Source organism: Gemmatimonas sp. (assembly GCF_044344655.1).
GTDB lineage: Bacteria > Gemmatimonadota > Gemmatimonadetes > Gemmatimonadales > Gemmatimonadaceae > Gemmatimonas.
The window spans coordinates 1-54,186 of record NZ_JBIJCN010000017.1; the positions used below are offsets into that span (position 1 = coordinate 1).

Genomic DNA, 54,186 nt, shown 5'->3' on the forward strand with positions numbered 1-54,186 from the left:
CGCCGCGATCACGACGCCGATCGAGCACAAGGCCGTGCTTGCCGCGGTGCACCACGTGGTGCACGAAGGCGGCGAGGAGCGCCTCGTGCGCGTGCATGCCACCGGCGTGGTCGACACCAACCACTTCGCAAGCCTGCTCGACGAGCGCGTGGCCGTGGCCAGCGTGATGTGGGTGAACAACGAAGTGGGGGTGATTCAGAACATCCCCGCGCTCGCCGCACAGGCCAAGGCGGTCGGCGCGGTGTTCCACACCGATGGCGTGCAGGCATTCGGCAAGGTCACGGTCGATGCGCGCACGCAGCCGTTCGACCTGCTCACCATCTCGGGACACAAGATCGGCGCCCCCAAGGGGATCGGCGCCCTGTACATCCGCCGCGACACCCCGCTCGAGCCACTCGCGCACGGCGGTTCGCAGGAGCGTGGCCGCCGCCCCGGTACGGAGAACGTGGCCTTTGCGGTGGGGCTCGCGACCGCGGCCGAGCTCGTGCTCGCGGAATACCACGCGGAGCATACGCGGCTCATGGGGCTGCGCACGGCGCTCGAGCAGGGGCTGCGCGAGCGAATCCCCGACGTGGTCATTCACGCCGAAGGCGCGCCGCGTGCCGCGCACGTGGTGAATGTGTCGATCCCTGGCACCAGCAGTGAGTCGATGCTGATGGCCCTCGACCTGCGCGGCATCGCGTGCAGCGCGGGATCGGCCTGTCAGAGCGGCAGTGTATCGGCAAGCCACGTCCTGAGCGCGATGGGCGTCCCCGGCGAACTCGCCAACGCGGCGCTGCGCTTGTCGCTGGGATGCCTCAGCACCCCAGAGTGTGTGACGCGCACGGTGGACGTGCTTGCCACGCTCGCAGAGAAGGTCCGCGTCCCCAAGGCGGCCCCCGCGTTCGCCATCGTCGACTTCTAGGCACGTGCGGGCACGAAGCCTCCGGCTTCCTGCGCCCCGCTCCCCCCTCCCTGAACGTCATGTCCACCCAAGAACTCTCGACGGCATTCACGCCGCAAAAGGGCGACCGCGTCCTCGTGGCGATGAGCGGCGGCGTGGACTCAAGCGTGGCCGCGGCGCTGCTCGTAGACGCGGGCTGCGACGTGGTGGGGGTGACGATGAAGCTGCACGGTGACGGAGCCGAGGTGCCGGATCGTCCCTGCTGCTCGCTCGATGCCACGAGCGACGCGCGCCGGGTGTGCGAGACGCTCGGCATCCCGCACTACGTGACCAATCTCGTGGATCACTTCGGGCACGACGTGCTCGACGACTTCGTGCAGGAGTACGCGCGCGGCCGCACGCCCATTCCATGTGTGCGCTGCAACACGTTTACGAAGTTCCGCGACCTGCTCGACAAGGCCGACGCGATCGATGCGCGCTGGCTTGCCACGGGGCATTATGCGCGCATGGGGCGCGTGGGGGACCACGCGGTGATGCTGCGCGGCCTCGACCCCGCCAAGGACCAGAGCTACTTCCTGTGGGGCATCGACCGGCCCGTACTGCAGCGGCTCGTGCTGCCGATCGGCGGGCAGACCAAGGCGGAGACGCGCGAAATCGCTCGGCGCTTCGGACTGCGCACGGCCGAGAAGATCGAAAGCCAGGACATCTGCTTCGTGCCGGATGGCGATCATGTGCGCGTGATCCGCGAGCACCTCGGCACCGACGCGCCGGCGCTCCAGCACGGGCCCATCCGCCTCGAGAACGGCACCGTGGTGGGAGAGCACGACGGGTTCGCGCGATTCACGATCGGTCAGCGCAAGGGACTGCCCGGCGGCTTCGGCGCCCCGATGTTCGTGGTGGAGATCATACCCGCGGAGCGCGCCGTGGTGATCGGCCCGCGCGAGACACTGTTGGGGCGCGGCCTCGAGGCACGTGAACTCAACTGGCTGTACGATGCCCCCTCGGTGGGTGACGCCGTACAGGTGCAGGTTCGTAACCGCGCGAAGGCATCACCGGCTACGATCGTGCGATGCGATGGCGACGCCATTGAACTCGCGCTCGAAGAACCGATTCAGGCGATCAGCCCGGGGCAGTCACTCGTCATCTACGATGGCGAGCTGGTACTCGGCGGTGGTGTAATCGAGCGCGGCATGCGCGCGGCGCCATCGCGAAGGCTGCCGCTGCTGGCTGGCTGAGGGTTAACCGACAGGCGCGCGCTCGGCGCCCCCACCCTGCGCCGTCGTCATCACCGCCACCATCATGTCGCTGGTCACATTGAGCAGCGTTTTGAACATGTCGGGGAGGGTGTCGAGCGCGATGAGGATGCCAATGCCTTCGACGGGGAGCCCGATGCTCGCATACAGCGGCACTTGCAGCAGCATACCGCCGCTCGGGATACCCGGCGTGCTGAAGTTCAGCACGATGCTGGACGCGGATACGAGGAGCAGGTTGGCCGTGGAGAGATCAATGCCATACAGTTTCGCGATGAACAGCGCTCCCACCGGCCAGTAGATCGCACTGGTGAGCTTGAACACGCTCGCACAGAGTGGGAGGACGAACCCCGTCGCCGTGGGCGGCAGCGCCAGCACATCGGTCGCGCCCTTTACCATGGCGGGGAGGCTCGCGAGCGAACTGCGCGTACCCATCCCCACCACGCTCGCCGGAACCAGCGCGCGCAGGAACTGCCGGACCGGGACACGCCCGTTCACCGCGATGAACACGTAGATCGCCACGACGGCAATCAGGTGCAGGACGATGTTGACCATGAAATAGAAGCCGATCGCACCGAGTACGTTGGCACCGAGCTTCTGCCCCAGCACCGCCGCGAGCGCAAAGATGCCGAGGCCACCGAGGGCAAGCATCCAGCGTACCACGACGAGCATCGTGTCGGCCATGCCGCGCCAGAACGCCAGCTGCGCAACGCGCGGTCCGTCCCCGACCTGACCAAGCGCGAAGGCGTACAGCAGCGTAAAGAGCACAACCGGCAGCAAGGTACCGTCGGCTGCCGCCTTGACGGGGTTGAGCGGGATAAGGGACAGGATGAACGTGCGGATCGACAGCGCATCGGCAGTGGGCACGTCGATTTTCGCCGTCGCACGCAGGCGCGCCGTGGCCTCGGCGTCGAGCGTGAGCGTATCGAACCACAGCGGCGACACGATCGTGGAGAGCGCCGCGCAGGCCACCAGCAGCAGGAGCATCCAGCCGAAGGCCTTGGCGCCCACCGTGCCTGTAGCCCGGAGATCCTCACCGCCCGCCACGCCCACGATCAGCAGCGGTACGACCAGCGGAATGACGGTCATGCGCACGGCGTTGATCCATGCCGTCCCGATAGTATCGAGTACCGGCATGAACGCCGTCGTGAACGCCGACGGCGAGGTCTCACGCGAGAGCAGCATACCGAGCGCGAGACCGGCGACCAGGCCGAGGGTGACCTGCACGCCGGTGGAGCGCAGCGGCGACCGATGAGGGGTGAGGTCGTTCATCCGCGCGAACCTAGTCCGTGGGACACGCCTACGCCATCTCGCGCGGCCTCGGGCTGCTGGGGGAGCCGAGGCCGCACCGGTTCAGTCGTTCAGAACCCGAAGCCCGTGGACCACACCAGAAGCCCCTTCCCCTTCGTGTCCGGCGCGTCGCGGCCGATCGGCACGTAATAGCCCACGTCGCCGCCGAGGGCGAGGAGCGGCCACACGTGCAGGTTGCCGCCTACGTAGGTCCGTTTGGCGAGGGCGCCCAAGGGATCATTGAAGGTGCGCAGCACCCCGGCGGTGAGCGCCACCCCGCTCCCCCAGTGGCCGAGCGAATTGGCGAGCCCCACGTTGAAGCTTGCCCCGCCGAAGCCCATCTTGGCCGCGCCGAGGAAGCACCAGCCGCGCTGCTCGCTTTCGCGCACCCACCCCATGCCGTAGCTCAGCGCCCACTTGAGCGGCGCGCCGTAGGTGAGCCCGCCCATGCACTGATCGAACTGCCAGCGCGTGCCTGGTGCGCGCGGGGTGCTGTCGCCAAGCGCCCGGGCCGGGGAAACCGGCACCGGAACCTGCGCCGGCAAGGCGGCCGGCATGATGGGCCACAGCGCCACCGCGAGGAGCGCCGCACCGCCAAACACGACCGCACGCGTGGCGCGCATCAGTACTTCAACCCGCTCGCGTCCGCGAATTCGCGCATCGCCTTCTCCTGTGCCTCGCTGAGGCTCTCCGGTACGGTGATGGTCACTTCCACGAGCAGATCGCCACGCTTGCCGTCCTTCTCGATCCCCTGCCCCGTCACCTTGAAGCGGCGCCCCGCCGACGTCCCGGGCGGGATGCGGATGGCCACCTTCTTGGCGTCGAGGGTTTTCACGCTGATGCGCGAGCCCAGCGTGGCCTGCGCCACGTTGATGGGCACGATCGCGATGAGATCGAGCCCCTCGCGCTTGTAGAAGCGGTCCGACTGCACCTCGAACGTGATGACCAGATCGCCGGCCTGCCCACCGGCGGCCCCCTTCCCGCCCTGCCCGCGCAACCGCACCTTCGTCCCCGACTCGGCGCCCGCCGGCACCGCGATGCTCACGGTGCGACGTGCCCGTGCTTCTCCGGTACCACGGCATGCGCCGCAACGTTCCGAAGGCACGCTGCCCCGACCCACGCACACCGGGCACGGCCGGTTGACGGCAAAGCTCCCCTGACCGAAGGAGATCACGCCGCGGCCCGAGCACTCGCCGCAGGGCCGGATCTGTGCGCCGGGGGCCGCGCCGCTGCCACGGCACATCACGCACTCCTCGTTGACCTCGAGCTCCACCGGCACCTTGCCGCCGGTCGCGGCTATGCGAAAGGGCACGACGATGGTCTGCTCGACGGTCTGCCCCTTCTCGGGGGCGCCACGACGGGCGCCCCCGCGTGCACCGGGCGTGGCGCCCGCACCGAACATGCTGGAGAAGAGATCACCCAGGCCGCCAATCCCGCCCACATCGAAATCCGTGAACGACCCGGCACCGGCCTGTCCCGGCCCCCGCGCCCCGCCGGCTCCCGGGCGCGACGCGCGCGCGCCCCCCGCGAACCCGCCGAACGCGCCGAGGCGACGCATGTCGTCGTACTGCTTTCGCTTCTCGGCGTCTCCGAGGACGTTGTACGCCTCAGAGATCTCCTTGAAGCGGTCGGCCGCCTTGGGATCGTTCTGGTTCGTGTCGGGATGGTACTGCTTGGCGAGTCGCCGGTACTGCTTCTTGATCTCGTCGGCCGTAGCGGACGACGAGACCCCGATGACCGCGTAGTAGTCGGTGCCGTTGGCCATGCTGTGCGTTGAGGCCTCTCTGGGGCGCCGGAGCGGTCAGCTCAGGCGCCGGTCCACTGCTTCACAACCACGCGCGCGGGGCGCAGCACGTGTCCGTTGATCACGTAGCCTGCCTGGAAGCAGGCGGCCACGGTGCCGTCTTCCTCCGCCACACCGGCAGGCGTGGTGGTGACGGCTTCGTGCAGGTTGGGATCGAACGCATGCCCGGTCGGGTCCACGACTTCGAAGCCATGCCCGGCAAGTGACTTGAAGAGCTTCTTCTCCACCATGCCCACGCCGTCCACGACGGCCTTGGCATCGACGGTGGCGGGGTCCACGTGTGCGAAGCGGGTGATGTCGTCGATCGCGTCCATGATGCCGCGCACGAGGTCACCCTGCGCCCGCCAGCCGGCTTCCTGGCGTTCCTTCACAGCGCGACGGCGGAAGTTTTCGAACTCCGCCGCCAGACGCAGGTGCTTGTCTTTCAGCTCATCGAGCTCGCGCTGGCGCTCGTCTATCGCCTCCGCGGCGGGCACGGTGTCCTGCCCGTCCGCTTGGGGAAGGGATTCGGTCGTCGCGTCGTCGTTCGACATGGGCTCACTCATGGGATGGTCCAGCGGTGAACAGCGGGCGGCACGGCCGGCAGGGCCGCACGCGCCACGGTTGATGTCTGATCGCGTCGGCCCCTACGGATCGGGCCGCGCAAAGGTTACCGGCCATCGACCGGTACCCGTCGGATTGGCACGTCTCCAAACATCTGGAAGAACGGCGCCACGCTCAAGCGGCGTCCGCCGATTGGGTCAGCCGCGGGCGGTCCATGCGGCACTCTCGGTGTCGCGGGCAAAGGCCTTGCGCAGTCGATCCAGCGCCAGCTGTGCCGCACGCCAGCGAATCTCGTGCCGGTCGCCCGGCAACACGGCACGGACGGCGTGCACGTCGCCGTCGATGTCGACCCCCACCCACACCGTACCCACGGGCTTCTCGGGCGTGCCGCCGTCGGGGCCGGCAATGCCGGTGATGCCCAGGCCGATGGTACTGCCGAAGCGGAGCCGCGCCCCCGTGGCCATGGCGCGCGCCACCTCGTGGCTTACCGCTCCATGCTCGGCGATCACCTCGGCCGGTACGCCCAGCTCGCGGATCTTGACCTCGTTGGCGTAGGCGATGGTGCCACCCAGCACCGTGCGACTGGATCCGGGGATGGCGGTCAGGCGCATGCCGAGCAGGCCACCGGTGCAGCTCTCGGCCACGGCGATCGTCGCGTTGCGCGCCGCACACTCGGCCAGCATGATCGCGGCGAGATCGTCGTCGCCTTCGCCGTACACGAATGGTCCGACGCGCGCGCGCAGCTGCGTGGCAGCCTCAGCAAGTACCTGCTCTGCCTCGTGTGCATCGCGATCCCAGCTGGTGAGCCGCAGGTCTACGCCGTCGCTACCAGGGAGATATGCGAGGCTCAGGCCATTCACGCCGCGCGCGAGGTCGCCCAGCCGATCGGCGAGCGCCGATTCGGCAATATTGGCCGTGCGCAGGGTGCGGCTCCGAATCACGCGTCCGCTGCTCGGCAGACGATCTCGGAGGCGCGGGATGATCGTATCGGCGAGCATGCCACGCATTTCACGTGGAACGCCGGGCAACATGGCGACCCATCGCTGCCGCGCGTCTTCGAGCCAGATACCCGGCGCGCTCCCGTGGCGATTGGGGAGAATGGTGCAGTGCTCCGGCACCATCGCCTGCTGCTCATTGCTCAGCGGCAGCTCGTGATTGAAGCGCGCGCGCCAGCGATCGCGCAACGCGGTGAGGATATCGTGATCCATCACCATGCCCGTGCCGAAGATCGACGCGATTGCGGGCTTGGTCATATCGTCGGCGGTGGGGCCAAGGCCACCGGTCGTGATCACCGCACCGGTGCGCTCGAGGGCTTCCTGCACAGCGGCCTTGATGCTCTCGGCATCGTCACCACACGTGGCGCGACGTACGATGCGCACGCCGAGTGCAGCGAGCTCCCGCGCGAGATGCGCGGCATTGGTGTCGATGGTGAAGCCGAGCAGCAGCTCGTCGCCGATGGTCACGATCTCCAAGTCCATACCCCGTAATCTAGGGGGAGACGGCACGGCGATGGGGAGGCACGGAGGTGACGTGCGAGTGACGCCGCTCGGTCGCCTGAAGGCCATGGCGCTCAATCCTCTCCACTCGGACATCTCGGCATCCATCGTAGACGCCGCAATGCAGCTGCGTCGGGACGTCGGCCCCGGCATGGCCGTGCCGCCAGCGCCCCTCAGTCCGTCCGAAGCACCTGGCCGCCATATCGCCGCAGGTAGAGCCACAGCGAGTACAGCGTGAGCCCCACCGCCGCCGTCATGCTCACCACGCCCACGAAGCCGTTGAACCAGGCGAAGGCCTGCCATTCGCGAGCGCCCACCCACTGACGGTGCTCGGCGAGCGTGCTGGCAAAGAACCAGAAGTAGGCGGCGCCGAGCCAGATGCTCTGGAAGGTGGTCTTCCACTTGGCGGGGCCGATGGCGGCAATGACGAGGCCGCGGCGCGCCGCCACCTGCCGGAAGACGGTCATGAAGGCCTCGCGCCCCAGTACCACCAGCACGATCCAGAGCGGGAGGCTCACGCGGCCGAAGGGCAGCTCGAAGAGAAACGGGCTGTCCGCATGGCCCCCATGCGCCACCACGAGGTCCGCGTGTTGCTGCAACAGGTACATCGGCACGAGCGTAGCCAGCAGCAGCAGCTTGTCGGCGAGGGGGTCGAGCAGGCGACCAAGGTCCGTGACCAGATTGCGCGAGCGCGCGAGATGGCCGTCCCAGTAGTCGGTAATCGCGGCCACCAGAAAGAGCACAAAGGCCACCAGGCGCGCGCTCCACGACGTCGTGAACGGCAACCACGCAATCAGGGGCGTGAGGGCAATGCGGCCCACGGTGATTGCGTTCGGAAGGTTCACGGGAGAAGGGCTACGCCAGTGTCTTGAGCACCAGCTTGGAGACGGCTTTGAGTGTGTCGAAGACCCCGTCACCGGTGACTGCGACCGCTTCGAAATACGGCACGCGCTCCACCCACTCCCCGGTGGGCAGCTGGCTCACCAGAAACTCGCCGGGGCGGAACGGATCTGCCAGCGGACGCATCCGCGACGGATCCGTCACTTCCCACCCCGGGTTCAGCATGGCCTGCAGGTCAGCCATCGGCGCCGCGTTGGGAAGATCGCGTTTGTTGTACTGGATGACGAAGGGCATGCGCGTGAGGTCGTACCCATACGCCGCCATGTTGTCATACAGGTTCTGCATGGACTCGAGATTCGCCTCCGCCCGCTCCGCCTGCGAGTCGGCCACGAACACCACGCCGTCCACTCCCTTCAAGATGAGCTTTCGCGACGCATTGTAGTAGACCTGCCCCGGCACCGTGTAGAGGTGAAAGCGGGTCTTGAAGCCGCGAATGGTCCCCAGATCGACCGGCAAAAAGTCGAAGAAGAGTGTGCGTTCCGTCTCGGTGGCGAGTGAAATCAGCTTCCCCCGTGTACTCGGCGAGACCTTGCCGTAGACGTACTCGAGATTGGTCGTCTTGCCGCCAAGCCCCGGACCGTAAAACACGATTTTGCAGTTGATCTCGCGCGACGCGTAGTTGATCATCGACATCGGCGCAGCCCGTTACTGAAACAAGCGGTCGATCTCGTCGTCGGCACCGGCCAGGATACCCGGCGGCGCCGCATCGCGGGTGCCGTCACGGGTGCCGTCACGGGTGCCGCCACGGGGGTCGCCCCGGGTATGGCCACGGGCGAACACCCCCTCAAAGACGCGCGTGAGGTCGTCGACCGCCGTTTTCATGCGCAACCGCACGAGGCCAAGGGTGGTGCGGTTATCGAAAAGCACCACGAGAATGACCTGCCGTGCGATATCGGCGAGGTACATGCTTTCGCGCTCCCCCTGATGGAAGAGCATGCGAAAGTCGTTCTCGCCGATGAGGCGGGCCAGCTGGTCATTGGCGCTGAAGTCGGCCGCCGTGAGCGAGGCAAAGGCCGTCGCATCGAAGGTGGGCGGTTCGCCCACCGTGGCCACGAGTTGGCCACTACGGTCCACGAGCAGGGCGCTGCGCGCCTTCGCGTCGTAAAGGAACCGCTGCAGGGTGATCGTAATGGCCCCGAAGTCGCCCTCGGTGAACGACCAGGTGACGGCGCCGATGGGCATAAGGACGGGGGCCGGTGGTGTGCGGCGTCCACTGCACGTGATCACGGAGGAGTCGCCCACTATCAACGCTCGGCCGGCCCCGAAGGTAACTGCGGGTCCCCGATCCGCGGCGTTACATCTCCCGTCGGGCAGCCAACGCCTGCGCGATCGTGACCCCGTCGGCGTATTCGAGGTCGCCGCCCACGGGCAATCCCCGGGCGATTCGCGTGACCCGTACGGCACGCGCCGCCAACTGACGTTGCACGTACAGGGCCGTAGCCTCTCCCTCGAGCGACGGATTGGTGGCCAGAATGACCTCGCGCACCCCCTCAGGCTCGATCCGTGCCAGCAGCGTGCCGATCGCCAGATCGTCCGGTCCCACGCCATCGAGCGGCGAGAGCCGTCCACCCAGCACATGGTATAGCCCTCGATACTCGCCGGCCCGTTCGATCGAGGCAATGTCACTTGCCTCCTCAACGACACAGAGGAGCGCCGGATCGCGACGCGGATCGGCACATAGCGGACACACTGGCGACTCGGTGAGGTTGTGGCACCGTTCGCACGGGCGCACGCGCTCCGTGAGCGCCACGAGCGCCTCGGCGAGCCGGCGGCTCTGCCCCGCCGGCTGCCGCAGCAGATGATACGTGAGACGGAGCGCGGTTTTCCGGCCGATGCCAGGCAACCGCGCCAGTTCACTCGTGAGTTCGTCGATGACTGACACGCGTCAGCGCGGCGCGCGCAGAATCAGAACGGGAGCTGGAACGGCAGGTCGATACCGCCGGTCACCTTCTTGAGCTCCATCTGCATCGCTTCGGCCGCCTTCTTCTGTGCTTCGGCCACCGCCACCACGATCAGGTCCTCCACCATCTCCTTGTCGCTCATGATGGACGGATCGATCTGGATGCGCTTGAGCTGCATCTTGCCGTCTACATCAGCACTGACCATGCCACCGCCGGCCAGCGCCGAGAAGGTGCGCTGCCCGAGTTCTTCCTGCATGGCCTGCATGCGGGCCTGCATGTCCTTGAACTGGCCCAGCATCTTGAAGATATCCATCGGTGTTATCGGGTCGGGATTGTGACGAGGGAAGGTGCAGGCAGACAGTGGTCTGGACGACGGACGACGTTCAGTCCAACAACTCCAGATCCAGCGCCTTCACCGCCGCTTCGAGGAGCGGATCCTTCGAGGCCATCTGCTCCGTGCGCTGTTGCTGCACGTCGTGTGCCGTGAGACGCTTGGTGGGCACACGCGCTGCGGGTGCCACCAGGGCCGCCGCAGCGCCACTGGCCTGCACCGTGACACTGGTAATGCCGGCGAAGGACGCCTGCAGGGCTGCGAGGACATCGGCGCGGGCGCCCTCCACCGCTGCCGAGAAGGTGTCGTCGGCGGGATCATAGCCGAGCGTGAGCACGCCCTGCGGTGTGACCTGCATGGGCACAAGCCGATAGACCACCTGCGCCAGCATACCTCGGCCGTTGTCGCGAATGGTCTCCGCTACGGCGCTCCAGTTGGCCTTCACCTGTTCTAGGGTTGGCGGCGCGCTGCTGCGTGTGGCCGGCGCCACGGGAGCGCTCCGGGCGGCGGAGCGCTGGGCGGCGGCGGCCGCATCGGCCACCTGCTGCGTGGCCGTGCGTGACGGCGGCGGCGGCGCGAATGGTGCGAGCGGTGCCCCGCCGGAGTGTGGCAGCGCCGGGGCCACCGCCGCAGGCGGGGAGGGCGGCAGTGCATGCGCCGAGGCCACGCGGGACCCGTGCGCCACGCGAAGCGGCGGATCATCATGCCCACCGGCGCCGAAGCCTTTGAGTACCTCCTCGAGCTCCACCGTCCGGTCGAGCAGCGCGAAGCGCACCAGCAGCGTCTCCAGCAAGAGCTGCGGCTGTCCGCTGCGCCGGTACATGGGCTCCATCTCAAGCAGTGCATGCAGCATGCGCAGCAGATCGCCCTGGGACACGCGCGTCTTTCTCGCGTCGAGCGCCTCGCGCATCGTGTCCGAGAGCTCCGGCGGCTGTCCGCCGATCGCGACCGCAAACAACGCGCGCAGCAGGCGACCGAAGCCGGCGAGCAGGAGCGTGAAATCCACGCCGGCGTCGGCCTGCTGCTGCACCAGTGCGAATACGTCGGCGGCGCGACGCTCCAGGATCACATCGAGCAGTGCGAGATAGATCTCATCGGGGACGAGCCCGAGAGCCACGGTGACATTGTCGCGCGTGACAGCCGCGCTGTCGCCGAGCGCCAGCACCTGATCCGTGAGCGATAAGGCGTCGCGCAGACCACCGTCGGCGGCGCGTGCGATCATCCCCAACGCGTCGGCCTCGAAGGGGATGCCCTCTTCGGTGAGCACGGCGGCAAGCCGCTCCCGGATCTCGGCGGGACCGATGCGCTTGAGATCGAAGCGCTGCAGGCGCGACACCACCGTCCCGAGCACCTTGTGCGCTTCGGTGGTCGCGAACACGAACACGACACGCGGCGGCGGTTCCTCGAGCACCTTGAGCAGCGCATTCCATGCATCGCGCGACAGCATGTGCGCTTCGTCGATGATGTAGACCTTGTAGCGGTCATCGCCCGAGGGCGCGTACATGGCGCGCTCGCGCAGATCGCGCGCATCAGAGACACCACCGTTCGAGGCCGCATCGATCTCGACGACATCGAGCGACGAGGCCCCGCTCCAGATCCGCTGGCAGCTCTGACAATGACCGCAGGGCTCGCCGGCGAGCTCCGGTTCGCCGCGGCGCTCACAGTTGAGCGCCATCGCGAGAACACGCGCGAGCGTGGTCTTGCCCGTCCCGCGGGGACCACACAGCAGATAGCCGTGCGCGACCCTCCCGCGGGCGATGGCCCCCTTGAGGGTATTCGCAACGTGGGACTGTACCGCCACGGTCGCGAAGTTCCGGGGGCGGTATTTGCGGGCGAGGGCGAGGGACATGCTCCAATCTACCTCAAACCGCCCGGAGGCCGGAGGGTCGTCTCGCCGAGGCCCGGGAGGGCCGAGGCGCCTGGTGGCTGCCGGCCGGCGGCTAGATGCGGCCAACGAAAAGCCCGCGGAGCTCCGCGCTCAGGGCGGATTCTCTCGCGGGCCAGTGCTCCGGGCCTGACGAAGCGACGTCAGACACCACGTGCGGCTGCTACCTTCGGGGTCCTGACCGATTTGGCGGGCTGGCGCCCTCCGGGACCCGGAGCAATCGGAAGATACGCGGAGGCCCCCGCCGGTGGTACTGGTGATCGACGGTTTTCGGAGGGCGTTACCCCAGGACCTCGGCAAACACCCGCCCCAGCACCGACGCCGCCTCGGCCACCTGCCGAGCACTCGCGTCGAGGTGCGTCACGGCCCGCACACGCGACGGATGCCACATGGTGATGCGCACGCCACGTTCGGCCGCGCGGGCCACGACGTCGGCGGCGCGCGGCGCGGGGAGGTCGATCATCACAATGTTGGTGTCGGGAGGGACCACCTTCACGCCCGCGATACCATCCACGGCGTTCGCAAGGGATTTGGCGTGCTCGTGATCATCAGGGAGACGGGCATAGTGGTGCTCGAGGGCGTACACCGCCGCTGCCGCGAGAATGCCGCTCTGTCGCATGCCGCCACCGAAACGTTTGCGAACGCGATGCGCGCGCGCGATGAAGTCGGCAGGCCCGGCAAGGCACGCGCCCACCGGCGCGCCGAGCCCCTTCGAGAAGCTCACCATGACCGTATCAGCACACGCGGCAAGATCGGCCATCGGGAGCCCCAGCGCCGTGGCGGCGTTCCAAAGCCGCGCGCCATCGAGGTGCACCGGCAGGTTATGCTCGCGCGCCACCTGCTGCAGTGCCGCCATGTCGTCACGCGAGGTGACGGCGCCACCGGCGCCGTTGTGCGTGTTCTCGAGACACACCAGCGACGGCTCGGGGGCGTGGATACTGGGCGTGCGGATGTGCGCGCGCAGGTCGGGGGCGCGGAACACGGGCCCCTGCCCCTTCACCGGACGGCACTGCACGCCACAGAGCCCCGCCACCGCGGCGATCTCCCAGTGGAAGATGTGCGCCTCGGCATCGCACAACAGCTCTGTTCCGGGCGTGGTGTGCACCCAGATCGCCGCCTGATTGGCCATCGAACCGCTCGGGAAGAACAGCGCCTTGTCCTTGCCGAGCCGCTCCGCCACCAAGGCCTCGAGACGGCGCGTGGTGGGATCACCATCGAGCACATCATCACCCACTTCGGCAGTGGCCATCGCCTGCCGCATGGCCGCGGTCGGACGGGTTACGGTGTCGCTGCGGAGATCGAGGGACATGGCAACGGACATACGGCCGGGGTCAGGTACGGGACGAAGGGGAGGATGACGCAGGGGCGGTGCGCTTGCGCGTCACCCGTGAGCTTACGTCGTGCTCCGCGGCTTCGCTGTTCCGCAAGGCGGCGAGCTCACGCCGACGCAGATCGTAGGCCTGCGCCACTTCGCCGCCGATGAGAAACAGGAACGCACTGTAGTAGGTCCAGAACACCACCGCCACCACGGCGGCGATCGTTCCGGTATACAGCGACCCGGGATCGGCAGCGCTCACCATTTTCGCGAACCCGTAGCGTGCCGCCTCGAACAGCACCGTCGCGGTGATGGCCGCCACCAACGCCACGTGCACGTTGGGACGTCGGCGCGGCAGGCCGCGATAGAGGGCATAGAACAGCGAGAGCACGAGAGCGAGCGCCAACAGGCGACCCACCAGGTACTCCACCCCCGACATCGCATCCTGTGCGAGGCCCACGCCGCGGAGGAGTGCGAACCCCCGCGTGGTGGCGAGATCGAGATACGCCGAGAACACGACGTAGACCGACACCGCTACCGTCGCCACGATCGTGGCGAGAAAATCGAAGACCTTGCCGGCCATGATGCCGCGATCGGTCCCGTCGAAAATCAGCGCGAGGACGCTGCGTAGCGATCCGAAAAGGCGCGTGGAGAACCACGCGAAAACGATCGCCGAATAGATGGTGACAGTGCTACGCGTACTCAGCACGTCCGTTACGATGCCGCGCAGCAGCGCGCTCGCGCTGGGGGCATCGTTGGGAAGCAGTTGCTCCACGAGGGCCGTGACGGTCGCCGCTGCCTCCACCGGCTCCCGTCCCAGCAGGAACGAGAGCCCGGAAATGAGCAGCAGCACGAACGGCACGAGCGCGAGCAGGATATTGAAGGCCAGCCCGCCCGCAAGAAAGGGGACATTGTCTTCGGCGCTCTGATTCCAGACACGCCGAAGAATGTCCCACCAAGGCTCAACCCTCGCCCGTACGCCCGTCAGCGGCACCCTCGGCGCCAGCGCGCGGCGGCAGGTCATCAGTCACGGGGCCAGGCTCGTCCGACCGGCCACGACGCGAATGCGCACTATACGCCCGACGACTGTCGGCATACACGCGCTTGCTATTCTCGACGGCACTTTCGATGTCTGCCCGTGCCTGACGCGCAGCATCTCGCCCAGCGTGCACGGCCTCGTTCACGGCATCCACGCGCGAGTGCACGGCGCCGCGCGCGCGCCCCACCCGCTCATCAACGGCGGAACGGGCGCGCTCGGCCTGATCGGCGAGCTGCTCGCTGAGCTCCTCCGTCATGTCTTTGACCCGTCGACCGGCCCGTCTGGCCTCGCGCGATATGCGCGCCCGGGTCTCGGCGCCGCTGGCCGGGGCAAACAGCAACGCCGCCCCGGCGCCGATGGCCAATCCCAGCAGCAACATTCCCACCCCATTCCCGCCGCCGTCACGCTCGATCACGACGACGCGGTCATCATCATAGCTGTCACGTGCCATCTGCCCCTCCGGTGAAGTGGGTCCGGCATTGTGGCCGTGGCCGGTCGCGGCCGCCCAAGGCCTTCTATGGGATGTCCCTACTCCGACTCAGTCCGAAAGGTCCGCGTCGTCCGGCGCCGCAATGATGGCGCTCGCTGCCGTGGGCATGGCGCGATGTTGCACCGGCGTGGTCACGAACTGCTCCACGTACTTCTTCGTCCCAACAATACCGAGCTGCGTGAAGAGGAACGTGAACTTGGCGTCGTAGGCCGCCCCGAGCTTGGCACGAAGCTCGGCCGGGAGCCCCCAGAGGGTCTTCTTGAACGGACCAATCGCCTTCTTGCGCGTCTTGTAGTAGAACTGGGCGTCGCTGTCGGTCGCCTTGCGTTCGTCCTTGGCGTTCACGTCGAGCCAGGCGTAGATCTCCTGCAGCAGCGCCTGCGGCAGATGATCGAACATCATCGTCTGGAAGTTCGTGGCAAGGTGAATTTCCGCCGTCTCGCGCTTGGGAAAGTTGCCGAATGCCGCGTCGGGGAGGGTGGAGGCGCCGTGCTGCACCGCGCCTGCCATGCCGTACTTGTCCCGGCCAAGCTTGGAGAGCACCTCGAGAGTGTCGAGGTCGAGCGCGACATCGGCGATGCTGCCGTCAGCAAGCACCACACCGCCGTGCGACGTCCCCGACTGCACGGAGATCTTGGAGAGGCCCGCCATGCCCGGCGCTTGCGCTGCGAGCGTCGCGTTGAAGCCTTCCATGAACGCCTCGAGTTCCTCGGGCGTGCTATTCTCAGTGCCCACTTCGCCGATCTCACCACCGATCGAGATCGTCACGCCGGCCGGTTCCGCCGCGCGTACGAATCGCGTGATGTCCACGCAGACCTCGTAGTTGAGGCGCTGCTGCTCAGCCAGCGTGGGCTTGGACAGATCCACGAGCGTGGAGGTGTCGACATCGATGTTGTAGAAGCCCGCAGCCACCGCCTCGGTGACGAGTGCCTTCACCGCATTCACCTCCGTTACCGGGTCCACGGCGTACTTCTTGTGGTTCACCTGGAAGTGATCCCCCTGGACGAACAGCGGGCCGCGATAGCCTTCGCGGAGGGCAGAGGCAAGCATCACGGTCACATATTCGGCGGGGCGCTGATCCGTGTATGCGATTTCCGACCGGGCGATCTCGAGGATGAATGCCCCGACTTCGAGCTTCTTCACCGTGCGGAAGATCGCGCGTGCAGTGTCGTAGGACATGGCACGGATGTTCATGGCCGGCACAGTGAAGCCGCCGCATTTGCCCTCTCCGCGTGCCACGTAGAGTTCGTGGATCGACGCGGGGCGCACCCCCACGTGCTGTCCGATCTCCCAGATCACCCAGCGCACGAAATCGCGCTCGGCTTCGGAGGCGGCGAAGACGGCCTGCTGGACGAGCGTGTCGAACTGCTCGGTCTCGAGAACCGACGCGTCGTGCACCTGCACGGCGCCGTTGGCAACAGTGACGGCACCGCCAAGCAGCGTGGCCGAAGAGATCGTGGATTCAGACATGAGGAGGCGTTAAAGTCGGAGGATCAGCCTACGTGTCAAACTTCCTACGGCCAGGGGCGGGTGGCAACCAGCGGCAGCAATTGTGTGCCTCTTGCGCCGTGTTACATCGCCCAGCGGGGATCGGGTTGGGGGAGGGCGTCCCATTCGGCCCGCGCCGCCTCGCTACCCGTACGGCCGAGCATGGCATAGGCAAACTGCTTGCCAAGCTCCACCCCGGGCTGGTCGAAGGCGTTGATGCCATAGAGCTCACCCGCGTAGGCGGTGGCGAGCATGAAGGTTTGCAGGAGCGCACCGAGGTGCCAGGCGTCGATCGTGTCCACGGTGAGCGTGGCATTGAACTGCCCACGCGCGGCGAGGGCGCCCGCGGTGGCCCGCTGTTCAATATCGATCAGCTCGCCAAGCGTATGCCCCCCGAGGTATCCGAGTTCGGCGACATCGGCATGACGGGCGGGGATTGGCCCCTGTCCTTGGCGCCCCTTCACGCCAATGAACGTCACGGACTTGTCGCGGGGACCTTCCATGAAGAGCTGTACCTGTGCGTGTTGGTCAGTAGCCCCGAGCGCCGGCAGCGGTGTGGGGCCGACCGAGGTGCCGTCCGCCTTGGTCTTGCCAAGCGACTCCGCCCACAACTGCACGAACCAGAACGCGAGATCACGCAGCGGGTCGGCGTACGGCATGAGGACGTGCACGCGCCGGCCATGGCGGGTATCGGCCAGCCATTGCAACACGGCGAAGGCGCCGGCCCGATTCGCCGCGAGGGCAGCGTGCTGCGATTCGACGGTCACGTGCGCGGCGCCGGCCAGCAGCGCCTGCACATCGATGCCAAGGAGTGCCGCCGGGAGGATGCCGACTGGCGACAGCACCGAAAACCGCCCCCCGACGTTGGCTGGGATGTCGACCGTCGTGATGCCCTCGGCACGCGCGATCGTGCGCAGCGCACCCACCTCGGGATCGGTGATGAACACGAGGTGCGCCCGGGCGGTGTCCTCGCCGAGCGCCGTGGCGAGCGCCTCGCGCACGATGAGGTACTGCGCCATGGTCTCGACCGTTCCACCCGACTTGGACACCACAAGCACCAGGGTGCGTGCCAGCTCGAGGCGCGCGAGGGTGGTGGCGATGGTGGCCGGATCCACGTTGTCCAGAACGTGGAGACGCGGGTGCCCGCCGCGCTGTTCCGTAGTCAATTCATTCCAACGTAGGGGGCAGAGCGCGGTGCGCAACGCGATCGGCCCCAACGAGGAGCCGCCGATGCCGAGGAGGAGCACCTCGTCGAACCGCCCCCGCGCCCTGGCTGCCACGGCGAGTGACGGCTCAAGAAGCGCCGTGTTGGTGGCGAGCGTAAGGAACCCGAGGTCATGCACGCGCGCATGCACAGCGGCGTGGGCGCGTGCGAAGGCTGGTGCGGCCTCCTGCCACTGCGCTTCGGTGATACCGGCGCCGCGTGGCAGCGCACCGGCCATCATGTTGGTGAAATCGAAGGAAAGTGACATGGGGCAGTGCTCTGTTATCAGGGCGCCGGAAGCTCGACCACGAGGCCATCGTGCGCGGGGAAGATCCCCGGGGGCAGTTCGGCGGCGAGGTCCGCGTGCGACGTGTCGTGCGTGAGATGCGTGAGGTACGTGCGCGCCGCTCCAACGCGCTGGGCGATGGCCACCGCCTCGGAGACCGACAGGTGCGTGGGGTGCGGTGTGCGCAGCAGCGCATTGAGTACCAGCACGTGCACGCCATGCACCGCATCCAGCGCGGCGTCGGGGAGCGTCTTGGCGTCGGTGATATAGGCCATATCCGCGATTCGATAGCCAACCACCGAGGCGCGCCCGTGGGGTACCGCAATGGGCAGCACGGGGGTACCCAACACCTCGAACGGTGTCCCCGCGGTGATGGGCACGAGGTGCGCCTCCGGGCGCGTGGTGCCAGGCAGCGGCCGGAACGCGGCGTCGAAGATGTATGGGAAGCGACGCGTGAGCGTTTCCAGCGTGGGCGCCTCGCCGTACAGCGGGAGCGGGGCGTCGCGGCGGATGGTGATGCCGCGCAGATCATCGATGCCGTGGATGTGATCCGCATGTTCATGCGTGAACAGCACCGCGTCCACGCTGGCCAGATCATTGGCCACGAGTTGCAGCCGCAGCTCGGGAGGCGTATCGATCAGCAGGCGGGCGCCGTTCCCCAGTTCGACCACGGCACCACAGCGCGTCCGCTTGTCGCGCGCGTCGGTTGAGCGGCATACGCGGCACGCGCACCCGATCTGCGGGACCCCGAAGCTGGTGCCCGTGCCGAGAAAGACGAGTCGCACGGGGGCCGTCAGTGACGACACCCGTGCATCGGGAGCAGGCGCAGCATGCGCCAGCCCATACTCAGACTGTCTCGACTTTGAGCAGGTTGGTCGTGCCGGGTACGTCGAACGGCACGCCCGCCGTGACCAGCACGCGATCTCCCTTGGTGACGAGGTTGAGATCGAGCGCTTCGCGGAGCGCCATCGCCACCATGTGGTCGTAGCCGCGTGCCGTGGGCACAAGGCGCGGCACCACCCCCCACACGAGCGCAAGCTGACGGCACACGCGCGGTTCGTCGGTGAGCGCGAGGATGGGCACGCTCGGGCGGTGCGACGACACGATACGCGCCGTGAAACCGCTCTTGGTGAAGACCACCACCAGCGGCGCATCGAGCATACGCACGGCGGCCACCGTGGCCGCGGCAATCGCCTCCTCGGTGTTCACGCCACTGTTCACCCGGCGATCAACCCGATGACTCGCGCCCGGGCGCGGGTGCGTTTCAATCTCCTTAATGATGCGCCGCATCGCTTCCACCGCGAGGCGCGGATACGCGCCTGCCGCCGTCTCCGCCGACAGCATCACCGCATCGGTTCCATCGAGAATCGCGTTGGCCACGTCGCTGGCCTCCGCGCGCGTCGGACGTGGATTCTCGATCATCGATTCCAACATCTGGGTGGCGGTGATGACCGGCCGTCCCATGCGGTTTGCGGTGGCAATGATCGTCTTCTGAGCGATCGGCACCTCCTCGAATGGCAACTCCACCCCGAGATCGCCACGCGCCACCATCACCGCGTCGGTCGTCGCAATGATCTCCTCGATATTCTCAAGCGCCACGTCCTTCTCGATCTTGGCGACGATCAGCATCGACGTGGGGATCAGCGCGCGCAGCTCCTCGATGTCCTGCGCGCGACGCACGAAGCTGAGGGCGACCATGTCAAGATCGTTCTCAATGGCGAACGCGAGGTCGGCGCGATCCTTCTCCGTGAGCGACGGCGCCGAGACCGCGATGCCGGGCAGGTTCATGCCCTTGTTGCTGGTGAGCGTGCCGCCGTGCACGATCGTGCACCACACCCGCGGATTCTCCACACGGGCGACGACGAGCTCGAAGAGCCCGTCGTTGATGAGCACGCGATTGCCGGTGGTCACGTCGTGGCAGAGGTCCGCGTACGTGATCGGAATCTCATCGCCGCTGGCTACCTCCTCCGGCGCCAGTACCACGGTGCCGCCCACCTCAAGCTCACGGGGGGCTGGCAGCACGCCGATGCGAATGCGTGGCCCCTGCAGGTCACCAAGGATTGCCACCGGGCGCCCTGCCGCCTCGGACACGTCGCGGACCACGCCGATGGTGCGCGCGTGCTGGTCGTGCGTACCGTGCGAGAAGTTGATGCGGGCAACGTCGAGCCCCGCATCGATGAGCGACCGGATACCTTCAGCCGTGTTGCTGGCAGGGCCGAGCGTGCCCACGATCTTGGTGCGTGGAACGTGGGTGCGCCGGAAAGGACTGGTCATGTGCTCACCGGTGGCCGCAGGAGACGCGACACGTTCGGGGCCGGTACCGGAATTGTGCATTACGTGGGGTGGTGGTGGCGACGGGGAGTAGCGCGACGACGGGCTGGAATCAGCTCGCCAGCGCTGCGCGCTTGCGCGCCAGCCCAGAGAGCAGCGTGACGAACGACTGTTCGAACGAGGCCAGCCCTTCCGCGAGCAGCGTATCGGTAACGGCCTGCAGCGAGACCCCGTGCGCCTCGAGTGCAGCGAGCGCACGTTCCGCCTCGGCCACGTGTTCGGTCACCGAGGCACGCACGTTACCGTGGTCGCGGAACGCCTCGAGCGTGGCGGGCGGCAGGGTATTCACGGTGTCGGGACCGATGAGCTCCTCCACGTAGATCACGTCGCGGTAGGCGGGGTTCTTGGTGCTCGTCGACGCCCACAGCGGACGCTGCACCCGCGCGCCCTTGGCGGCGAGCGGAGCCCAGCGTGGGCCGGCAAACGAGGCTTGAAAGAGGCGGTACGCCATCTTCGCGTTGGCGATCGCCGCCTTGCCCTGCAGTGCAGTGAAGGTGCCGGCCTGCGCAGGCGACGCAACAGCCATGGTGCCAAGCTGCTTGTCGATGGCGGAGTCCACGCGGCTCACGAAGAAGCTCGCCACCGACGCGATGCGATCGATCGGCAGGTTGGCTGCGGCGCGCTGCTCGAGACCCGCGATGTACGCCTCGAGCACGCGGGCATGCGCCTCGACGGCGAAGAGCAGCGTCACGTTGACGTTGATGCCGTCGGCGATGAGCTGACGGATGGCATCGGCGCCCTCGATCGTGCCCGGCACCTTGATCATCAGATTGGGCCGGTCCACGAGCGCCCACAGGCGACGCGCTTCGGCCACCGTGCCCTCAGCGTCGCGCGCGAGGTCGGGGGAGACTTCGAGCGACACATAGCCGTCAACCGCCTGCGTCTTGTCGTACACGCCGCGGAAGGCATCGCAGGCATGACGCACATCCGTGGTGGCGAGCGTGAAAAAGGCCTCGCGATCGGACAGGGCCGCATCCACGGTGGCCAGCTGTGCATCGTAGGCCGCGCCTTCCGCCAACGCCTTCTCGAAGATGGTCGGATTGGAGGTCATCCCCGTGAGGGCATCCTCGGCAATACGTCGCGCCAGGTCTCCATTGGAAAGCATCTGGCGATCGATGTAGTCCAGCCAGAGGGACTGGCCGGCGGCGTGCAGCGCGTGCAAACGAGCAGACATGGGATACCGAAAGGGCGCGTGGAAGTGTGGGACCGCAGTGCATGGTAATGTGCTGCATACCAGGACTGTGAGAGCAGTGGGTCCGCGTTTCTGAAAATCGCGCCGTATTGCCGATAGATTTTCTCGCCATTATTTTGAAACAAGTCGGGCCCGGCTCACGAACTCCCTCCGTACATGCGTACCATCCTCGCCTTCCTGGTTCTGACAAGCGGTGCGCTGTCGGCGTGCCGAGGCACCGCCGCACCGGCCGGATCGGCCGCGGGGGCCGTGACGCTGGCGCCACTTCCGGCGGCCTGTGGTGCGACGGGCGCAGGGGTCAGCGGGTCCCATGCCAACGAGCCGGTAACTGAACCGCTGGTCACGTTCGACACGGCGTGGCAGATCATCCGTCGCACGCACTGGGACACCACGTACAACGGCGTGAACTGGCTGGCGGTCCGGGACGAGTTGCGCCCACGGGCAGCCGCTGCGCGCACGCGCGGGGAACTGCGCGTGGTACTGGCGGACATGGTGTCCCGCCTCAAGCAGTCCCACTTCTCGATCATTCCGCAGGAGACCGCCGACGCGGCGACCGAAAAAGGCGGGGGCGGCAGTGCGCGGCGCAGTGGGGGCGCGCTGGGATTCGAGACCCGACTGGTGGATGCGCTTACGCTGGTCACCCACGTGGACACCGGTGGTCCCGCGTGGCGCGCCGGCGTTCGCGCCGGATGGGTGCTCGACTCGATCCGCGGCTGCCCGGTCGCCGCGCGGGTGGCGCGCCTGCCCCGTTCTCTCGAGACGCGTCGGCGTGTGCTGATGGCCTACCAGCTGACCACGCAGGGGCTGGAGGGAGCGGAGGGCGACACGATCTCCTTGGCGTTCCGCGATGGCACCGATGCACCGCGCGCCGTGCAGCTCTCGCAGGGGCCGGCGGCCGGCCAGGTCGTCAAGTTCGGCAACCTGCCACCCGTGCGGGCGGACCTCTCGTGGCAGCGCGTCCGCGCCGAGGGACGCACGGTGGGGGTGATCCGTTTCAATATCTGGATGCCCGTACTGGCCGCGCAGTTCGATGCGGCGATCGACTCGCTGCGCGGCGCCGACGCGATCGTGCTCGACGTGCGCGGCAACTTCGGCGGCGTGGGCGGCATGTCGATGGGCTTCGCCGGCCATTTCCTCGACAGCGCACTCGTGATCGGAGAAATGCTGCAGCGCGGCGTGACCACCAAGTTCCGGGCCAATCCCCGACGCATCGACACCCAGTACCGCCCTGTACGCCCGTTCGGCGGGCCGTTGGCGCTTGTGGTCGACCCACTCTCTGCCAGTACGACCGAGATTTTCGCGGGTGGCCTGCAAGGGCTGGGGCGCGCCACGGTATTCGGTACGCAGTCTGCCGGTCAGGCCTTGCCGTCAGTTCCTGAACGGTTGCCCAACGGCGACATCTTATACCATGCGATCGCCGATTTTGTGGGCCCAACCGGCAAACAGGTCGAGGGCGACGGCGTCATCCCCGATCGCGTGACTCCGCTGCTCCGTCGCGCGCTGGTGGAGGGACAAGATCCGGCGCTCGCCGCAGCGATCACCTGGGCAGCCCGGCAAGCGCCCCGCCCGATCGTACCCTGACGGGGCCCGCGCCCTCGTCGTCTCTCGCCGTTCCATTTAGTCGCTCTTGTTGGTCGTTGCGCCTGGTTCCTTGTCGGTCACTGTCATTCCATCTCGGAGACTTCGCCATGCACGCATTGAAGGCTATTCGTTCAACGTTCGCCATCGCCGCCACTCTGATGCTGAGCGCCGAAGCTGCCGCGGCCCAGGCACTCCCGTCAGCCGCCGACGTGATCGCCAAGCACGTCGCGGCCATCGGTGGCAAGGACGCCGTGAAGGGCATCAAGTCGATGAAGCAGATCGGCACCATGGAGATCACGGCCGCCGGCATGACCGCCGATGTCGAGATGACGATGGTCGCGCCGAACAAGCAGGCGATGAAGCTGAGTCTTGCTGGCTTGGGCGAGATCCTGCAGGGCACGGACGGCACCGTGGCGTGGTCGGTCGATCCGATGCGTGGCCCGCGCCTGCTCGACGGCAAGGAGCTCGACCAGGCACGTGAGCAGGCCGACTTCGTGGCCGGCATGCTCTACGAGGCGGACCGCTACAGCGCGATGACCAATGAAGGGATCGTCGACTTCGCGGGCGAGAAGGCCTACAAGATCAAGATGGTGCGCAAGGGCAGCGGGACCGAGAGCTGGCAGTACTTCTCCGTCGCCACCGGCCTGCAGATCGGCTCCGAGTCGACGGTCACCACCGAAATGGGCACGACCTCCAGCAGCACCACGGTGGGTGGCTACCAGCAGTTCGGCCCCCTCAAGCTGCCCACGCGCTCCGAGATGATGGCCGGACCGCAGAAGATGGTCATGACCACCAAGACGGTGGAATTCAACACGGCGGGTCCCGATGCGGTAACCGCGCCGGCCACGGTGCAGCCGCTCATCAAGAAATAACGTCATTCGCGGCCCCGCTCCGTGGAGGCCTGCGGGCAGACGGGCGGGCCGAAGCCGGGGACGTCACCCGGATTGGTTGACTTCCCGGGGCTTGGCCCGAGATTGTCAGCCGTGCCCTGCCGTCTGACCGCCTACCCGCCCCCGTCGTTCACGCGTCGCCGGGGGCTCACGCTGATCGAAGTCGTGGTGGTGCTCGCGATCCTCGGGATTGCGGGCGCCCTCGTGGTGTCCCGGCAAGTGCAGCGTACCGGTAGCCAGCGTGTGGAAAGCGCGGACGACCTGCACGTGGTCGTCGACAGCGCACGCCGCCTCGCCGTGCAGCGCCAACAGGTCGTCCGCCTGCGCATTTATGCCGATGGGCTCTGGAGCGTACTCAGTCCCGACGCCCCCGAGCCGATCGCCGCCGGTCGCATGACCGCCCCCCCTGCCCCGCTCGACGTCACGGTTGACGCGCGCGGCGGATGCAGGCCATCGGCTGGATGGGTGCCGCGCGAGGAGCTCCGCGCCGCCTTCGACGCTGGCACGTGCCGCTGGGCTGCGCCCGCCGGCCGCACGGCACCAGCCGGTGCACGCCCGTGACGCTGCTCGAATCGGTGATCGCCATGGTCATTCTCGCGGTCGTCGCCGTGGCCTGCCTCGAAGGGAGTCGCGGCGCGGCGCAGCTCGAGCAGCGCGCCAGTGCCGTGGCCGACGCGACGGTGCGCGCTGAAAGTGAGCTGACGCGGGCACTGCTCGGCCAGCCGGTCAGCGCCGGTGTCGTCGTGCGTCGTGTGCCCTACGCGCCCGTCCCCCGGCTCGACCGGCTGGAAGTGGAGGTCCCGCGTGCAGACGGCCGGAATGCGGGCACTCCGGTAAAGCTCTCGCGCTTGGTGGATCGTCGCTGATGACCCGTCGCGGCTTTACCCTCGTCGAATTGATGCTCGCGCTCACGTTGACGGCCATTACCGCCACGGTGGCCGGCTCCGCGCTGGTGTCGGCGCGCCGCACCGCCGAGCGTGTGCGCGAACACGGAAGCGCCACGGCCGACGACAGTCGCTGGCGCGCCATGCTGGCCGACATGCTTCGACACCCGCCCCGTCCGGATCAGGCCAGCGAACCCCTGCTCCGGTTGAACCGCGAGGGCTCGACGTCGTCGCTGCAGTTCCTCACCGTGGGAGTGCGCGAGCCCCTCGGCACAGGGAGCATCTGGCGGGCGGTGGTCACCGAGGACTCCGCCGGCCTGCTCCTCACCGCGAGCCCCATCACGGCCGGCGCCTCCGATCCGATCGTGCAATACCGGCTAGCCGATGCCCAGCTGGTGAACATCACCGTGCTGGAGCCGGCCACGGCACGGGATGCAGCGCGTTGGCGTATTGACTGGCCAATCGCTCAGCAGCGTCCCGCAGCCATTGCCATCGAGTGGCGCACGGCTGGCCCATCCGGCAGCGGAGCGCGGCCACCGCTGGTGCAATCGCTCGATCCGCTCGGCAGCGCATTCGAGGGCACGATCGGCGTGGCGACGAGTGGAGGGGCATTGCCGTGAGCAAACCGCATCCGTATGGCAGGCGGCCGCGCCGAGGCGTGGCGCTGTTCACCGTGCTGGTCACGGTGGCCGTGCTGGCCAGCGTCACGGCCTTGGCCAGTCGTGATGCCCGCCAAAGCGCGCGCCTCGCATCGACCTCACGTGCACTCACAGTGGCGCGCGCGATGGCCGAGAGCGGTGTCCTCGCCGCCCGAGCGCGCCTCGAGTCCCAACTGCAGGCCGCCAGCGATTCGTCGGCGCGGCTCACCGTATTCGATGCCTTGGAGCAGCGCTCACCATTCGCGAGCGACACGCTGCTCGATGGTACGTTCAGCAGCGTCATGGTGAACGTGAGCGCGCGCCTCGACGTGAACAACGCTGGCACGGAAGGACTGACCACGCTGTTCCGCACCGTCGCGCCGCCAGTGGAGGCCGCACGCGTGGCCGCGCTGATCGACGCGCGGGTTCGCGGACTCGAGGAATCGCCGTCCCTGCGCGACTCGGTCAGTGCGCGCGACTCGCTCATGGCAGTCTTGCTTGGACGCGCGGCACCGCGCTCCCGCGCCGTGCGCCCATTCGAATCGCTCGACGAGGTCGCGGCGCTGGTGGGTTCGTCGGCCCCGTGGCTCACGGCGGTGGCGGAACAGCTCACGGTGGACGGCGACGGGTTCGTGGATCGCCGTCACGCCACGCCGGCCGTATTGCGCGCGGCAGCGGGCTCGCTGGGCGATCGCCCCACACGCGTTCTGATCGTTTCGCGCGGATGGGCAATCGGTGAAGCTGCCACCCAGGAGATTCAGGCGGTCTACGCCGTGGAGGGCGCCGAGCTGCGCCTCGTGCGCTGGCGGGAGCAGCTCCGATGATGCGCCGCCCGTGGATCCTCGTGCTGGACGCCACGCGGGTCATCGCCTATGCCCCGCAGCGCGGCGGGGCGTTCCGCATCGTGACCGAGGCCACCTGGGATGGCGACGTGCCAGCGCGCACGGTCGACGCCTTGCAAGCGCTGACGGAGCACCCGTCGGAACTCGTGCTGGTGATCGGGCTCGCGTGGCTCGATGCTGCGCGCCCCGAGCTGCCGCCGGTATCGATCTCGCTCAAGCGACGCATGCTTACGATCGACGCCGATCGGTGGTTCGCGTTCTCCGACGCACCGGCCATCGGCGTGGTCGATGAGGTCGCGCTGGCAATGCCCTCGGGCCGGCTCGAGCAGTGGCGCATGGCCTTTGAGCAACTTGCCCCAGTGAGCGGCATCACCACCGTTCCCCATGCGGCCAAACTCCGGGGCCTCGCCGGTGACGTCGCAGTGAGTGCTGGCATGTCCGAGCACGGGCTGTTGAGATTCGACCGCGGTGTCGTGAGTGAGGTGCGCCGGTCACGCCAGCCACTCGCCACCAGCGGACCGCCGCTCGATGGTGCGCAGGTTGCGGCGGCAGTGTTCACCGCCACCCGCGGTGGCGACGGCATGCCGGCCGATCTGCAGCTCGTCAGCGTGCTCATGGAAGAACGCCTTGCCGCCGCGCGTCGCACGCGCTGGTGGCGGGCCGGCGTTGTGGCTGCGACCTCGCTCCTGTTCGTGCTCTGGGCAGCCGGGACGTATCGAGCACGTGTCCTTGAGGCACTCACGCAGGACGCCGCACGGTTGGCGACGGCATCCCAGCCGGCGCTCGAGGCGCGGCTGCGTCTCGAGCGCGCCCGCGACGAACACCGCCTCCTCTCGACCGCGCCGTCGACCGATCCGGGCGAGGTCCTCGCATTGCTCGGCGAGTTGTTGCCTGCCGACGTGGTCGTGCAGCGTGCCGAATGGGACGGACTGCAGTGGCGCATCGACGGCAGCGCCGCCGATGCGGCCGCGCTCATTCCGCGACTCGACGGGCATCCGCGCCTTGCGGACGTGCGCGCGCTGGCGCCGAGCACCCGATACCTCGACGGCGGGCGCCAGCGGAGTTCGTTCTCGATCGGGCTGCGCCTGGAGGATGCCCCGTGACCACGCCGTTGGGACTGCCAACTGTGCATCCAGTGAAGGCCCGCGAGCGCCGCGTGGTGATCGGCGGCGCGATGGTGATCGTGATGGCGCTGCTATTCGCTCGTCTGGTGACGCCGCAGTGGCAGGCATGGCAGCAGCGTGAAGCGCGCGTGGCGGCGGCGACCTCTCGTCTCTCGCAGCTGCAGGGACTCGTGCGCGACCGCGAACAGCTTGAGCGCAGCGCCAACGAGGCGGAGCGTGCCCTCGCCGGTGCGCCACGCCGCGTGCTGCATGCGCAATCCGTCACGCTTGCGGCGAGTGCCGTGCAGTCGTTGCTGCAGGATGCCGTGGACGGCGCAGGGATGGTGGTGAATCGGGTGGAGGTGAGCAGCACGCCGGACTCGACTGGCGCGCTGGAGGGATCGCTCTCCGCCTACGGCGACATTCATGGCCTCAGTGCGCTGTTGCACACGCTCAACCATGGCCCTCGCGTGGCCACGATCGAGCGCATGGTGGTGCAGCAGAACAGCGCGCTCCGTGGCGCCCCCAATGTGCTGCAGGTGCAGCTCACCGTCCGGACGCCCGTGTTGATCGATACGCCGTCCATCATGCCGGTGTCGGGGGAGGCTCGGTGAATAGACCGTCGGATCGCGCTGAACGGCGGGGTGCGGGGCATGCCGTGTCGCCGCGCTGGCTCGAATGGCTGGCTGTGGTCCTGATAGTGGCGGGCGCGGCATTGCTCGTGATGCCCGCTTCGGTGCGGGTGCCGTCACGCTCCGGGATGGCCCGCAGCGACACCATGCCAGTCACGGTGCCCCCGTCGCGTCGCGACGGGCCGGACGTGCGCGACGTCGTTGTTCGCACGAATCTCTTCAGCACCACTCGGCGTGCCCCATCGGAACGTTTTGTGGTCCCGGGGCAAGAACTGGCCCAACCGTCGGTCGTGCCTGATGCCGCCGCACTATCGTCCGAGCCGTATGACATCCAGTTGTTCGGCGTGCTCGATGTCGACGGTTCACGCCGCGCGCTGTTGCAGGTGGATTCCGCCGACAGTGTGCCAAGGGTGGTGGGGCTTGGGGATCGCCTAGGCGGATACCGTGTGCGCCGCATTCTGGCGGACCGGGTGGAACTCTCGTCGGCGTCGGGTACGCGCATCGTGCGCCTGCAGCGACGCCCTGAATCGGACTCCAGCGGGGTCATGCCGTGATGGCAACTATGTTCAGCAAGCTGCGCGTACCAGTACTGTGCGCGCTGTGCACGTGCACCGTGATCACCCCGGAATGGCTGCGCGCCCAGGGCGCGCGCCCCGCCGAGCCGGCGCGCGCCAACACCCTCGATTTCGCCAACGCCCGCTTGGCCGATGTGATCCGGGCACTCGCGTCGGCGCTGCAACGGACGGTGATTCTCACCGATATCCCCGACGTGCGTGTGACCTTTGCCACCCCCACCGGGGTGTCGCGCATGGAACTCGAGCGTGTGCTCGAATCCCTGCTCGAGGCGCATGGGCTGATGCTGGTGGCGTCCGGCACGGTGGCACAGGTGCTGCCCAACGAGAAGGCACCCGCCGCGGGCACGCTGCGCACCGGATTCGCCTTCCCCGATCCACCACCGCTCGGCCTCGTGAGTCAGCTCGTGCCGTTGCAGAGCATCCGTGCCGACGAAGGAGCCGACGCGCTGCGGGCCGTGCTGTCCAAGGGCGCTCGCGTGGAGGCGGTGGCGAGATCGAACGCACTGCTCATCACCGATCGCGGCAGCAACATCGCGCGGTATCTCGAGCTTCTGCGCACCCTCGACGCCTCCCCGGCGGGTGAGGCCGGGATGCGTACCTACGTGGTCAATCTGAAGTATGCGGCCGCCGAGGATCTCGCCTCGGCGATCGGTCAGCTATTCGGCATTCAGGTGGCGGCGCCCGTTGGGGGCTCGCTGGCCGACCGTTCACTCTCGCGTGCGCTCGATAGCTTCCGCGCGCGCGAAGGGGACACTTTCCGCACACGCAACAGCACCATGGGGGGCCAGATGAGCAGCCCCCTCATGTCTGGCGGCGGCGCGACGGCGGGTGGCGGCGCTCCGCGGGATTCGGCGGCGGGAGTGCTGGTGGGACGCACCACGGTGGTGGCCAATGCGCCCACCAACGCGCTCGTGATTCGCACCGCGCCGCCCAACTTTCCCATGCTGCGCGAGACCATCGAGGCCCTCGATACCCGGCCGGCGCAGGTGCTCTTCGAAGTGACGATCGCCGAAATCGCCCTGGGCCGCGGGTTCGAGTTCGGCGTGGATTGGGCGGCCGTCAACCGCGGCGGCGACGTGCAGGGGCAGTTCGGCAACCCGGAGATCGCCGACACCGGTTCCACCTCCGCGTTGCTGCGTCTGGTGCGTCTCGACGGCACCGGTGTGCGCACGCTACTGCGCTCCATCGCATCCACGAGCAAGGTTCAGGTCCTCTCCACCCCGGAGATCATCGCGGCCAACAACCGTGAGGCGACGATCCTCGTGGGCAGTAAGGTGCCCTTCATCGCCTCGACGCGCCTGGGGAACGACGTGTCGATCGACCGCGCCGTGCAGTACCAGGACGTGGGGACGAAGCTGTCGATCATTCCCACCATCAACGACGACGGCTACGTATCGGTGCAGCTGTTGCAGGAAGTGAGCTCCCTGACGCCACAGACGGTATCGGCGGCGCTCAGTGCGCCGATCATCTCCACGCGCGAGGCGAGCACACGCGCCGTGCTTCGGGATGGCCAGACCGTCGTGATTGCCGGCCTGATCGGCGACACGCGCCAAGTACAGGATCAGGGCATCCCGCTGCTGAAGGACATTCCCGTGGCCGGCGCGCTGTTCAAGCGGCAGTCCACCACGCAGCAGCGCACCGAGTTGGCCATCTTCGTCACACCGTACATCGTGCGCACCGATGCCGACGCCGACGTGATCCGCGAGCGCATTCGCCGCCGGATGGAGGAGAAGTCGCCGGGCGCGCTCAGTGATACACCGGTCAAGCGGCCCCCACCGCGGTGAGCACCGTCAGCGTGGAGCGCGCGCCATGAGCGACACGCAGCGATTGCGCAGCGCGGCGGCGGCCGCGCTGGCGCAGCGCTTTCCCGCGCGCTGGCTCGAGGAACATGCCGTGCTGCCGCTGGAGCTCAATGGCGAGGCCGCACGGGTGGCGGCGGATGGTCCCGTGCCTCCGCATGTGCAGGATACGCTCGAGCGCGTGCTGCAGGCGACTGTCACGTGGGAACCGGCAAGCGCCGGAGACATTCGCGCCGCCGTGCTGGCAGCGCCGCGGACGGCGACCGAGGGTGTGGGCGAGCTGTCCACGCTGAGTGGCGACGCCGTCGAATCGCTGGATGATCTGCGCGCGCTGGCCAGTCGCGAACCGGTCGTGCAGGTCGTCAACGCCATCCTCGCCGAGGCGGCACGCACGGGCACCAGCGACGTGCACGTGGAGTCGCAGGCCGACGGGCTGCGCGTGCGCCTCCGGCTCGACGGCGTCCTGCGCGACATGCAGCAACTGGGCCCGGAGTTCCGCGCCGCGGTGGTATCGCGTCTCAAGGTGCTGGCGGGGCTCGATATCGCCGAACGGCGCCTGCCGCAGGATGGTCGCGCTCGCATCCGATTGGCCGACCGCGAACTGGACGTCCGCGTGTCCACGCTGCCGGCGCTGCTCGGCGAAAGTGTCGTGTTGCGCCTGCTCGACGGCGGTGGAACGGCGGGTCCCGATTCGCTCGATCGCCTGCATCTCGCCGCCCCCGTTTTGTCGGCCCTGCGCCCATTACTCGCGCGCAGCAGCGGCCTGCTGCTGGTGACCGGTCCAACCGGCTCCGGCAAGACCACCACGCTCTACGCGGCATTGCGTGAACGCAGCGTGCCGGGTGTGAAGGTGGTGACGGTGGAGGATCCGGTGGAGTATCGCCTGGACGGCGTGGTGCAGTTGCCAGTCAACACACGCGCCGGGTTCGATTTTGCCGCGGCCCTGCGCGCGATCCTTCGGCACGACCCCGATGTATTGCTCGTGGGCGAAATGCGCGATGCGGACACCGCGGAGATCGCGGTGCGTGCCGCACTCACGGGTCACCTGGTGTTGAGCACCTTGCACACCACGGATGCCGTGAGTGCGTTGGCGCGCCTGCGCGACATGGGCGTGGCCCCGTATCTGATCGCCGCCACGCTGCAGGGCGTGTTGGCGCAACGCCTCGTACGCCGGGTGTGCGACGGGTGCGGCCAGTGGCGCGCGCCGAGCGAGGAGGAGCGTGCGCTGATGGGTGGCGCCTCGCTGCCCGCGCAACTGCGCGAGGGGCATGGCTGCTCCGCGTGTGCCGGCACCGGCTTTCATGGGCGGCAGGCGATCACCGAGTTGCTGGTGTTGGACGAGGCCGTGCGCGAGGCGTTTACGCGCGGCGATTCGATCTCGCAGCTGCGCAGTGTGGCGCGGGCGCACGGCGTTCGCAGCCTGCGCGACGACGGGCTGCGCCTCGTGGCCGCCGGTGTGACCACGGTGCAGGAGCTGGCGCGCGTGCTGAGCGCGGGAGACGAAGGGTGACGTGGCGGTACCGGGCGGCCGACGCCAGTGGCCGTGAATCGCGCGGCACCGTGCAGGCTGCGTCGGCCGACGATGCGCGCGCGCAGCTCCGCGCGCGCGCCCTGTGGGCGATCGAGATCATCCCGGAGCGGTCGCTTGATCGCTTGCCGGATCTGTCGGTGGAGCGGTCGTCGCCCCCCCGCGCGTTTGCGACCGCGCCACGCACGAGCATGCCCGCGCTGCACCCGATGCGTGCCGGCCTCGCGCAGCTGTGGGGGCGCTGGTCCGGCGAGGAGAGCGAGGCGTTGGCGGTATGCATGCGGTCCATCGCCACGCTGCTCGACGCGGGGGTGCCGGTGGACCGAGCGCTGGCCTTTGCCGCTTCGGGTGGTCCGGAGCATGACGCGACGGCGCCGGCCGCCAGCTGGCGGGTGGTGTTCGGCCGGCTGCAGCAGGCCGTCCGCGACGGTCGCTCGCTGGCAGACGCCATGCGCGACGAGCGGGCGCTGCCGGTGGCCTTTGCGCCGAGTGTGGCCGCCGCGGAGGCCACGGGGGCGCTCCCGGAGACCTTTGCGCGGCTGGCGTCGGCCTTGGAGCGGGCGGCCGCCACGCAGGCGCGAGTCCGGGCGGCGCTCGTGTATCCGGCGGTGCTGGCCCTGTCGTCTGTCATCGGGACGCTGGTGATCCTACTGGTGGTGGTGCCCCGCTTCGCTGAGCTGATGAACGATGGCGGCGCCCCGCTGCCGATGACGACCCGGCTGCTCGTGGCAGCCAGCACCGGGCTGCTGCAAGGGGGGTGGCTGGCGGGCCCCCTTGGCGTCGGCGCACTGGTCTGGTGGAGGCGCGCCCTGCGCGATCCGGCACGCGCGACGGCCTGGGATGCCCAGCGCCTCGGCTGGCCGCTCATCGGCCGCTTTGAACGCGACCGCGACGGGGCCCGATACCTCGACACCCTGTCGCTCGCCCTCGCTTCTGGGGTGTCCTTGCTGCGTGCCATGGCATTGGCCCGGGCGACCATGCAGAACCGGGCGTTGGCGGCCCGTCTGGAGCCGGCGGAGGCGCGAGTACGCGACGGCGTGCCGCTCGTCGATGCCGTGGGCGACACCCTCCCGCCGCTGGCGCGCCAGCTCCTTCGCGCGGGCGAAGCCGGTGGCGCGCTCTCGGGGCTTGCCGCGCGCGCCGCTGCAGCGGCCGACGGCGAGGCCGAACGTCAATTGGGCCGGGTCGTAGCGCTGATCGAACCCGTGATGATTCTGGGGTTCGGCGGAGTGGTCGCTCTCGTTGCGCTGGCACTGTTGCAGGCGATTTATGGCCTGAACGCCTCGCCACTGTGACCCAGCTGGAACAGGGGGCCACGATCCCGTAGCGCGGGTGGTGGGACCAACCGTCACTTGGCGGGCTGTCCCGCGCACCACGCATGATATACGGCACAAGGATACCTGTAAAAATCGTGCGCGCTTTATTGACAGATTCGGCAGTTAGGTGAAGAGTTTATTCCCATGTCTATCCCACACGACAGCGACGAAACTCCCGTGACCGCCACGGCGCCGAGCCGCCGTCGGTTTTTCGCGATGAGCACGAGTGCCGTGGCAGCGGTCGCCACAGGCGGGGTGCTTGCCGCACAGCCACCGCGTACCGGCGGCGGTCGCGGTACCCCCCTGCCCGCAGGCCGTGTCCCTGGCGCCGACGTGGCCGCGCAGTGGCGCGACCCCCTGCTCCGTCTCGTCCGACGCGTGACGATGGGGCTCGCGCCTGAAGACGTGCAGCTTGCGCGTCGTTTGGGGTACAGCGGCTTTCTCGAGCACCAGCTCAATGCGGCCGCGATCGACGACAGCGCCGTTGAGGCACTGATTGCCGCTCGCCTGCCGATGATGGGTATGACCGGCGCGCAACTTCGGACGCAGATGGATCAAACCGAAGTGTGGAACCAGCTCGCCGACGCCGCATGGTATCGCGCGATCTTTTCTCCGGCGCAGCTGCGTGAGCGGATGGTGGAGTTCTGGACGGACCACTTCAGCATGGACATTGAAGTGGCCAATGTGGGCTTCATGAAGCTGCTCGACGACCGGGACGTGATTCGGCGGCACGCCCTTGGCAACTTCCGCGACATGCTGATCGCTTCGGCGCACAGCGCCGCGATGCTGAACTATCTCAACCAGAACAGCAGCCGCACCCCCACGCCGAACCAGAATTACGCGCGCGAGATCATGGAACTCCACACCCTCGGTGTGGACGGCGGCTACACGCAGAACGACGTAGCGGAGCTATCGCGCATCCTGACGGGGTGGAGCACCAACGTCGACGGTACCTTCCTGTGGCGTCGCACGTATCACGACGTCCGTGCGAAGACGTTCCTCAACCGCACGTTCCCGGCGATGGCCAGTACCGCCACCGACGCCATGATGAAGGGCGAAGGCGACGCCGCCATTCAGATGCTGCTCGATCATCCGTCCACGGCGCGCTACATCTCGTACAAGATGGCGCGGTGGCTGCTGGCGTACGAGCCGCCCACCAGCGTGGTGGAGGCGACGGCGGCGGTCTACACGAGCAGCCGTGGCGACATCAAGGCGATGATCCGCACGATCCTGTCGAGCCGCAACCTCATGGCGGCGCCGGCCAAGTACAAGCGCCCGTTCCACATGGCGGTGTCGGCCATCCGCTCGCTTGGGGCCACGCCCGCGACCGTCGCGAACATCCGCAACACGCGTCGCAACAACGAGGGCCTCGGCATGCCGCTCTTCCGCTGGGACCAGCCCGACGGGTATCCCGACAGCGTGGAGTGGTGGAGCGGTCTCGTGCTTACGCGGTGGCAGCATGCGCAGTACCTGTCCATGCAAACGTCCACGACGACCCACAACGTGGACTCGATGCTGTTCCGCGCCCCCGATACTGCCGAGGGTGTGGTCCAGAAGATCAACACGCGCCTGTTCGGTGGTGAGCTGCCGACGCCATTGTTTGCGTCGTTGCTGAGCTACCTGCGCGGTGGGACGTACAACGATGCCCGGGTTCGGGAAACGCTTTCGCTCGCGATGAGCGCCCACGAATTTCAGTGGTACTGACCGATGACCGATGAGCTGAAGGAAACCGGCTGCGAAGAGTACCAGGCGCTGGCACGCCGTGACTTTCTCACGATGGCGAGCGGCATCGGCATCGCGGCGTTCGTCCCCACATGGTTGCCGCAGGTGGTGATGGCGCAGTCGTCGAACTCCACGCGCGACATTGTGGTCTCGATCTTCCTGAACGGTGGCACCGACGGCATGAGCATGGTGGTGCCGTTCGGCGATCCCGACTACTACAGAGGACGTCCGACGATCGCCGTGCCGCGCCCCGATGCCGCCGTGGGCACCGCCAATCGCGCCACCAATCTCGACGGATTCTTCGGATTCTCGCCGGGGATGGCGCCCCTCTATCCGGCGTACGAAGTGGGTGACCTGCTCGTGGCACACGCCACCGGGTCGGTCGACAACTCACGTTCACACTTCGACGCCCAGCGCTATATCGAAGTCGGGAAGCCGCGCGACACGAACGTGGCTGGTGGCTGGCTGGGGCGCCATCTGGCCACCACCGCCCCCCTACGTTCCGACGCGCCGCTGCGCGCGCTCAGCTTCACCGGTGGGCTGCCCAAGTCGCTGGAGCTCGGCCCCAAGACGCTCCCCATTCCCAATCCGGCGAACTTCACGATCGGCGGCAATGGGACGACGGCCAGCGCGCGGACGCAGTGGTTGGCCCAGAACTACGCGAACGCCGCAAACCCGGTGGCCGCCAACGCGCTCGACTCGACCAACACGATCGCGTTGCTGCAGCGCATCAACTTCGCGGGCTACACGCCGGCGAACGGCGCCGTCTATCCCACCTCGGGATTCGGCAATGTGCTGCGCTCGACCGCGGCGCTCATCAAGGCCGACGTGGGTGTGGAGGCGGTGCAGGCCTTCAAGGGTGGCTGGGACACGCACGCCAATCAGGGGAACATCCCCGGCGTGGATGGCCAGGGCATGCACAACAACATGCTCGACCTCTCGCGCGCGCTGGCAGCGTTCCACGCGGACGTGATCCAGGGAAGCACCGCCTACGGCGTGACGGTGGTGGTCATCTCCGAGTTCGGCCGCAACGCGCGGGAAAATGGCGACCGTGGCACCGATCACGGTCGTGGCAACGTGGCCTTCACCATGGGCCGCAAGATCAACGGTGGCCGTGTCCTCACCAACGGCTGGCCCGGCCTCGCGCGTGAAGTGCTGGAAGCGGGTCAGGATCTCCGCGTGACGCTCGACCACCGCGACATCCTCGCCGAGATCGTGCAGAACCGTCTGGGCAACAGAAACCTCGGCGTGATCTTCCCCGACTACACGCCCCGCTTCCGCGGCGTCACCAAGGCGTAAGGGGACCGACGCCCGGCGTTATTGCCGGGCGTCGGCCACGAAGGCGAGCCACCGTCCATCGGGGCTCACTGCCAGCCGCGTGATGTTGCGGAGCGGCTGGCCGGACAGATCGGCGAGCTGCTCCCACGCGGCACGGCCGCGCGTCCAGCGCAACAGGCGGGTGCCATCGGCCACGAGCAGGGTATTGCCGTCCACCCACGCCACGTCTTCGCGCCGCGATGGAAGGGCGACGAGTTCGGTGGCGGTGCGCGTGTCGGGGTCGAGCTCCATGACCCGCCACACGCTATCGCCCGCGGTGGCCCCCTTCTGCACGTAGCTGGCGCGTGTCGTGCCGGGAATGCGGTGCAGCGAACGCCCCACGTGGCGCGCCAGCACGGTGCCAGTGCCGCGCCCATGGTAGCCCAACTGCAGCGTAACCGGCGTGCCCAGAACGAACATCACCCACGTGGAGTCGTTGGGCTGTGCGAAGTACCCGACCGGCTTGATGTCGGGGAAGAGCAGCTGCGCCGAGCGCCCGTCGAGGGACAGTTGCCAGAGCCGTTGCGTGGAGTCCGCCTCTACGCGAATGACCGTGATGGCGCGTCCGTCCGCCGTGGGGAATGCCGAGTACTCGCTTTCCGGCCTGGTGCGTTTCACGACCTGTGTGGTACGCAACGCGAGATCGTGCCGGTAGATGTCGGTGTGTCCGTCACCGTGATTGGCGGTGAAGAAGATCGAGCGACCGTCGCGCGAGAAGGCTGGCTGGTTGTCGTATCCCGCGCGGTTGGTGATGTTGCGCGCTTCGCGCGAGGCCGGGGCCAATGCCGTGCCCTTCCCCGTCAGCGGCAGCAGATAGACATCGGTGTCGGGCGCCGGCGGCGACGTCCGTGGGATACCGGGCTGCGCGCCCACGCCCGTGGTTAGTGTCGCCGCAAGCAGCAGGACCGTGATGTGGGCGGTTTGCCGAGTGTTCAGGAGCGTGTTCATCGGTTGGGGAGATGGGCGGAGGTCGTGCCGTTCTCGCTGCGCCACCAAAGATACCGCCGCGGCGCCCGCCGTTGCGGTCGGAGGGGCCAGTGGGCTAGCCTCCCCTACATGATCAAGTTGCGCTCATCGCAGCGCGCGCTCCGGCTTACGGCCGTCAGCGCGCTGGTGCTGGTGGCCGGATGTCGCGACCGCGTCGTCGATCCCGGGACGCCGCCGGTCGTTCCGGTCGCATCGATCAACGTGGTGCCCGCCTCGCTCAACCTCCCCGCCGGTCAGCAGGCCCCGCTCGTCGCCGAAGCGCGCGACGCAGCCGGCTCGTTGCTCACCGGGGCGAGCATCACGTGGCGCAGCGACGCCCCGGAGGTGGCCACGGTCGACCACACCGGCATGGTCCGCGCCCTCGCGCCGGGCAGCGCGCGCATCACCGCCAGTGCCACAAGCAGCAGCACCGGTAGTGGCGCGGCCGTGACCGCGCGGACCACGGTGACGGTCACCCTCCTCACTGCCGATCTCACGCAATGGCGCGCGGCACGGAGCGGCGTAAGCGACGTGACGTTTCTCGCCGTGTGGGACGATGGGGCGGGCACCACGTACGCTGGGGGACAGAATGGCGGGCTGCTGCGCTCGCGCGCCGACGGCCCGTGGGAAGTGGTGCCGGTGGGCACCACCGAGACGATCGTGGGCATCTGGGGCAGCAGTCCGACCGACATCTGGCTCGTGGGTGGTGGCGGACTGATCCTCCGCGGCAATGGCACCACCTTCACGCGGGTGAACAGCGGCACCACCGCCACCCTGCTCGAGGTCTGGGGGTTGTCGGCGCACGAGGTGTATGTGTCGGGCGCGGCGGGCACGATCCTGCGCTGGAACGGCACGTCGTTCGAACCCATGGCCACCGGGGTCACCGACGAGTTCTGGGGGATCTGGGGTCCCAACAGCACCACGTTGTTCGCCGTGGGCAATAACGGCACCGTGCTCCGCTGGAACGGCTCGGGGTGGCAGCGCCAGCCGCTTCCCGAGGGCGTGCCGCTGTTCGATGTGTGGGGGACGAGCGCGGGCAACGTGTTCGCGGTGGGGGTGAACGGCATCGTGTTCCGCTTCGACGGCGTGACCTGGCAACGCATGCCCACTCCCGGTGCGGCCAACCTGTTCGCCCTGCGCGGTCGTGCGTTCAACGACGTGTATGCCGTGGGGAACAACGGCGCGACCTATCATTTCGACGGGGCCACTTGGCGTGCGCTCGACATCGGCCTCGGCGCGAACCTGCGGGCGATCGCGGTGCGGGGCGACGGGACGTTGCGACTGGCCGGCTGGTACGGCACCGTGGTGACGCTGCAGGGCGTTGGCACCTCGGCCACCGCGCGCGTGGACAACTCCGATCCGCCGTTGCTGGGCGTGTATGCGGCGCCGCAGGGTCCCACGTTCGCCGTCGGCTTCGGCGGCACGGTGCTGCGCCGCAGCGGGACAGCGTGGACCATCGAGCCCGTGCCGGGAGGGTATGACCTGTACGGCATCAGCGGCAACGGCGGGAATGACATCGTGGCGGTGGGGGATACCGGGTCGATCCTGCGTTTCGACGGGCAGCGCTGGCGCCGTGACTCCACCCCCACGCGCACCGTGCTGCGCTCGGTGTGGAGCAGCAGCGGGCAACATGTGGTGGTCGGCGAACGCGGTACGATCCTGCGCTCCAACGGCACGGCATGGTCACCGCAGGCGAGCGGCACCACGCGCTTCCTCCGCGCGGCCTGGGGCACCGACCCGGCCAACGTGTTTGTGGTGGGGGATTCCGGCACCGTGCTGCGATTCGATGGCGGGCGCTGGCAGGCCATGGCCCCGCCGACCCAAAGCCGCCTCCGCGCCGTGTGGGGGACTGGCGCCAGCGACGTGTTTGCGGTGGGCGACTCCGGCACCACCCTCCGTTTCGATGGGGTGCGCTGGCGTGCCTACCCCCCTGTCACCCAGCGGGACCTGCGGACGCTGTGGGGGCGCGGTCCCACCGACGTCTATGCCGTGGGTGACAGCGGCACGGTGCTGCGTTTCAACGGGCTCGAGTGGCGCCCCCTCACCGCGCCGTGGCGATCGATCGTGTACGCGCTGGCCGGCATGCCCGGTGGGGCGGTGGCCGCGGTGGGTGAAGGGGGCCGGATCTTCGAGGGGCAAACGCCCCCCTGATCGGGGTCAGCGTCGTTCGCGATACCTGCGCAGCTGCGCGATGTGGTGATCTCCGTGCCAGGCATAGAGCGCCGCCACCTGATCGAGCGTCATCACCCCATTCTCGGGGTGCATGATCTGCCGGGCAAACTGCTCCGGCACCATCGACCCCAGTACGGTCGCGAGTCGCACGTGCGTGGCGGCGAGCAATGCGAGCGACACATGCGGCGGCAGGGAGGCATCGGCGAGCGAGACCCACGCGTCCTGATCGTACGGCTTGATCGTGGGCGTCTCTTCGGTGAGTCCCAGTTTCACGCGGATGTACGCGTTGATGTGGCTGTCGGCGATGTGGTGGACCAACTGGCCCACGGTCCACCCGCCCGGGCGGTAGGGCGAGGCGAAATCCGCCTCGGTGAGGCCGTCGAGGACCTCGGCCAAGGCCGCCGGCTGCTCGGCGATGCGCGCCACGTGGGAGGCGCGCTCCTCAGCGGTGTAGGTGGCCTGGCGCTGGAAACGGCCGAGAGGGAAACGGTACGCGTCGATGTGCGGGTCGGCGGAGGCTGTCATCCGTGGCAATCTACGGGAGGGCGGTACGGAGGGCGGTACGGACGGCGGAGGCCCAGCCCGACGGACGGCGGCTGTCGGCGGCCGATGGAAGTTGGGTGCCCGCCTTCCGCGTTGCTGTCACCGGCCATAGCATTGGCCCGGAGCCCCCCGCCCTGCTTACTCCGCTGTTGGAGCTGCCATGCCGTCGTATTTCCCGTGGAGCCAGTCCATCGGCCCTGCCTGCCGCCGTGCCGCCTGCCTGCTGCGAGCCGGCCTGATCGCCGTGACCCTGTGGCGTCCTGTCACCGCCGGCGCGCAGTCGAAGCCGGGGGCCTGGACGCCGCTGGTGAAGGGCACGTCCCTCGCCGGTTGGCACAATTACGACACCCCCGGCAAGCCGGTCACCGGATGGAGTGTGGCCAATGGCCTGTTGGTGCGCACTGGCCCCGGCGGTGATCTCACGACCGACAAGCAATACGCCAATTTCGAACTCGAACTTGAGTGGAAGGTGGAGACCGGTGGCAACAGCGGCGTGATCTATCGCATCGATCACCGCGGTGAGAAGAGCTACGTGAGCGGCCCCGAGATGCAGATCCTCGACGACGCCGTGCATCGCGACGGCAGGAATCCGCTCACCTCGGCCGGCGCGAACTACGCGCTGCATCCCGCGGTCCCCGGTGTGAGCAAGGGCGCCGGGGAGTGGAACGCCGTGCGTCTCGTCGTGAACGGCACGCATGTGGAGCACTGGCTCAACGGCACGAAGGTGGTGGACTACGAACTTGGCTCTGCCGATTGGGAGACGCGTCGCAAGGCCAGCAAGTTTGCCGATGCGGCGCAGTACGGGCGCGCCGCGCGTGGGCACATTGCCCTGCAGGACCACGGGGACCGCGTCCAGTTCCGAAACGTCCGCATCCGGGAGCTGCCGTAAATGAGTACGAAGACTCGCCTCTCCATCATGATGTTCCTCCAGTATTTCGTCTGGGGGTCATGGTTCGTGACGATGGGGACGTATCTGGGGCAGACGCGCGGCTTCACCGACACGAACATCGGCGCCGCGTACGGTGCCACCGCCCTCGCGGCCGTCGTCTCGCCGTTCTTCATGGGCATCGTGGCGGACCGCTTCTTCGCGTCCGAGAAGCTCCTGGCCATTCTGCATCTGGCGGGCGGCGGCTTGATGTACATGATGTCGCAGCAGACCGAGTGGAGCGGGTTCTACCTGTTCCTGCTCGCATACGCGTTCTGCTACATGCCCACGCTGTCGCTCACGAACTCCATCTCGTTCCACCACATCACCGATTCGGCGCGAGACTTCCCGCTCATTCGCGTGCTGGGCACCATTGGCTGGATCGCCGCCGGCATCGTCGTGGGTAAGGTCCTGCAGGCGGACAAGAGCAACCTGCCGATGGTACTGGCGGCAGGCGGCTCGCTCGCGTTGGGCCTGTTCTCCTTCCTATTGCCCTCCACCCCGCCGAAAGCAGCGGGCGCGCCGTTCAGCGCTCGCGACGCCTTGGGGCTCGACGCACTGCAGCTGCTCCGCCATCGCGACTTTCTGATTTTTACGCTCGGGTCGTTCTTCCTCTGTATTCCGCTGCAGTTCTACTACGCGTTCGCCAATCCGTATCTCAACGAGATCGGGGCGCCGGAGCCGGCCTTCATCCAGACCTTTGGTCAGATGAGCGAGATTGGCTTCATGCTGCTGCTGCCGTTCGCGCTGCGGACGCTCGGCATCAAATGGATCATGCTCGTCGGCATGCTCGCGTGGGGGCTCCGCTACTTCGCGTTCGGGTACGGTACCGGCAATGGTACGCCGGTCATGCCGCTAGTGTATGCTGGCATCCTGCTCCACGGCATCTGCTACGACTTCTTCTTCGTCGCCGGCCAGATCTACACCGACGAACGCGCCGGTCCGAAGATCCGCGCGGCGGCGCAGGGCTTCCTCAACCTCGTCACAAACGGCGTGGGGTACTTTGTGGGCGCATCGGTCTCGGGCAGCGTCGTGAATCGCTATGCCACGACGACGGCCGCGGGCGCCCCGTCGCACGCATGGTTGCCGATCTGGCAGACGGCCGCCATCGGAGCACTCGTAGTGTTCGCGGTGTTCTTCGTTCTCTTCCGCCCGTCGGATACCACGCACAGCGCGGCGACGGCTCCGTCGGCTCCATGACGATGCCAGACGCTGTACTGGTCGAGGCCTGCTGCGATTCCGTGTACACGGCGTGCGCCGCCCAAGAGGCCGGCGCCGGCCGGATCGAGCTGTGTGGCCCCGGCGACGGTGGCACCACGCCGTCACTCGGCCTGATTGCCAGATGCCGGGATCTCATCCGCGTGCCTCTGCACGTCATGATCCGGCCGCACAGCCGTGACTTCGTGTATCACGAGGACGAGCTCGACGTGATGGCCAACGACATTGTCACAGCGCGGACGCTTGGCGTGGATGGCGTGGTGCTCGGACCGCTTCAGCGGGACAACACCGTGCACCTGCCGCAGCTCCAGATGCTCACCGAGATCGCGCGTCCGATGCGGGTGGCCTTCCACCGAGCATTCGATCGCACACCGGACGCGCTGTCGGCACTGCACCTGCTACTCCTTGCCGGCGTGGATGTCGTGCTGACCAGCGGGCAGGCAGATACCGCACTCGAAGGCGCCGATACCTTGCGGACGCTGCAAGCGCGGGGCGGTGACCGTATCACCGTGCTTGCCGGCGGCTCGGTGCGCGGCAGCAACGTCCAGGAACTGGTACAACGGTCCGGTGTCCGTCAGGTACATGCGCGCGCCACCGATCCCGGGATCCTGCGTGATGTGGTGCTGGCGTTGAACGGTCAGCGTTGACGGCTGTCTATGCATACGGTACTCCGCGCACTCCTCCCGGCCGCCGCGACGGCACTGCTGAACACACAGCCGCTGCACTCTCAGCCAGCTGGCGACGCTACGTTCGACTCGCACTACGCGGTGATTCCCCGGCCCACCGTACTCGCACCGGCGCGTGGGCGCTACACGATCACGGCGGCCACGGTGGTGCGTACGTCCCCGGAATTCCGGCGGGTGGCCCGCCGCTTTGCGCGCGACATCGGTGGCGCCACCGGTTTCGATCTCGCGGTTGCGCCACTCGCCCCAGGCACGCGCGGCATCACGCTACGCAAAGTGCCCGGGCTGCCGCTTGAGGGCTATCGCCTCGATGTGACCCCGCAGGGAATCATGGTGCACGCCAGCGATTCGGCAGGCGCGTTCTACGCACTCGAAACCGTGAAGCAGTTGCTCCCGCCTGCGATCTATCGCGAGGCGGAGATCCGCGGCGTGGCGTGGGTCGTTCCAGCTGTCCACGTAGAAGATGCCCCACGCTTTCCGTGGCGTGGATCGCACATGGATGTCGGTCGGCACTTCCAGCCCAAGGCGTTCGTCAAGAAGTACATCGATCTCCTCGCCCGCCACAAGCTGAATCGCTTCCACTGGCACCTAACCGAGGACCAGGGCTGGCGCCTCCAGATCCGGCAGTATCCGCGGTTGACCGAGGTGGGTTCATGCCGCACGTCCACCTTGGTAGGGTCGCACACCGATGATCCGGCCAAGCAGGTATTCGATGGGCGCCAGCACTGTGGCTCCTATTCGCAGGACGATGTGCGGGAGATCGTGGCGTACGCGGCCGATCGTATGATCACCGTGGTGCCGGAGATCGAGATGCCGGGGCACGCGCAGGCCGCCGTTTATGCCTACCCGTTCCTCGCCAGCACGAAGGACCCCATCCCCGGATTGCGACGCATCTGGGGCGTGAGCCCGTACATCATTAATCCGTCGGACAGCAGCGTGGCGTTCATGCAGAACGTGCTGGCCGAGGTGATGGAGCTGTTCCCGTCGCCGTGGATCCACATCGGGGGCGACGAGGCGGTCAAGGATCAGTGGAAGGCGAGCCCGGAGATTCAGGCGCGGATAACGTCCCTTGGTCTCAAGGACGAACACGAGCTGCAGAGCTGGTTCATCCGGCAAATGGACACGTTTCTTTCCAAGCGTGGCCGTCGTCTGATCGGCTGGGACGAAATCCTCGAGGGTGGCCTTGCCGAGAACGCGACCGTCATGAGCTGGCGCGGTATGGCTGGCGGCATTGCGGCTGCCAGAGAAGGACACGACGTCGTCATGGCACCGGGCAGCCATACCTATTTCGATCATTACCAATCGCAGGACAAAGCGAGCGAACCGCTGGCGATCGGCGGGTTCACCAACATCGAGCGGGTATACGGGTTCGAACCGGTGCCGACGGAGCTTACACCGCAGCAGGCCAAGCACATTCTTGGTGCCCAGTCACAGCTGTGGACGGAGTACATCCCCAATCCGCGCCACCTCGAATACATGGCCTTCCCGCGGCTCGTGGCGTTGAGCGAGGCGGTGTGGAGCAGCAAGGATCGCCGTGACTACGCGAACTTCATGCAGCGACTGCCGGTCCACCTCACGCGCCTTGATGCGCTGGACGTGAATTACCGGAGACTGGATACGGTGACAATCACGCCGTAGGCATCCAGCTCCGGCCTGCTCAACGAGTTACGGCTTCCAGGTCCCCTGCCCAACCTGCGGCACGAACTTGTCCACGCCATTCTCCTTGTACTCGAGCGTCTTGCCCAGTTCCGCGCTCTTGTAGGCGTGCATGAGAATACGCACCACATCGAGCCCGTCGTGCCACGTAAGGAGCGGCGGCTCTTTGCCGAGGAACGCGCGGACGAAGTGGTTGTTCTCGGCCTCGTAGCCGTAGGCGATCGCTTCGTTCACGACCACCGGCATCTGCCCCTGCTCGGCCATCTGCTTTTCGACGATGTCTTCGCCACTCTTGCCGCGAACGGCACGTGAGAAGAAGAGATCAAGCCCAGACTCGAGCGTGTTCCACTTCATCGAGTACTCGGGCCCGAGCAACTCGGCACTGAGTCGCAGCCCCGGCCCCACGAAACTCCACGAAGTGGTGGCCTCGCCGATAGCGATGCGTCCTTCCGGCGTCTCGAACTCGATGTTCACACTGGCGAAGTCTTCCGACGGCGCCTTGAGGTAGTCGACCTTCATGTCGCGCTTGAGCTGCGCTGCGTATTCCTTACGTGTCCACTTGAGTGACGCGATGTGGCCGGTAATGCGCTTGACCTTGAGATCTGACAGCGGCTTCCCGGGCTGCGAAAGCAGCTGACGCACGACGAGCGCCGAATGGCACATCATGTCGTTGAGGACGCCGCCACCCTGCTGCATGCCGTTCCAGAACCACGGGCTGTGCGGGCCGCTGTGCTCCTCGGCCGCCCGCGCGAGGTACGGACGCCCACTGGCCGACGCTCCGCGCTGCCAGATCAGGTTGTGTCCAACCGCCACCTGCGGCGAAAAGAACTGGTTCTCCAGATAGCCGTGCATGATGCCGGCCTTCTCGACGAGCTTGAGGATGTGCTTCGCCTCAGCGACGGTGCGGCCGAGCGGCTTCTCACAGGCGATCCCCTTGAGCGTACCCTTGCCGGACATCACCGCGTCGCAGATCTCTTCGACGTTCTCGATACGGGCGTGATTGGGGCCGTTCAACCAGATCGCATCGATCGCCGGATCGGCAACCATGCCGGCAATGGTCTTGTACGCCTTGGCCTCACCCACGTCGAGGTCGCGTGCATACTTGGCCGCCGATGCCGCGTTCTTCGCATTGGGACTCCACACACCAAGCACGTCGGCATCGCGCACATAGCGAAAGCCCTGCATGTGGAAGCGCGCGTTGAAGCCAGAACCGATGAAACCGATACCGAGACGATTGGTTGACATTCGTGCGTGGTAGTTCAGGGAGGTGGCGTAACTGAAGGCACCGCGATGCCTACGAAGTTACCACACGGACGAGCGCGGCGGACAGGGCGCATGCCCTCAGCCGGCGGCGCGCTCTCGATCGCGCAATAGCCGACGCAGAATCTTGCCCGACGGCGACTTGGGGATGGTGTCCACAAACTCGACCTGGCGCACCTTTTTGTACGGTGATACGCGCTCGGCCACCCACGCCATGACCTGCTCGGCATCGATCTCACCGCGCTTCACCACGAAGGCCTTCGGGATCTCACCGGCGTCGACGTCGGGGGCAGGAATTACGGCCACATCGGCGATGAGCGGATTGGCAAGCAGCACCGCCTCGAGCTCTGCTGGTGCCACCTGCAGCCCCTTGTACTTGATGAGCTCCTTGACACGGTCCACGATGCGAAACCAGCCATCCGCGTCCACGGTCGCCACGTCGCCGGTCATGAACCAGCCGTCGTCGGTCATGCACGCAGCCGTGGCTTCGGGCTTCTTGAAGTACCCCTTCATCACCTGCGGCCCGTGGATCCACAATTCGCCGCGCTCCCCAACCGGCATGTCTTCGCCGGTCTCGGCATCCACGATCCGGCAGGTGGTATTGGCGAGACAGGGGCCCACCATACCGGCATCCACCTTCGAGCCCTCAAAGGGATGGAAGTGCGTCACAGGGCTCGTTTCGGTGAGTCCGTAGCCCTGTCTCACAATGCACCCCAGCCGGGCGCTGCAGGCATCGGCCAACTCCGCGCTGAGTGGCGCGGCGCCGCTCATGATGGTGCGCACGCTGGAGACATCGAAGTGGGCCACCAACGGATGCTTGGCCAGCGCCAAGATGATCGGCGGGACGAGATGGGCATATGTCACGCGGTACGTTTGGATGACGCTCAGGCACTGCTCGAGGTCGAAGCGCGGCATGGACACGATCGTGGCGCCCTGGCGGAGTGCGCCCCCGAGAACTACCACCATACCGTAGATGTGGAAGAACGGCAGCACCCCCAAAAGGACGTCGTCTGGGCGGATGGCCATGCCGGCCGACTCGCTCTGCAGCAGATTCGCTACGATGTTGCGATGCGTGAGCATCACGCCCTTGGGGATCCCCGAGGTGCCGCTCGAATACGGCAGGGCACAGACATCCTGCGCCGGGTCGATATCCACCACCGGGGATGCGTCACCGTGCGTGAACAGCGACGCGTAACTGGTGGCTCCGTCGGCGTTGCCGAAGACGACGATCTCGCGTACGGTGCTCGCGACTCGGGTCGCGGCCGAGCACTTCTCAAGGAGGTCGGGGATGGTCACGATCATGACCGCCTCGCTGTCGGCGAACTGCACACCGATCTCCTCCGCGGTCGCGATGGGATTGACCGTGGAGCAGATCGCGCCGAGAAGCGTGACGGCGTAAAAAACCACCGCGAAATCGGGAAGGTTGGGGCTTACCAGGCCCACCACGTCACCCTTGCTGATGCCGTGAGCCTGCAGCCCCGCCGCCACCTGCCGAATGGACCGATCGAGCTCACCGTAGGTGAGTTGCCGACCCGTGGCCGCGCACTTGATGGCCGGCTTGTCGGGGTGCTGCGCCGCCCGGTGCATGATGAATGGCACGAGCGGCGTGTTGGGAATGTCAATCTCGGCGTACGGACTACGTACGACGTGCGACGGGGTCATCTGGCGGCTCCGGCAGGAGGAAGGACGGAGGGAGGGCGCAGGCGCCCAGCGGCCCGGCGGTCGCCCAATGTTCAGCGGGGGAGAAGGAGGGGCAAGCCCCGCACGTCAGGAACTACCAGAGTCCTGCCTTCCCCCGTACGCTCTCGATCAGCGCCCGGGGATCGTACCCCACACCTTGCCTGAACACCCACTGCACGGTGCGCACGTCGGCGATGTTGGCGGCGGGGTTGCCGTCGAGCACGACGAGATCGGCGAGCTTGCCAGTTTCGAGCGACCCGGTGAGTGCGCCGCGCCCCATGTACTGTGCGCCGTTGAGGGTGGCAATGCGGATCGCTTCGAGCGGCGTGAAGCCGGCTTCTACCAGCAGTTCGACGGCGCGCTGGTTGCTGAAGCCGGGTACGAGGCCGCCGCCGCCGGTGGGGTCGGTCCCCACGATGAGCGTACCCCCGGCTTTCACGAACGCGCGCTCGAACGCCATGCCGTTGGGAAACGCCTTGAGATACGGCGACTGGGTGTTACGCTGAGTGCCGGCGTACCGGCGCTCGTACTCGTCCTTGAGCTGCGGCAGCAGCACGTCGAGCCCGCGCGGCAGGGGCCGCCCTGGGGTGAAGGTCTCGAAGATGGTGAGCGTGCTGGTCACCGCCACCTTCTTCTCGATGAGATGCCGGAACAGCGCCTGCACCTCACTGCTGTTGGGATCGAGCGCCGCCATGCTGCTCGTGGCGGCACCGCCGCGCCCGATGCACTTGTCGACCGGCTTGGTGGGCACGAAGTCGTTCATCGAGAAGAAGCCGTGCTCGAGATCATCGATGCCGGCGTCGGCGGCTTCGCGATACGTGACGGAGCACAGATGCCCGGTGATCTTCAGTCCGCGCGCATGGACCTCACGTGCCGCCACGCGCAGTTCGTCGCGCGAGATGTTCATGTAGGCCTTGAAGCTCGTGGCGCCCTGATCGGCCCAATAGGCCACCAGCTGCTTCGCATCGGTGGTGTCACGCAGCGGCACCACCTGATTGAACCCCATACCGGGCCCTTCGAGATACGGCGCGGTGGCATCGATGAACGGCCCGGGCTTCTCCCCTCGCGCGATGGCCTTGGCTACGAGAATCTCGGCCATGCCGTTCATGTTGCCACCGGTGCGCATGCTGGTCACGCCGCCGGCGAGATAGAGCCGCGAGAAGCTCTCGGTGAGGTTGGCGTAGGTGCCGCTGCCCACCGGATAGTAGAGATGCTCGTGCACCATGACGAGCCCCGGCATGACGGTCTTCCCGGCCAGATCGAGCTGCTGCGCGCCGGCGGGGACGGCGGTGCTCGGCGCAGGACCGATTGCCGCGATGCGGCCGTCGCGGATGATGAGCGTCTGATTCTCGCGCGGCGCCGCACCGGTGCCGTCGATCACGCGCACGTTGGTGAGCGCGAGCACGGTGGTGTCGAAGCGCACGTAGCTGCGCGTGGCGGGGCCGACGGGGGAGCGCTGCGCGGAGAGTGGAGCCGCCAACAGCATGGCGGCGAATACGCGTGCTTTCACGGTCGTGGTCTTGGTCTGGGTCGTAGTCGGGGCACTGCCACGACGGTCGGGGTACTGCCACTGCGGTCGGGGCACAGCAACAACGGTCGGGGTCTTCCCACGGTCGGAGTCGCGGCTCGGGCGGCGCGGCGCTGCGCTGGCGCGGCGCTGGCGCGTCGGAGGCGGGGTGCTGGTCGGGGTCTGAGGTGGCGCTTAAGGTCTGGGCACAAACGCAGACCCAGACCTCGACATCTAGCGCCACCCCCGACTAGGACCACGACCACGACCACGACCACGACCACGACCACGACCACGACCACGACGCGCCAGCGCAGCGCCGCGCCGCCCGAGCAGCGACTCCGACCGTGGGAAGACCCCGACCGTTTCTGCAGTGGCCAGACCGTAGTCGCAGTGCCCAGACCGTCGTGGCAGTACCCCGACCCAGACCACGACCTCCGTTAGCCCAGCCCAATCTGCTTCCTCACCGCCGCGTTCGGCCCCTCAAACTTCGGGATCGCCACATTGCCGATGTAGCCGAGGTCCTTCCAGCCCGACGGTGTCGTGTAGAACGCCGTGGCGGTCTGGTCGCGGATGGTGTCGAAGAATTGCGCGGCGAACTGGTGCTCCGGCTTCGCCTTCGGCAGGTAGCAGATCTCGTCGCAGATCTGCGTGCGCTGCGCCGTGGTAGCAAGATGGAAGCGCGTGCCGAAGCGCGACTGACTCTCGCGATCGAGCCAGGCGAGCCCGCCCCGTACGCGTACGAGGGACGCATCACCACCGGGACGGCTGGCCCACTCGTTGATGTAGCCGGGCGCCCCCACGGCCGACGCCGACGGACTCTTGTCGTCGGCGGGGATGATCATGTCGCACAGTGCACCCAGCGTGGTGAGCTCACGCAGCGAGAGCTTCATGGGCCAGTCGGCCTTCGCCACCTGTAGCACCGGATCGCTCGGCGTGCCGCGCGGTCCCTTGCGCTTGACGGGGCGCTGCTGCTCGTCGAGCAGCGGCAGCGGTTCACGACGCACGGGTGCCGATGCCGCGGCGGCCGCGTCGGGGAGCATTGGCACCACCGCTGCCGCCGCCATGACCTTGAGCGCATCGCGGCGCCCCACACCGCCGGTGTTGTTCGTTTCGTCGCGCATCAGACGGTCCCCTTCTTCAGTTCGTCAACCAGGTAATCACAGCTGCGCCACGCGAGTGCAAGGATCGACAACGTTGGGTTCTTGTCGGCGTTGCTCACGAACGTGGCACCGTCGGTCACGAACAGGTTCTTCACCTCCCACGACTGGCCGAACTCGTTGAGCACCGATTTTTTCGGGTCCGTCCCCATACGCACCGTGCCCACTTCGTGGATGATCGACCCGCCGGCCGCGATCGCCTTATTGCCATCCGTCTGGACGGTCCCCTGCACCGTGCCGCCCATCGTGTCGATGATCTCGGCGAACGTCTTGTGCATGTGCGCAGCCTGATTGATCTCGTGCTCCGACCACTTCCAGTGGAAACGCAGCACCGGGATCCCCCACTGGTCCACCGCGACCGGATCGATCTCGCAGTAGGAGTCCTCATTGGGGATCATCTCGCCACGGCCGTCGAAGTACATGAACGACCCGTAGTATCGGCGCGCTTCTTCCTTGAACTTCTTGCCGTAGGCGCCGCCGGTGAACGACTCGAGCCCGCCGAAGATGCCGGGCCCCGGCATGTTGCGGCCGCCACCGAATTCGATGTGATAGCCGCGCGCGAAGTTCATCTTCCCTGTTGCCTGATCACCGTACAGCCACCACGGCATGTACATATGGATGCCGGCGGTCCCGTCCTCGTTGATCGGCGGCAGCCCTTCGAGACGCGGGATCTGTGCCGAAAGACCGGCGCCCACCGTGTCCATGAGGTACTTGCCCACCACGCCACTGCCGTTGGCGATGCCGTTGGGGAAGAGGGCGCTCTTGGAGTTGAGCATGATGCGCGACGTCTCGCAGGCACTGGCCGCCAACACCACCACCTTGGCGGTCACGTGATGATCCACGCGCGTGAGCTTGTCGATGTAGTGCACGCCGCTCGCACGCCCCTGCTTGTCCACGGTCACCTCGCGCACCATGGCATCGGTCACGAGTGTGACATTACCGGTAGCCATGGCGGGCGGGATCAGCACCGTGGTGCTCTGGAAGTTCGCCTTGATGGAGCACCCGCGCCCACAGTCGGTCGCGTAGAAGCACGCCATCCGCGAGTTCATGCTGTCACGCAGCACGCGCTGCGCCAATCGGTTGCCCGGGTGCAGCTTCTGGGGCAACCGCACCGAGTCCTGCCGCTGCGTGAGTACCGCACGATGGGCCGGGATGACCGGGATCTTGAGATGATCGCACGCCTGCTTCGTGAGCAGTTCGTAGGTGCGCGCCGCCGGAGGCGGCTGCAGTACGCCCGGCGACGAACGCGGCGTGTTCTCGAGATCGTCGTCGCCACCGTACACGCCGATCAGCAACTCAGTCTTGTCGTAGTACGGCGCCATCGTCTCGTATGTCATCGGCCAGTCTTCACCGAGGCCGTCACGCGACTTGGGCTTGAAATCGTAGGGGCCCATGCGGAGCGAGATGCGCCCCCAGTGATTGGTGCGGCCGCCGAGCATGCGCGCCCGCCACCACTGGAAGTTCGAGCCGGGCGCCGTGGTGAATGGCTCACCAGGTACGCGCCAGCCACCGTCCACCGTGGCATCGTAGAAGCCGAACGGCTTGTCGGCATTGCCGCTGCCTCGCAGCGGCGCGTCTTTGGGCGTCTGGAACATCGGCGTCTCGGTCACCGGGTCGTAATCACGACCGGCCTCGAGCAGGAGCACTTTGAGGCCCTGCACCGACAGCTGGTAGGCGGCCATGCCGCCACCGGCACCCGAGCCCACCACGATGACATCGTACTGCGGAGCGACTTTCGAACGAAGGGTCACGCGACGGGCTCCTGTATCAGAGCTTCTTCAACGCGGCCGCGCTGGCCGTGATGGAAGCGAGGGGATCGGTGGGGTTGTCGTGCTCGATGAACCAATGCCGCAGCCCCTGCGTGCGCCCCGTGGCGAGGATGGTCTTGAAGTCGATGGTGCCGGCGCCGACGTCGGTCATCCTGCGCTCGGGCGCGGGGCCCGCGTCCTTCACGTGCACCGCCACGATGCGATTGGGCCAGCGCTGCATGATCGCCAACGGATCCTGCCCGGCCTTCACCGTCCAATAGAGGTCAAGCTCCAGCTTCACGAGATGGGGGTCGGTCTGTGTGCTGATGATCTCGTAGCCCGTCGTCTCCTCCACGGGAGCGAACTCGAAGTCATGGTTGTGATACGCAAACTGCAACCCCGCCGCCTTGGCGAGCGTCGCGCCAGTATTGAGGCGATCCGCAAGGCGCTGCCAGTTGGCCTTCGAGCCGCGGAACTCGTTCCCGGCGTATGGCACGACGACCAGCCGCTGCCCCATGCCGTTCGCCCGGTCGAAGATCGGCTGCCAGTCGTGGTCAGTCTTGGGCAGCCCCTCGTGTGACGCCGGGGCCGTGAGGTTGTGCGTCCTGAGCAGGGTATTCCACCACGCCACGTCCTTGCCATGGGAACTGAAGAACTCGAGCTCGGTGATCCCGGTCTTCGCAATCGCCGCGATCGTCCCTTCGATGTCCTTCTGCAGTGCGTGGCGTACGGTATACAGCTGCAATCCCATCCGATCGATGCGCGACGGAGTGCTCCCCTGGTCGGCATCACTGGCCCGGGCCAGCAGCGGCAGCAGGGTGCTTCCGGCCACACCGGTTGCAAGAAGCCGCAGCACATCGCGGCGCGTCCGGGCCCTCCCCTCGTACTGGAACATGTCAGTGCTCTCCCGAAGCGAGTTGCGCCAGAGCCTCGCCCGTGACGCGATAGACGGTCCACTCATCCTGCGCACGCGCGCCGAGCGTCTCGTAAAAGCCGATCGCATCGACATTCCAGTCCAGCACCGACCATTCCAGCCGGCCACACTCCCGCTCCACGGCCAGACGGGCGAGATGCTGGAGCAGTGCCCGACCAATACCCAGGCCGCGATAGGCCGGCTGCACGAAGAGATCTTCGAGGTAGATCCCCGGACGCGCAAGGAAGGTGGAGAAATTGTGGAAGAAGAGCGCAAACCCGACGACGCGTCCCTCCCATTCCGCCAGCACCACCTCGGCATAGGGCCGCGGACCGAACAGCGCGCGGTGCAGCAGCGCATCGGTCGCGTGGCACTCGTGGCGGAGCTTTTCGTATTCGGCGAGCCCTTCGATAAGCCCGCGGATGATCGGGACGTCGGCGGCGGTCGCCACGCGCAAGAGTGGCATCATGTGCGGAAGAGAGGAATCGGGTGCACAGCGCTCAGCGGGCCGTGATGCTCCACGTACCGGAGACGCGAAGGTCTCCGCCGTTGCGCGAACGGGTGAGCGTGAACAGATAGGTCTTGGTGTCGATGCGCACGACGCGGTACTGCGCGAGCAGGGCACGGGCGGCCACGAGTTCGCTGACCAGGGGTAGCTTTACCTCGAGGCTGGTGAAGCGCGCCTCTCCCGGACGCGTCGTTTGTACCGCGATGGGGGTGAGGCGTGGCGCGTTGCGGGAATGCCCGAGCTCGCGGCTTCCGTCGACCGCCATCTGGATCACCGAATCGCCACCGGCGTACAGCGTCTGGCTTGCCCCCGGCACCGGCAGGAAGAGCACCTCCACGAACGTGGCGTAGGGGACCACGATGGGCATGAAGGTGGTGACGCCCGCCCCCGGCGTCTTGGCGTCCACGGCGCGCCGCATGCCCCCCATGACCGCCGCCACTTTGGCCGTGTCGATCGCGTCGGACACGATCGTCCCCCCACGGCGCATCGCCAGCTGGGTGCGCACCGCAATGCCGGGACGGCCGGCGGGGACCTCCGCCACCACGCCGCGCCATTCGTCCTTGTCCTTGAGGCACACGATCGAGGCCGCAGTAGGCACGGCGCCCAGGGCGCCGGCGCGCGATGCGAGCAGTGTGCGCTCGAGGCACTCGAGAAACTCGAGGGCGTTGCGCGCCCGTTCATCACGCTGCTCGAAGAAGCCCGCATCGGTGGTGGGCATCTTGATCGTTCGCGGCATCGTCGCCATCACGCTGTCGGGCACCGTGGCCGGCACCAGCTTGCCCTTGCCTTGCA

At 67.5% G+C, this 54,186-nt stretch carries 50 protein-coding genes and 1 other RNA gene; 21 read left to right on the plus strand and 30 right to left on the minus strand.

Annotation, left to right across the window (positions count from 1 at the left end):
* Positions 1 to 904: cysteine desulfurase family protein (locus ACIQ51_RS06545; protein WP_396204221.1), on the plus strand; the 904-nt coding region annotated here is incomplete at its 5' end.
* A gap of 59 nt (positions 905 to 963) precedes the next feature.
* Complete coding sequence (mnmA, locus tag ACIQ51_RS06550; RefSeq protein WP_396204222.1) at positions 964 to 2,118, plus strand: tRNA 2-thiouridine(34) synthase MnmA; 1,155 nt, start codon at positions 964 to 966, stop codon at positions 2,116 to 2,118.
* A 3-nt stretch (positions 2,119 to 2,121) separates the two neighbouring features.
* Here mnmA and ACIQ51_RS06555 read toward each other — a convergent pair whose 3' ends face one another.
* The 20 genes from ACIQ51_RS06555 to tal all read right to left on the minus strand — a co-directional run bounded on the left by ACIQ51_RS06555 (position 2,122) and on the right by tal (position 21,610).
* Positions 2,122 to 3,405, minus strand: coding sequence for a dicarboxylate/amino acid:cation symporter (locus ACIQ51_RS06555; RefSeq protein WP_396204223.1), 1,284 nt, complete (start codon positions 3,403 to 3,405; stop codon positions 2,122 to 2,124).
* Between the two features lie 89 nt (positions 3,406 to 3,494).
* Positions 3,495 to 4,046 (minus strand): hypothetical protein, encoded by a 552-nt coding sequence (locus tag ACIQ51_RS06560; protein ID WP_396204224.1) that lies wholly within the window; start codon positions 4,044 to 4,046, stop codon positions 3,495 to 3,497.
* The gene (locus tag ACIQ51_RS06565) at positions 4,046 to 5,188 is read right to left on the minus strand and encodes a DnaJ C-terminal domain-containing protein (protein WP_396204225.1); all 1,143 of its coding nucleotides are present in this window, start codon (positions 5,186 to 5,188) and stop codon (positions 4,046 to 4,048) included. Before ACIQ51_RS06565 ends, ACIQ51_RS06560 begins: the two co-directional genes overlap by 1 nt.
* Positions 5,189 to 5,229: 41 nt before the next feature.
* Positions 5,230 to 5,772, minus strand: coding sequence for a nucleotide exchange factor GrpE (locus ACIQ51_RS06570; protein WP_396204226.1), 543 nt, complete (start codon positions 5,770 to 5,772; stop codon positions 5,230 to 5,232).
* 195 nt (positions 5,773 to 5,967) lie between these two features.
* Complete coding sequence (locus tag ACIQ51_RS06575) at positions 5,968 to 7,248, minus strand: competence/damage-inducible protein A (protein WP_396204227.1); 1,281 nt, start codon at positions 7,246 to 7,248, stop codon at positions 5,968 to 5,970.
* Between the two features lie 191 nt (positions 7,249 to 7,439).
* Complete coding sequence (locus tag ACIQ51_RS06580; RefSeq protein WP_396204228.1) at positions 7,440 to 8,111, minus strand: CDP-alcohol phosphatidyltransferase family protein; 672 nt, start codon at positions 8,109 to 8,111, stop codon at positions 7,440 to 7,442.
* Between the two features lie 10 nt (positions 8,112 to 8,121).
* The gene (locus ACIQ51_RS06585) at positions 8,122 to 8,799 is read right to left on the minus strand and encodes a GTP-binding protein (protein ID WP_396204229.1); all 678 of its coding nucleotides are present in this window, start codon (positions 8,797 to 8,799) and stop codon (positions 8,122 to 8,124) included.
* A gap of 12 nt (positions 8,800 to 8,811) precedes the next feature.
* The gene (locus ACIQ51_RS06590; protein WP_396204230.1) at positions 8,812 to 9,348 is read right to left on the minus strand and encodes a roadblock/LC7 domain-containing protein; all 537 of its coding nucleotides are present in this window, start codon (positions 9,346 to 9,348) and stop codon (positions 8,812 to 8,814) included.
* A gap of 112 nt (positions 9,349 to 9,460) precedes the next feature.
* On the minus strand, positions 9,461 to 10,048 hold the full coding sequence (gene recR, locus ACIQ51_RS06595; RefSeq protein WP_396204231.1) for a recombination mediator RecR: 588 nt from the start codon (positions 10,046 to 10,048) through the stop codon (positions 9,461 to 9,463).
* A 23-nt stretch (positions 10,049 to 10,071) separates the two neighbouring features.
* On the minus strand, positions 10,072 to 10,380 hold the full coding sequence (locus tag ACIQ51_RS06600; protein WP_396204232.1) for a YbaB/EbfC family nucleoid-associated protein: 309 nt from the start codon (positions 10,378 to 10,380) through the stop codon (positions 10,072 to 10,074).
* Between the two features lie 70 nt (positions 10,381 to 10,450).
* Complete coding sequence (gene dnaX, locus ACIQ51_RS06605) at positions 10,451 to 12,247, minus strand: DNA polymerase III subunit gamma/tau (RefSeq protein ID WP_396204233.1); 1,797 nt, start codon at positions 12,245 to 12,247, stop codon at positions 10,451 to 10,453.
* A gap of 155 nt (positions 12,248 to 12,402) precedes the next feature.
* Positions 12,403 to 12,499: signal recognition particle sRNA small type (gene ffs / locus ACIQ51_RS06610), an RNA gene on the minus strand.
* A gap of 64 nt (positions 12,500 to 12,563) precedes the next feature.
* Positions 12,564 to 13,592 carry a threonine aldolase family protein gene (locus tag ACIQ51_RS06615; RefSeq protein ID WP_396204234.1) on the minus strand — a complete coding sequence of 343 codons (1,029 nt, stop codon included), beginning with the start codon at positions 13,590 to 13,592 and terminating at the stop codon, positions 12,564 to 12,566.
* Between the two features lie 22 nt (positions 13,593 to 13,614).
* Entirely contained in the window at positions 13,615 to 14,622 is a 1,008-nt protein-coding gene (locus ACIQ51_RS06620) for a YihY/virulence factor BrkB family protein (protein WP_396204235.1), read from the minus strand.
* A complete protein-coding gene (locus ACIQ51_RS06625) occupies positions 14,561 to 15,088 on the minus strand; it encodes a YtxH domain-containing protein (RefSeq protein WP_396204236.1) in 528 nt (175 codons plus the stop codon). The genes ACIQ51_RS06620 and ACIQ51_RS06625 overlap by 62 nt, the downstream gene beginning before the upstream one ends.
* Before the next feature lie 87 nt (positions 15,089 to 15,175).
* Positions 15,176 to 16,597 carry a class II fructose-bisphosphate aldolase gene (locus ACIQ51_RS06630; RefSeq protein ID WP_396204237.1) on the minus strand — a complete coding sequence of 474 codons (1,422 nt, stop codon included), beginning with the start codon at positions 16,595 to 16,597 and terminating at the stop codon, positions 15,176 to 15,178.
* 101 nt (positions 16,598 to 16,698) lie between these two features.
* Complete coding sequence (locus ACIQ51_RS06635; RefSeq protein WP_396204238.1) at positions 16,699 to 18,087, minus strand: glucose-6-phosphate isomerase; 1,389 nt, start codon at positions 18,085 to 18,087, stop codon at positions 16,699 to 16,701.
* 17 nt (positions 18,088 to 18,104) lie between these two features.
* Positions 18,105 to 18,890 (minus strand): MBL fold metallo-hydrolase, encoded by a 786-nt coding sequence (locus tag ACIQ51_RS06640; protein WP_396204239.1) that lies wholly within the window; start codon positions 18,888 to 18,890, stop codon positions 18,105 to 18,107.
* A 61-nt stretch (positions 18,891 to 18,951) separates the two neighbouring features.
* On the minus strand, positions 18,952 to 20,379 hold the full coding sequence (pyk, locus tag ACIQ51_RS06645) for a pyruvate kinase (protein WP_396204240.1): 1,428 nt from the start codon (positions 20,377 to 20,379) through the stop codon (positions 18,952 to 18,954).
* A 109-nt stretch (positions 20,380 to 20,488) separates the two neighbouring features.
* Entirely contained in the window at positions 20,489 to 21,610 is a 1,122-nt protein-coding gene (gene tal / locus ACIQ51_RS06650) for a transaldolase (RefSeq protein ID WP_396204241.1), read from the minus strand.
* A gap of 174 nt (positions 21,611 to 21,784) precedes the next feature.
* Between tal and ACIQ51_RS06655 the strand changes: the two genes are divergently transcribed.
* The 14 genes from ACIQ51_RS06655 (at position 21,785) to ACIQ51_RS06720 (ending at position 36,437) form a co-directional block, all read left to right on the plus strand.
* Positions 21,785 to 23,209: a S41 family peptidase gene (locus tag ACIQ51_RS06655; RefSeq protein ID WP_396204242.1), complete on the plus strand. Its 1,425-nt coding sequence runs from the start codon at positions 21,785 to 21,787 to the stop codon at positions 23,207 to 23,209.
* A gap of 107 nt (positions 23,210 to 23,316) precedes the next feature.
* Positions 23,317 to 24,081, plus strand: coding sequence for a hypothetical protein (locus ACIQ51_RS06660; RefSeq protein WP_396204243.1), 765 nt, complete (start codon positions 23,317 to 23,319; stop codon positions 24,079 to 24,081).
* A gap of 111 nt (positions 24,082 to 24,192) precedes the next feature.
* A complete protein-coding gene (locus tag ACIQ51_RS06665) occupies positions 24,193 to 24,660 on the plus strand; it encodes a Tfp pilus assembly protein FimT/FimU (RefSeq protein WP_396204244.1) in 468 nt (155 codons plus the stop codon).
* Positions 24,657 to 24,965, plus strand: coding sequence for a hypothetical protein (locus ACIQ51_RS06670; protein ID WP_396204245.1), 309 nt, complete (start codon positions 24,657 to 24,659; stop codon positions 24,963 to 24,965). The genes ACIQ51_RS06665 and ACIQ51_RS06670 overlap by 4 nt, the downstream gene beginning before the upstream one ends.
* On the plus strand, positions 24,965 to 25,603 hold the full coding sequence (locus tag ACIQ51_RS06675) for a type II secretion system protein J (RefSeq protein ID WP_396204246.1): 639 nt from the start codon (positions 24,965 to 24,967) through the stop codon (positions 25,601 to 25,603). The genes ACIQ51_RS06670 and ACIQ51_RS06675 overlap by 1 nt, the downstream gene beginning before the upstream one ends.
* Positions 25,600 to 26,445 (plus strand): hypothetical protein, encoded by an 846-nt coding sequence (locus ACIQ51_RS06680; protein WP_396204247.1) that lies wholly within the window; start codon positions 25,600 to 25,602, stop codon positions 26,443 to 26,445. Before ACIQ51_RS06675 ends, ACIQ51_RS06680 begins: the two co-directional genes overlap by 4 nt.
* The gene (locus tag ACIQ51_RS06685) at positions 26,442 to 27,566 is read left to right on the plus strand and encodes a PilN domain-containing protein (protein WP_396204248.1); all 1,125 of its coding nucleotides are present in this window, start codon (positions 26,442 to 26,444) and stop codon (positions 27,564 to 27,566) included. The genes ACIQ51_RS06680 and ACIQ51_RS06685 overlap by 4 nt, the downstream gene beginning before the upstream one ends.
* Positions 27,563 to 28,180, plus strand: a complete 618-nt coding sequence (gene gspM / locus ACIQ51_RS06690; protein ID WP_396204249.1) for a type II secretion system protein GspM — start codon at positions 27,563 to 27,565, stop codon at positions 28,178 to 28,180. The genes ACIQ51_RS06685 and gspM overlap by 4 nt, the downstream gene beginning before the upstream one ends.
* The gene (locus tag ACIQ51_RS06695) at positions 28,177 to 28,752 is read left to right on the plus strand and encodes a hypothetical protein (RefSeq protein ID WP_396204250.1); all 576 of its coding nucleotides are present in this window, start codon (positions 28,177 to 28,179) and stop codon (positions 28,750 to 28,752) included. The genes gspM and ACIQ51_RS06695 overlap by 4 nt, the downstream gene beginning before the upstream one ends.
* Positions 28,753 to 28,760: 8 nt before the next feature.
* Entirely contained in the window at positions 28,761 to 30,557 is a 1,797-nt protein-coding gene (locus ACIQ51_RS06700; RefSeq protein WP_396204251.1) for a secretin N-terminal domain-containing protein, read from the plus strand.
* Between the two features lie 25 nt (positions 30,558 to 30,582).
* Positions 30,583 to 32,082: a GspE/PulE family protein gene (locus ACIQ51_RS06705; protein WP_396204252.1), complete on the plus strand. Its 1,500-nt coding sequence runs from the start codon at positions 30,583 to 30,585 to the stop codon at positions 32,080 to 32,082.
* Positions 32,079 to 33,395 carry a type II secretion system F family protein gene (locus ACIQ51_RS06710; protein ID WP_396204253.1) on the plus strand — a complete coding sequence of 439 codons (1,317 nt, stop codon included), beginning with the start codon at positions 32,079 to 32,081 and terminating at the stop codon, positions 33,393 to 33,395. The genes ACIQ51_RS06705 and ACIQ51_RS06710 overlap by 4 nt, the downstream gene beginning before the upstream one ends.
* Positions 33,396 to 33,560: 165 nt before the next feature.
* On the plus strand, positions 33,561 to 35,120 hold the full coding sequence (locus ACIQ51_RS06715; RefSeq protein WP_396204254.1) for a DUF1800 family protein: 1,560 nt from the start codon (positions 33,561 to 33,563) through the stop codon (positions 35,118 to 35,120).
* A gap of 3 nt (positions 35,121 to 35,123) precedes the next feature.
* On the plus strand, positions 35,124 to 36,437 hold the full coding sequence (locus ACIQ51_RS06720; protein ID WP_396204255.1) for a DUF1501 domain-containing protein: 1,314 nt from the start codon (positions 35,124 to 35,126) through the stop codon (positions 36,435 to 36,437).
* An 18-nt stretch (positions 36,438 to 36,455) separates the two neighbouring features.
* Here the strand turns inward: ACIQ51_RS06720 and ACIQ51_RS06725 are convergent, their stop codons facing one another.
* Complete coding sequence (locus ACIQ51_RS06725; RefSeq protein ID WP_396204256.1) at positions 36,456 to 37,403, minus strand: hypothetical protein; 948 nt, start codon at positions 37,401 to 37,403, stop codon at positions 36,456 to 36,458.
* A 108-nt stretch (positions 37,404 to 37,511) separates the two neighbouring features.
* Between ACIQ51_RS06725 and ACIQ51_RS06730 the strand changes: the two genes are divergently transcribed.
* Entirely contained in the window at positions 37,512 to 39,572 is a 2,061-nt protein-coding gene (locus tag ACIQ51_RS06730) for an Ig-like domain-containing protein (RefSeq protein WP_396204257.1), read from the plus strand.
* Positions 39,573 to 39,578: 6 nt separating this feature from the next.
* On the opposite strand, the gene ACIQ51_RS06735 is transcribed toward ACIQ51_RS06730, so the two are convergent.
* The gene (locus ACIQ51_RS06735) at positions 39,579 to 40,118 is read right to left on the minus strand and encodes a YfiT family bacillithiol transferase (protein WP_396204258.1); all 540 of its coding nucleotides are present in this window, start codon (positions 40,116 to 40,118) and stop codon (positions 39,579 to 39,581) included.
* A gap of 178 nt (positions 40,119 to 40,296) precedes the next feature.
* On the opposite strand from ACIQ51_RS06735, the gene ACIQ51_RS06740 reads away from it, so the two are divergent.
* The 4 genes from ACIQ51_RS06740 to ACIQ51_RS06755 are packed head-to-tail and all read left to right on the plus strand — an operon-like array spanning position 40,297 to position 44,600.
* Positions 40,297 to 41,025: a DUF1080 domain-containing protein gene (locus tag ACIQ51_RS06740; protein WP_396204259.1), complete on the plus strand. Its 729-nt coding sequence runs from the start codon at positions 40,297 to 40,299 to the stop codon at positions 41,023 to 41,025.
* Positions 41,026 to 42,261 carry a nucleoside permease gene (locus tag ACIQ51_RS06745; protein WP_396204260.1) on the plus strand — a complete coding sequence of 412 codons (1,236 nt, stop codon included), beginning with the start codon at positions 41,026 to 41,028 and terminating at the stop codon, positions 42,259 to 42,261. It begins immediately after the preceding gene.
* Entirely contained in the window at positions 42,258 to 42,926 is a 669-nt protein-coding gene (locus tag ACIQ51_RS06750; protein ID WP_396204261.1) for a copper homeostasis protein CutC, read from the plus strand. Before ACIQ51_RS06745 ends, ACIQ51_RS06750 begins: the two co-directional genes overlap by 4 nt.
* A 9-nt stretch (positions 42,927 to 42,935) precedes the next feature.
* Positions 42,936 to 44,600 (plus strand): beta-N-acetylhexosaminidase, encoded by a 1,665-nt coding sequence (locus tag ACIQ51_RS06755; RefSeq protein WP_396204262.1) that lies wholly within the window; start codon positions 42,936 to 42,938, stop codon positions 44,598 to 44,600.
* A 27-nt stretch (positions 44,601 to 44,627) separates the two neighbouring features.
* On the opposite strand, the gene ACIQ51_RS06760 is transcribed toward ACIQ51_RS06755, so the two are convergent.
* From ACIQ51_RS06760 to ACIQ51_RS06795, 8 genes are all read right to left on the minus strand, one after another.
* The gene (locus ACIQ51_RS06760) at positions 44,628 to 45,863 is read right to left on the minus strand and encodes a Gfo/Idh/MocA family protein (RefSeq protein WP_396204263.1); all 1,236 of its coding nucleotides are present in this window, start codon (positions 45,861 to 45,863) and stop codon (positions 44,628 to 44,630) included.
* A 96-nt stretch (positions 45,864 to 45,959) separates the two neighbouring features.
* Positions 45,960 to 47,540, minus strand: a complete 1,581-nt coding sequence (locus tag ACIQ51_RS06765; protein WP_396204264.1) for a 4-coumarate--CoA ligase family protein — start codon at positions 47,538 to 47,540, stop codon at positions 45,960 to 45,962.
* A gap of 112 nt (positions 47,541 to 47,652) precedes the next feature.
* Positions 47,653 to 49,143: an amidohydrolase family protein gene (locus ACIQ51_RS06770; RefSeq protein WP_396204265.1), complete on the minus strand. Its 1,491-nt coding sequence runs from the start codon at positions 49,141 to 49,143 to the stop codon at positions 47,653 to 47,655.
* 362 nt (positions 49,144 to 49,505) lie between these two features.
* Positions 49,506 to 50,189, minus strand: coding sequence for a gluconate 2-dehydrogenase subunit 3 family protein (locus ACIQ51_RS06775; protein ID WP_396204266.1), 684 nt, complete (start codon positions 50,187 to 50,189; stop codon positions 49,506 to 49,508).
* Positions 50,189 to 51,907 (minus strand): GMC family oxidoreductase, encoded by a 1,719-nt coding sequence (locus ACIQ51_RS06780; RefSeq protein ID WP_396204270.1) that lies wholly within the window; start codon positions 51,905 to 51,907, stop codon positions 50,189 to 50,191. The genes ACIQ51_RS06775 and ACIQ51_RS06780 overlap by 1 nt, the downstream gene beginning before the upstream one ends.
* 85 nt (positions 51,908 to 51,992) lie before the next feature.
* Positions 51,993 to 52,868, minus strand: coding sequence for a sugar phosphate isomerase/epimerase family protein (locus tag ACIQ51_RS06785; RefSeq protein ID WP_396204267.1), 876 nt, complete (start codon positions 52,866 to 52,868; stop codon positions 51,993 to 51,995).
* A gap of 1 nt (position 52,869) precedes the next feature.
* Positions 52,870 to 53,355, minus strand: a complete 486-nt coding sequence (locus ACIQ51_RS06790; protein WP_396204268.1) for a GNAT family N-acetyltransferase — start codon at positions 53,353 to 53,355, stop codon at positions 52,870 to 52,872.
* Between the two features lie 31 nt (positions 53,356 to 53,386).
* Positions 53,387 to 54,186 (minus strand): hypothetical protein (locus tag ACIQ51_RS06795; protein WP_396204269.1); only part of this gene is annotated, 800 nt, incomplete at its 5' end.

What these genes read in the sequence shown, in the direction of transcription:
- mnmA (WP_396204222.1), top strand. Translation starts at nt 964, where the DNA reads ATGTCCACCCAAGAACTCTCGACGGCATTCACGCCGCAAAAGGGCGAC.
- ACIQ51_RS06555 (WP_396204223.1), bottom strand. Translation starts at nt 3,405, where the DNA reads ATGAACGACCTCACCCCTCATCGGTCGCCGCTGCGCTCCACCGGCGTG.
- ACIQ51_RS06560 (WP_396204224.1), bottom strand. Translation starts at nt 4,046, where the DNA reads ATGCGCGCCACGCGTGCGGTCGTGTTTGGCGGTGCGGCGCTCCTCGCG.
- ACIQ51_RS06565 (WP_396204225.1), bottom strand. Translation starts at nt 5,188, where the DNA reads ATGGCCAACGGCACCGACTACTACGCGGTCATCGGGGTCTCGTCGTCC.
- ACIQ51_RS06570 (WP_396204226.1), bottom strand. Translation starts at nt 5,772, where the DNA reads ATGAGTGAGCCCATGTCGAACGACGACGCGACGACCGAATCCCTTCCC.
- ACIQ51_RS06575 (WP_396204227.1), bottom strand. Translation starts at nt 7,248, where the DNA reads ATGGACTTGGAGATCGTGACCATCGGCGACGAGCTGCTGCTCGGCTTC.
- ACIQ51_RS06585 (WP_396204229.1), bottom strand. Translation starts at nt 8,799, where the DNA reads ATGTCGATGATCAACTACGCGTCGCGCGAGATCAACTGCAAAATCGTG.
- ACIQ51_RS06590 (WP_396204230.1), bottom strand. Translation starts at nt 9,348, where the DNA reads ATGCCCATCGGCGCCGTCACCTGGTCGTTCACCGAGGGCGACTTCGGG.
- ACIQ51_RS06600 (WP_396204232.1), bottom strand. Translation starts at nt 10,380, where the DNA reads ATGGATATCTTCAAGATGCTGGGCCAGTTCAAGGACATGCAGGCCCGC.
- dnaX (WP_396204233.1), bottom strand. Translation starts at nt 12,247, where the DNA reads ATGTCCCTCGCCCTCGCCCGCAAATACCGCCCCCGGAACTTCGCGACC.
- ACIQ51_RS06615 (WP_396204234.1), bottom strand. Translation starts at nt 13,592, where the DNA reads ATGTCCCTCGATCTCCGCAGCGACACCGTAACCCGTCCGACCGCGGCC.
- ACIQ51_RS06620 (WP_396204235.1), bottom strand. Translation starts at nt 14,622, where the DNA reads ATGACCTGCCGCCGCGCGCTGGCGCCGAGGGTGCCGCTGACGGGCGTA.
- ACIQ51_RS06625 (WP_396204236.1), bottom strand. Translation starts at nt 15,088, where the DNA reads ATGGCACGTGACAGCTATGATGATGACCGCGTCGTCGTGATCGAGCGT.
- ACIQ51_RS06630 (WP_396204237.1), bottom strand. Translation starts at nt 16,597, where the DNA reads ATGTCTGAATCCACGATCTCTTCGGCCACGCTGCTTGGCGGTGCCGTC.
- ACIQ51_RS06635 (WP_396204238.1), bottom strand. Translation starts at nt 18,087, where the DNA reads ATGTCACTTTCCTTCGATTTCACCAACATGATGGCCGGTGCGCTGCCA.
- pyk (WP_396204240.1), bottom strand. Translation starts at nt 20,379, where the DNA reads ATGACCAGTCCTTTCCGGCGCACCCACGTTCCACGCACCAAGATCGTG.
- tal (WP_396204241.1), bottom strand. Translation starts at nt 21,610, where the DNA reads ATGTCTGCTCGTTTGCACGCGCTGCACGCCGCCGGCCAGTCCCTCTGG.
- ACIQ51_RS06655 (WP_396204242.1), top strand. Translation starts at nt 21,785, where the DNA reads ATGCGTACCATCCTCGCCTTCCTGGTTCTGACAAGCGGTGCGCTGTCG.
- ACIQ51_RS06660 (WP_396204243.1), top strand. Translation starts at nt 23,317, where the DNA reads ATGCACGCATTGAAGGCTATTCGTTCAACGTTCGCCATCGCCGCCACT.
- ACIQ51_RS06675 (WP_396204246.1), top strand. Translation starts at nt 24,965, where the DNA reads ATGACCCGTCGCGGCTTTACCCTCGTCGAATTGATGCTCGCGCTCACG.
- ACIQ51_RS06685 (WP_396204248.1), top strand. Translation starts at nt 26,442, where the DNA reads ATGATGCGCCGCCCGTGGATCCTCGTGCTGGACGCCACGCGGGTCATC.
- ACIQ51_RS06700 (WP_396204251.1), top strand. Translation starts at nt 28,761, where the DNA reads ATGTTCAGCAAGCTGCGCGTACCAGTACTGTGCGCGCTGTGCACGTGC.
- ACIQ51_RS06705 (WP_396204252.1), top strand. Translation starts at nt 30,583, where the DNA reads ATGAGCGACACGCAGCGATTGCGCAGCGCGGCGGCGGCCGCGCTGGCG.
- ACIQ51_RS06715 (WP_396204254.1), top strand. Translation starts at nt 33,561, where the DNA reads ATGTCTATCCCACACGACAGCGACGAAACTCCCGTGACCGCCACGGCG.
- ACIQ51_RS06720 (WP_396204255.1), top strand. Translation starts at nt 35,124, where the DNA reads ATGACCGATGAGCTGAAGGAAACCGGCTGCGAAGAGTACCAGGCGCTG.
- ACIQ51_RS06725 (WP_396204256.1), bottom strand. Translation starts at nt 37,403, where the DNA reads ATGAACACGCTCCTGAACACTCGGCAAACCGCCCACATCACGGTCCTG.
- ACIQ51_RS06730 (WP_396204257.1), top strand. Translation starts at nt 37,512, where the DNA reads ATGATCAAGTTGCGCTCATCGCAGCGCGCGCTCCGGCTTACGGCCGTC.
- ACIQ51_RS06735 (WP_396204258.1), bottom strand. Translation starts at nt 40,118, where the DNA reads ATGACAGCCTCCGCCGACCCGCACATCGACGCGTACCGTTTCCCTCTC.
- ACIQ51_RS06740 (WP_396204259.1), top strand. Translation starts at nt 40,297, where the DNA reads ATGCCGTCGTATTTCCCGTGGAGCCAGTCCATCGGCCCTGCCTGCCGC.
- ACIQ51_RS06745 (WP_396204260.1), top strand. Translation starts at nt 41,026, where the DNA reads ATGAGTACGAAGACTCGCCTCTCCATCATGATGTTCCTCCAGTATTTC.
- ACIQ51_RS06750 (WP_396204261.1), top strand. Translation starts at nt 42,258, where the DNA reads ATGACGATGCCAGACGCTGTACTGGTCGAGGCCTGCTGCGATTCCGTG.
- ACIQ51_RS06755 (WP_396204262.1), top strand. Translation starts at nt 42,936, where the DNA reads ATGCATACGGTACTCCGCGCACTCCTCCCGGCCGCCGCGACGGCACTG.
- ACIQ51_RS06760 (WP_396204263.1), bottom strand. Translation starts at nt 45,863, where the DNA reads ATGTCAACCAATCGTCTCGGTATCGGTTTCATCGGTTCTGGCTTCAAC.
- ACIQ51_RS06765 (WP_396204264.1), bottom strand. Translation starts at nt 47,540, where the DNA reads ATGACCCCGTCGCACGTCGTACGTAGTCCGTACGCCGAGATTGACATT.
- ACIQ51_RS06775 (WP_396204266.1), bottom strand. Translation starts at nt 50,189, where the DNA reads ATGCGCGACGAAACGAACAACACCGGCGGTGTGGGGCGCCGCGATGCG.
- ACIQ51_RS06780 (WP_396204270.1), bottom strand. Translation starts at nt 51,907, where the DNA reads ATGGCCGCCTACCAGCTGTCGGTGCAGGGCCTCAAAGTGCTCCTGCTC.
- ACIQ51_RS06785 (WP_396204267.1), bottom strand. Translation starts at nt 52,868, where the DNA reads ATGTTCCAGTACGAGGGGAGGGCCCGGACGCGCCGCGATGTGCTGCGG.
- ACIQ51_RS06790 (WP_396204268.1), bottom strand. Translation starts at nt 53,355, where the DNA reads ATGATGCCACTCTTGCGCGTGGCGACCGCCGCCGACGTCCCGATCATC.